Annotated in this window: 50 protein-coding genes and 2 tRNA genes (1 of these 52 running past the window's edge); 31 read left to right on the top strand and 21 right to left on the bottom strand. The window is 44.5% G+C overall.

All coding sequences use genetic code 11. The features are described from left to right. From truB to tpiA, 10 genes are all read right to left on the bottom strand, one after another. Positions 1-39: the beginning of a tRNA pseudouridine(55) synthase TruB gene (gene truB / locus RTS10_RS10300; protein ID WP_007115086.1), read on the bottom strand. Its footprint begins 912 nt before the window's first position; only the first 39 of its 951 coding nucleotides appear in the window; its start codon is at positions 37-39; its stop codon lies beyond the left edge, outside the window. 20 nt (positions 40-59) lie between these two features. Then, on the bottom strand, positions 60-1,076 hold the full coding sequence (locus tag RTS10_RS10295) for an Lnb N-terminal periplasmic domain-containing protein (RefSeq protein ID WP_219331956.1): 1,017 nt from the start codon (positions 1,074-1,076) through the stop codon (positions 60-62). Between the two features lie 58 nt (positions 1,077-1,134). Next, on the bottom strand, positions 1,135-1,524 hold the full coding sequence (locus RTS10_RS10290; protein ID WP_007115084.1) for a ribosome-binding factor A: 390 nt from the start codon (positions 1,522-1,524) through the stop codon (positions 1,135-1,137). Between the two features lie 105 nt (positions 1,525-1,629). Then, positions 1,630-4,359 carry a translation initiation factor IF-2 gene (gene infB, locus RTS10_RS10285; RefSeq protein ID WP_007115083.1) on the bottom strand — a complete coding sequence of 910 codons (2,730 nt, stop codon included), beginning with the start codon at positions 4,357-4,359 and terminating at the stop codon, positions 1,630-1,632. Between the two features lie 13 nt (positions 4,360-4,372). Next, complete coding sequence (gene nusA, locus RTS10_RS10280) at positions 4,373-5,854, bottom strand: transcription termination factor NusA (RefSeq protein ID WP_007115082.1); 1,482 nt, start codon at positions 5,852-5,854, stop codon at positions 4,373-4,375. A gap of 117 nt (positions 5,855-5,971) precedes the next feature. Beyond that, positions 5,972-6,481, bottom strand: a complete 510-nt coding sequence (gene rimP, locus RTS10_RS10275; RefSeq protein ID WP_007115081.1) for a ribosome maturation factor RimP — start codon at positions 6,479-6,481, stop codon at positions 5,972-5,974. A gap of 225 nt (positions 6,482-6,706) precedes the next feature. Continuing rightward, positions 6,707-6,783 (bottom strand) — tRNA-Met (locus RTS10_RS10270). 68 nt (positions 6,784-6,851) lie between these two features. Further along, positions 6,852-6,936 (bottom strand) — tRNA-Leu (locus tag RTS10_RS10265). Positions 6,937-7,044: 108 nt separating this feature from the next. Further along, positions 7,045-7,350: a preprotein translocase subunit SecG gene (gene secG, locus RTS10_RS10260; RefSeq protein WP_076775866.1), complete on the bottom strand. Its 306-nt coding sequence runs from the start codon at positions 7,348-7,350 to the stop codon at positions 7,045-7,047. A 91-nt stretch (positions 7,351-7,441) separates the two neighbouring features. Then, positions 7,442-8,281, bottom strand: coding sequence for a triose-phosphate isomerase (tpiA, locus tag RTS10_RS10255; RefSeq protein WP_219331957.1), 840 nt, complete (start codon positions 8,279-8,281; stop codon positions 7,442-7,444). A 433-nt stretch (positions 8,282-8,714) separates the two neighbouring features. Here tpiA and pilB point away from each other — a divergent pair, with 433 nt between their 5' ends. The 4 genes from pilB to coaE are packed head-to-tail and all read left to right on the top strand — an operon-like array spanning position 8,715 to position 13,235. Next, positions 8,715-10,421, top strand: a complete 1,707-nt coding sequence (gene pilB, locus RTS10_RS10250) for a type IV-A pilus assembly ATPase PilB (RefSeq protein WP_312540211.1) — start codon at positions 8,715-8,717, stop codon at positions 10,419-10,421. 56 nt (positions 10,422-10,477) lie between these two features. Continuing rightward, entirely contained in the window at positions 10,478-11,701 is a 1,224-nt protein-coding gene (locus tag RTS10_RS10245; protein ID WP_050324877.1) for a type II secretion system F family protein, read from the top strand. Between the two features lie 5 nt (positions 11,702-11,706). Next, positions 11,707-12,582: a prepilin peptidase gene (locus RTS10_RS10240; RefSeq protein WP_312540210.1), complete on the top strand. Its 876-nt coding sequence runs from the start codon at positions 11,707-11,709 to the stop codon at positions 12,580-12,582. Next, on the top strand, positions 12,579-13,235 hold the full coding sequence (gene coaE, locus RTS10_RS10235; protein WP_257619709.1) for a dephospho-CoA kinase: 657 nt from the start codon (positions 12,579-12,581) through the stop codon (positions 13,233-13,235). The genes RTS10_RS10240 and coaE overlap by 4 nt, the downstream gene beginning before the upstream one ends. Positions 13,236-13,292: 57 nt before the next feature. Here the strand turns inward: coaE and RTS10_RS10230 are convergent, their stop codons facing one another. Continuing rightward, a complete protein-coding gene (locus tag RTS10_RS10230) occupies positions 13,293-14,699 on the bottom strand; it encodes a nicotinate phosphoribosyltransferase (protein WP_219331961.1) in 1,407 nt (468 codons plus the stop codon). Positions 14,700-14,768: 69 nt separating this feature from the next. Then, positions 14,769-15,872, bottom strand: coding sequence for a bifunctional nicotinamide-nucleotide adenylyltransferase/Nudix hydroxylase (locus tag RTS10_RS10225; protein ID WP_219331962.1), 1,104 nt, complete (start codon positions 15,870-15,872; stop codon positions 14,769-14,771). 284 nt (positions 15,873-16,156) lie between these two features. On the opposite strand from RTS10_RS10225, the gene nfuA reads away from it, so the two are divergent. Next, complete coding sequence (gene nfuA / locus RTS10_RS10220) at positions 16,157-16,774, top strand: Fe-S biogenesis protein NfuA (protein WP_036594945.1); 618 nt, start codon at positions 16,157-16,159, stop codon at positions 16,772-16,774. 131 nt (positions 16,775-16,905) lie between these two features. On the opposite strand, the gene gltA is transcribed toward nfuA, so the two are convergent. Beyond that, on the bottom strand, positions 16,906-18,192 hold the full coding sequence (gltA, locus tag RTS10_RS10215) for a citrate synthase (protein ID WP_219331963.1): 1,287 nt from the start codon (positions 18,190-18,192) through the stop codon (positions 16,906-16,908). Positions 18,193-18,971: 779 nt separating this feature from the next. On the opposite strand from gltA, the gene sdhC reads away from it, so the two are divergent. The 21 genes from sdhC to RTS10_RS10110 all read left to right on the top strand — a co-directional run bounded on the left by sdhC (position 18,972) and on the right by RTS10_RS10110 (position 46,231). After that, complete coding sequence (gene sdhC / locus RTS10_RS10210) at positions 18,972-19,361, top strand: succinate dehydrogenase, cytochrome b556 subunit (protein ID WP_071586266.1); 390 nt, start codon at positions 18,972-18,974, stop codon at positions 19,359-19,361. After that, the gene (sdhD, locus tag RTS10_RS10205) at positions 19,361-19,696 is read left to right on the top strand and encodes a succinate dehydrogenase, hydrophobic membrane anchor protein (RefSeq protein ID WP_036594948.1); all 336 of its coding nucleotides are present in this window, start codon (positions 19,361-19,363) and stop codon (positions 19,694-19,696) included. Before sdhC ends, sdhD begins: the two co-directional genes overlap by 1 nt. A 97-nt stretch (positions 19,697-19,793) precedes the next feature. Then, the gene (gene sdhA, locus RTS10_RS10200) at positions 19,794-21,656 is read left to right on the top strand and encodes a succinate dehydrogenase flavoprotein subunit (protein WP_312540229.1); all 1,863 of its coding nucleotides are present in this window, start codon (positions 19,794-19,796) and stop codon (positions 21,654-21,656) included. A 76-nt stretch (positions 21,657-21,732) separates the two neighbouring features. Then, a complete protein-coding gene (locus RTS10_RS10195; RefSeq protein WP_312540208.1) occupies positions 21,733-22,443 on the top strand; it encodes a succinate dehydrogenase iron-sulfur subunit in 711 nt (236 codons plus the stop codon). A gap of 427 nt (positions 22,444-22,870) precedes the next feature. After that, positions 22,871-25,813: a 2-oxoglutarate dehydrogenase E1 component gene (locus RTS10_RS10190; protein WP_312540206.1), complete on the top strand. Its 2,943-nt coding sequence runs from the start codon at positions 22,871-22,873 to the stop codon at positions 25,811-25,813. Between the two features lie 140 nt (positions 25,814-25,953). Further along, positions 25,954-27,189, top strand: coding sequence for a 2-oxoglutarate dehydrogenase complex dihydrolipoyllysine-residue succinyltransferase (odhB, locus tag RTS10_RS10185; RefSeq protein WP_312540204.1), 1,236 nt, complete (start codon positions 25,954-25,956; stop codon positions 27,187-27,189). Between the two features lie 87 nt (positions 27,190-27,276). Beyond that, positions 27,277-28,725 carry a dihydrolipoyl dehydrogenase gene (gene lpdA / locus RTS10_RS10180; protein ID WP_007115063.1) on the top strand — a complete coding sequence of 483 codons (1,449 nt, stop codon included), beginning with the start codon at positions 27,277-27,279 and terminating at the stop codon, positions 28,723-28,725. A gap of 157 nt (positions 28,726-28,882) precedes the next feature. After that, entirely contained in the window at positions 28,883-30,058 is a 1,176-nt protein-coding gene (sucC, locus tag RTS10_RS10175; protein WP_007115062.1) for an ADP-forming succinate--CoA ligase subunit beta, read from the top strand. Positions 30,059-30,145: 87 nt separating this feature from the next. Then, the gene (sucD, locus tag RTS10_RS10170) at positions 30,146-31,048 is read left to right on the top strand and encodes a succinate--CoA ligase subunit alpha (protein ID WP_312115404.1); all 903 of its coding nucleotides are present in this window, start codon (positions 30,146-30,148) and stop codon (positions 31,046-31,048) included. 213 nt (positions 31,049-31,261) lie between these two features. Next, a complete protein-coding gene (locus tag RTS10_RS10165; RefSeq protein ID WP_203172414.1) occupies positions 31,262-32,149 on the top strand; it encodes a UTP--glucose-1-phosphate uridylyltransferase in 888 nt (295 codons plus the stop codon). A gap of 17 nt (positions 32,150-32,166) precedes the next feature. Next, complete coding sequence (gene pgi, locus RTS10_RS10160) at positions 32,167-33,813, top strand: glucose-6-phosphate isomerase (protein WP_312540202.1); 1,647 nt, start codon at positions 32,167-32,169, stop codon at positions 33,811-33,813. Positions 33,814-33,853: 40 nt separating this feature from the next. Continuing rightward, entirely contained in the window at positions 33,854-35,116 is a 1,263-nt protein-coding gene (locus tag RTS10_RS10155; protein ID WP_312540201.1) for a UDP-glucose 6-dehydrogenase, read from the top strand. Between the two features lie 8 nt (positions 35,117-35,124). Further along, on the top strand, positions 35,125-36,159 hold the full coding sequence (galE, locus tag RTS10_RS10150) for a UDP-glucose 4-epimerase GalE (RefSeq protein WP_312540199.1): 1,035 nt from the start codon (positions 35,125-35,127) through the stop codon (positions 36,157-36,159). Positions 36,160-36,406: 247 nt separating this feature from the next. After that, positions 36,407-37,366 carry a 16S rRNA (cytosine(1402)-N(4))-methyltransferase RsmH gene (gene rsmH / locus RTS10_RS10145; protein ID WP_203172410.1) on the top strand — a complete coding sequence of 320 codons (960 nt, stop codon included), beginning with the start codon at positions 36,407-36,409 and terminating at the stop codon, positions 37,364-37,366. A 141-nt stretch (positions 37,367-37,507) separates the two neighbouring features. Next, on the top strand, positions 37,508-38,056 hold the full coding sequence (gene ftsL, locus RTS10_RS10140; protein ID WP_312540197.1) for a cell division protein FtsL: 549 nt from the start codon (positions 37,508-37,510) through the stop codon (positions 38,054-38,056). Positions 38,057-38,068: 12 nt separating this feature from the next. Continuing rightward, the gene (locus RTS10_RS10135) at positions 38,069-40,138 is read left to right on the top strand and encodes a peptidoglycan D,D-transpeptidase FtsI family protein (RefSeq protein WP_312540195.1); all 2,070 of its coding nucleotides are present in this window, start codon (positions 38,069-38,071) and stop codon (positions 40,136-40,138) included. 19 nt (positions 40,139-40,157) lie between these two features. Continuing rightward, a complete protein-coding gene (locus tag RTS10_RS10130) occupies positions 40,158-41,720 on the top strand; it encodes a UDP-N-acetylmuramoyl-L-alanyl-D-glutamate--2,6-diaminopimelate ligase (RefSeq protein WP_312540193.1) in 1,563 nt (520 codons plus the stop codon). Between the two features lie 14 nt (positions 41,721-41,734). Continuing rightward, positions 41,735-42,379, top strand: coding sequence for a histidine phosphatase family protein (locus tag RTS10_RS10125; RefSeq protein WP_312540192.1), 645 nt, complete (start codon positions 41,735-41,737; stop codon positions 42,377-42,379). A gap of 65 nt (positions 42,380-42,444) precedes the next feature. Next, a complete protein-coding gene (locus RTS10_RS10120; RefSeq protein ID WP_312540190.1) occupies positions 42,445-43,917 on the top strand; it encodes a UDP-N-acetylmuramoyl-tripeptide--D-alanyl-D-alanine ligase in 1,473 nt (490 codons plus the stop codon). Positions 43,918-44,147: 230 nt separating this feature from the next. After that, a complete protein-coding gene (gene mraY, locus RTS10_RS10115; protein ID WP_095356567.1) occupies positions 44,148-45,266 on the top strand; it encodes a phospho-N-acetylmuramoyl-pentapeptide-transferase in 1,119 nt (372 codons plus the stop codon). Between the two features lie 68 nt (positions 45,267-45,334). After that, positions 45,335-46,231, top strand: a complete 897-nt coding sequence (locus tag RTS10_RS10110; RefSeq protein ID WP_312540187.1) for a putative RNA methyltransferase — start codon at positions 45,335-45,337, stop codon at positions 46,229-46,231. Positions 46,232-46,275: 44 nt separating this feature from the next. Here the strand turns inward: RTS10_RS10110 and xerD are convergent, their stop codons facing one another. The 6 genes from xerD to recN all read right to left on the bottom strand — a co-directional run bounded on the left by xerD (position 46,276) and on the right by recN (position 50,805). After that, the gene (xerD, locus tag RTS10_RS10105; protein WP_312540185.1) at positions 46,276-47,220 is read right to left on the bottom strand and encodes a site-specific tyrosine recombinase XerD; all 945 of its coding nucleotides are present in this window, start codon (positions 47,218-47,220) and stop codon (positions 46,276-46,278) included. 36 nt (positions 47,221-47,256) lie between these two features. Next, entirely contained in the window at positions 47,257-47,529 is a 273-nt protein-coding gene (gene tusA / locus RTS10_RS10100; protein WP_050324895.1) for a sulfurtransferase TusA, read from the bottom strand. Next, positions 47,522-47,974: a hypothetical protein gene (locus RTS10_RS10095; protein ID WP_144918507.1), complete on the bottom strand. Its 453-nt coding sequence runs from the start codon at positions 47,972-47,974 to the stop codon at positions 47,522-47,524. The genes tusA and RTS10_RS10095 overlap by 8 nt, the downstream gene beginning before the upstream one ends. Further along, positions 47,971-48,456, bottom strand: a complete 486-nt coding sequence (gene ruvX, locus RTS10_RS10090; protein ID WP_228274244.1) for a Holliday junction resolvase RuvX — start codon at positions 48,454-48,456, stop codon at positions 47,971-47,973. Before ruvX ends, RTS10_RS10095 begins: the two co-directional genes overlap by 4 nt. Then, positions 48,449-49,015, bottom strand: a complete 567-nt coding sequence (locus RTS10_RS10085; protein WP_050324897.1) for a YqgE/AlgH family protein — start codon at positions 49,013-49,015, stop codon at positions 48,449-48,451. Before RTS10_RS10085 ends, ruvX begins: the two co-directional genes overlap by 8 nt. Before the next feature lie 83 nt (positions 49,016-49,098). Further along, the gene (gene recN, locus RTS10_RS10080; RefSeq protein WP_312540182.1) at positions 49,099-50,805 is read right to left on the bottom strand and encodes a DNA repair protein RecN; all 1,707 of its coding nucleotides are present in this window, start codon (positions 50,803-50,805) and stop codon (positions 49,099-49,101) included. Positions 50,806-51,379: 574 nt separating this feature from the next. Here recN and ppnP point away from each other — a divergent pair. The 5 genes from ppnP (at position 51,380) to RTS10_RS10055 (ending at position 55,668) form a co-directional block, all read left to right on the top strand. Further along, complete coding sequence (ppnP, locus tag RTS10_RS10075; protein WP_007115041.1) at positions 51,380-51,718, top strand: pyrimidine/purine nucleoside phosphorylase; 339 nt, start codon at positions 51,380-51,382, stop codon at positions 51,716-51,718. A 61-nt stretch (positions 51,719-51,779) separates the two neighbouring features. Beyond that, positions 51,780-52,556: a 23S rRNA (guanosine(2251)-2'-O)-methyltransferase RlmB gene (gene rlmB / locus RTS10_RS10070; protein WP_312540181.1), complete on the top strand. Its 777-nt coding sequence runs from the start codon at positions 51,780-51,782 to the stop codon at positions 52,554-52,556. 75 nt (positions 52,557-52,631) lie between these two features. Further along, positions 52,632-53,291, top strand: coding sequence for a potassium channel family protein (locus RTS10_RS10065; RefSeq protein ID WP_062332302.1), 660 nt, complete (start codon positions 52,632-52,634; stop codon positions 53,289-53,291). Positions 53,292-53,328: 37 nt separating this feature from the next. Beyond that, positions 53,329-54,726, top strand: a complete 1,398-nt coding sequence (locus tag RTS10_RS10060) for a TrkH family potassium uptake protein (protein WP_062332299.1) — start codon at positions 53,329-53,331, stop codon at positions 54,724-54,726. 231 nt (positions 54,727-54,957) lie between these two features. Next, the gene (locus RTS10_RS10055; protein ID WP_312540180.1) at positions 54,958-55,668 is read left to right on the top strand and encodes an exonuclease domain-containing protein; all 711 of its coding nucleotides are present in this window, start codon (positions 54,958-54,960) and stop codon (positions 55,666-55,668) included. 59 nt (positions 55,669-55,727) lie between these two features. Here the strand turns inward: RTS10_RS10055 and hemJ are convergent, their stop codons facing one another. Then, positions 55,728-56,171 (bottom strand): protoporphyrinogen oxidase HemJ, encoded by a 444-nt coding sequence (hemJ, locus tag RTS10_RS10050; protein ID WP_007115035.1) that lies wholly within the window; start codon positions 56,169-56,171, stop codon positions 55,728-55,730. A 106-nt stretch (positions 56,172-56,277) separates the two neighbouring features. Then, the gene (locus tag RTS10_RS10045) at positions 56,278-57,429 is read right to left on the bottom strand and encodes an aminotransferase class I/II-fold pyridoxal phosphate-dependent enzyme (protein ID WP_312540179.1); all 1,152 of its coding nucleotides are present in this window, start codon (positions 57,427-57,429) and stop codon (positions 56,278-56,280) included. Positions 57,430-57,671: the final 242 nt, after the last annotated feature.

The raw sequence follows: 57,671 nt of genomic DNA, 5'->3' as shown, positions 1-57,671 counted from the left end.
AGAGACGATGGATTTGGCTGTTTTTGGTTGGGTCATCATGTTGTGGATTTATCAATTTATTAAAAGTCGGTTCGAATTAGCTGCGAGTAATCTGCTGCGCTAATAGGGTGGTTGACAGAATAAGGCTTTGACTTTGGGTTAATGTGTGCCCGTTGTTGCCACTGTTGCAAGCTATAGCGGTTATCAATCAATTGCTGGTCATACAGATAACTGGGAATATAGCCTGATAACAAGATACGATAATCAAATGGCAAAGGTTGGATATCGTCAATCAGCTCATAAATTGCCGTGGTACAGTTATTTACCAATGAATTATACCATGCCGGCTGCGTTTTTAAGGACTTGGCTTTCGCTAGATACGCAAGCAGCAACGCTTGAATATGGTGTTTTGGCATATTGATGGGATAAATATAAACATCTTCATGACGGATATTACTACGGGTGTAAATAATATCTTTTTCATCCGCAGCGATAATCACCAATTCAAACTTGCGAAAAAATCCACCCAGCGTACTAAACTGTTCATTGACTTCTTTGCGAATCTCGATAGATAACGCAAGCTGCTTTCCATCACTAAAACCAAAACTCACTAGCGTATGGGCAATGGCATCGCCCATCCAATAAGAGGCGATAAAATCGACAGTTTGCAGTTTTGCCAAGTCGTATTGCCTAGTTTCCCAGCGCGGCTGAAAATGGGTTTTATCTTGCCAATCAAAATTTCTAACATTGCTAATGGTGAGTGTGTTGCCATCACGGTCAAGCCGATAGTCTAACATTTGGGCAACTTCAGGGTTCCAATCCCGCTCATTGCTAGCTGACATCGAAAAAAAGCATGCAATGGCAATCGCCACCACCGCAAAAAAAATCAATAATAAAGAATGATGAGAAAGTAGGGATGAAAACAGGGTCGGTTTGATGATACTGACCAAAACAGCGAGGGTAAAAAATACCCATACGCTAATCAGTGTCAGACTGACATATCTGCCTAAGGGCTGATGCGTCCACACGAACACCCCAAGCCACAGGCTTGAGAGAATAATGATGATAAACTTAATGATACCCCAGAGTAACTGCATTCAACATCCCTGTTAATGACTCAAAGTGACAAATAGGCTCGTCATGGCCTACAACGCATCAGTCATCTGATGGCTGACCTTCGCTGCTTTGTACCGCTTTAGAAATCAGGTTCATCATATAGTTAGCGTTAGCGGTCACTTCATCATAGTGAAAGCGCAGACGTGGCGTAGTGCGGGTTTTTAGCAAATGACTGAGCTCAGTACGCAAAAAACCTGATGCTTTGTTCAGCACTTCTAAGCTCTCGGTATGATAATCTTTTGCCATGGCATCATCCATCGACTTTTCCATGATAGTGACATAGATATCAGCATAACCCAAGTCCGGGCTGATTTTGACACTAGAAATGGTCACAAACCCCGTCAAGCGTGGGTCGTTAATCTCGTCACGAATCAAAACCGCTAGGTCGCGCTGAATTTGATCGGCAAGACGTTGTAAACGTTGATTCATTGGTAATCCTTTTTATAGTAAAAAAAGGTCTAATTAACCTAGATTAATTAGACCTCTGGAAAGGTTGCTAATAGCAAGCTGGCAGTATTAGGTTGTCAGCTTAGCTTATAAGGTACGTTTAACTTCATGAATTTCGAAGACTTCAATCTTATCGCCTTCTTTTACTTCATAACCTTTTACCGCTAGACCACACTCCATACCAGCACGCACCTCATTAACATCCTCTTTAAAACGACGTAATGATTGTAATTGACCAGTGAAAATAACTTGGTCATCACGCAATACCCGAATTGGCTTGTTACGGATAATATTACCTTCCGTCACCATACAACCTGCTGCATAACCAAAGCGACTAGAATGGAAGACTTCACGTACTTCTGCAATACCCAAAATTTGCTCACGGTGTTCTGGCGCAAGTAAACCGCTCATCGCTGCCTTCACATCATCAATCAACCCATAGATAACACTATAGTAGCGAATATCTAAGCCTGCTTCATCCGCTTTGCGTTTGGCAGCGTTATCAGCACGAACATTGAAGCCTAATAACACCGCTTCGCTTGATTCAGCGAGTACCACATCCGATTCGGTGATTGGACCGACACCCGATGAGATAACTTTGACTTTAACTTCATCGGTAGATAATTCATCAAGCGCGGTTAGCAAGGCTTCTAGTGAACCTCGAACATCAGTTTTAAGAATCAAATTAACAGAAGGTAGTTTTGCATCGCTCATTTGGTCAAACAAGTTTTCTAAGCGTGATTTGGCTTGACGTTCAAGCACTTTTTCACGCTCACGAACCGTGCGATATTCTGCAACTTCGCGCGCACGTTTCTCATCTGAAACCACCATAAACTCGCTACCAGCCGCTGGTGTATCAGGCAGACCTAAGATTTCAACAGGAATCGAAGGACCCGCTGAGGTGATTTTTTGACCATTTTCATCGGTCATAGCACGGACGCGACCATAATATTCGCCAGCAAGTACCAAGTCACCTTGATTTAAAGTACCTTGTTTGACCAGCAAACTGACAACGGCACCGCGACCTTTTTCAAGACGTGATTCAATCACTACACCTTGCGCCGCACCGTCAGTAGCGACTTCAAGTTCCATCACTTCTGCTTGTAGGTTAATCACTTCAAGCAATTCATCGATACCTTGACCTGTTAACGCAGAGACTTTGACTACCGGTGTGTCACCGCCCCATTCTTCAGGAACGACTTCTTTGGTGGTCAATTCGTTAAGAACGCGGTCTGGATCGGCGCTGTCTTTATCCATCTTGTTGATAGCCACGATAATCGGGGTACCTGCGGCACGCGCATGGTCAATCGCTTCAGCCGTCTGCGGCATCATACCGTCATCGGCTGCAACCACTAACACCACGATATCTGTCGCTTTGGCACCACGAGAACGCATCGCGGTAAATGCGGCGTGACCTGGGGTGTCTAAGAAAGTAATAACGCCTTGGTCAGTCTGCACATGATAAGCACCGATATGCTGAGTAATACCACCTGCCTCGCCCGATGCCACTTTACTTGAACGGATCTTATCGAGCAGGGACGTTTTACCGTGGTCAACGTGACCCATGATGGTAACCACAGGCGGACGCGCTTGGACATTGCTACTTTTCTCGCCCACCGCCTCACGTAGTGAGTCTTCAACTTGCGTCGAACTCACAAGCACGGGGTTATGACCCATTTCTTCAACAAGTAGGGCAGCGGTTTCTTGGTCGATGGATTCGTTTTCACGGACCAACTCGCCCATTTTCATTAACATTTTGACGACTTCGCGTACTTTGATTGCCATTTTTTGGGCAAGTTCAGACACCACGATGGTCTCACCGATTTCAACGTTATGCACGATTTTCTCAACCGGTTTTTCAAATTTGTGTCTATTGGCTTGCGATGATTTTAAGCCGCGACTACGGTTCTTAATCTCTTGCTCACCTTCATCGTCACGGCGACGACGACGGTTTTTGTTGGCAGTGCTTGCGGTGCCGCGTTTAATTTCACGGCGTTCTTGTTCAAATGAGTCTTCAAGCGCTGCGCCCACCAAACCTTCTGCTAATGGTTCATCTTTTTTGACAACCATCGTAGTTTCAGTATCGGTTTCGCTATATTTACTCGCCATTTGGCGCATTTGCTCAAGGGTACGCTGCTGAGCTTCTTCAGCGGCTTTACGGCGATTTTCTGATTCGATTTGACGTAAGCGTTCTTCTTCTGCTTCACGCGCTTTGCGTTCACTATCCGATTCTTTTTTCGGCGCAGGTTTTTTGTCAGCTTTTTTGACTTCAATTGCAGCAGTTTTGTTGCCTTTTTTCACTACCACACTGGTGGTTGTGTGCTCTTTGGCAGCTTGACTACCACCACCTAAGTTAGCGCGCATGGCAGCTAAAGTGGCTTGTTGACGCGCTTCAGCGGCTTGTTTGGCTTTGTCTTTTTCAGCTTGTTCTTGGGCGGCTTTTTCTTTCGCCAAACGCGCTTTTTCTTCAGCTTCTTTGGCCGCTGCTTCACGCAACGCTAGTTCTTCAGCAATTTTATTGGGATTTGGTTTATCAAATACCATTTTTTTGCGTACTTCAACATTGACACTTTTGGCTTTACCAGAAGTGCCTGTCACCCGCGCAGTAGAAGTGGTTTTGCTTTTTAAGCTAATGCGAGGTTTGTCATTTTGACCATGACTTTGTTGTAAAAAGCTGACCAGTTTTTGTTGTTCGCTATCGGTGACGATGTCATTGTCACCGCGCGCAGACAGCCCTGCCTTGACCAGTTGATTATTAATTGCTTCAACGGTCTTTTTGGTCATTGCTGCAAGTTCTTTTACGGTTTTATCTGCCATTCATACACCTTTTTTAATTAAACCATGATTCACGGGCTTTCATAATGAGCTCACCTGCGGTCTTTTCATCAAGACCTTCGATATCTTGGATATCAAAGATGGCTTGTTCGGCAAGGTCGTCGACGGTGATGACGTCACGTTCGGCAAGCTTGTAGGCCCATGCTTGAGTCATGCCTTCAAGGTTTAGAAGCTCTTGGCTTGGCTCTTTAATATTTTGTTGTTTGACCAATTCATCGGCAATTACCGCCTCTTTGGCACGTTCTTGGATTGCGTCGATGGCGTCATCATCTAGCCCATCGATGTCGTAGAAAGTCTCAGCAGGGACATACGCAACTTCTTCAAGTGAGGTAAATCCAATATCCACCAAGGCTTGTGCCAAATCTTCATCGACTTCAAGACGTGTGTAGAATAGGTCGCGATACACTTTGGTTTCTGATTCTTGTTGTGCATTGTACTCGTCTTCGAGCATCATGTTAAGACGATAGCCTGTTAATTCTGATGCAAGGCGCACGTTTTGACCTTGTGAGCCAATCGCACGGGCCAACTGATCGTTAGTGGCAAAGATGATATCTGCAGTTTTGGTATCTTCATCAAGAATAATACGATCAACATCCGCAGGTTCCAAAGCGCTGATAATGTACTGCACCGCATCATCCGACCATACCACGACGTCGATACGCTCGCCCTCAAGCTCTTGTTGTACTGCTTGGATACGGGTGCCACGCATACCAATACAAGCACCGACAGGGTCGATACGATGATCATTGGTTTTGACTGAAATCTTAGCACGTAAGCCAGGTTGACGCGCAACATCACGAATTTCAATGATTTGCTCAGCAATTTCTGGTACTTCTTTTTGCATCAGTGCCGTTAGCATCTGTGGTGAGGTACGAGACAATACGAGCTGAGCACCACGGTTATCGCGATTGACTTGCTCTAAAATCGCATTGATACGACCTTTGATGCGCAGCTGCTCACGGGGCAACATTTTATCGCGTGGTAGATAGCCTTCGACATTATCGCCCAAATCAATGATATAACCATCGCGCGCCGGTTTTTTGACTTCACCCGTAATCATCTCGCCGATACGATGTTCAAACGCATCTGCCACCAGTGAACGTTCAGCTTCACGGATTTTTTGAATGATGACTTGTTTGGCTTGGGTAGCAGCAATACGACCAAATTCAATGGATTCGATTTGTTCTTCTTTGACGTCGCCGATTTTCCACTCGTTTTCATCCAAATCGCTAATCGCTAGTTGACAGGCAGGCATTTCATGATCTTCATCTGCCACTACTGTCCAATAACGGTAAGTGTCATAGTCACCTGTTTTGCGATTGATATGCACGCGAACGGCAACTTCAGGCTGCTCACTATAAACTTTCTTTTTGGTCGATACCACCAAGGCTTGCTCAATCGCTTCAAAAATATCTTCAGGATTTAAGCCTTTTTCATTACTGACGGTTTCAACGACCGTTAAAATTTCTCGATTCATGTAATCACCTATAATTTAAGTCATTCTAGACTTTATTCTTTAAAATCTTGCTTTTAGCTAGAAGAAAGTTAGCTAGAAGACATAGCGTAAAAAAGGCGTTAACCCCAAATTTAAAAGCTAAAATTGGTAGACCAAATTGGCTTTATCAATATTATCAAGCTCGATGGCTAAAAGTTGGTCATTGACTTGATCATTTTCAGTTTTGACCGTCAACTGGCGCTCGTCAATATTGACCAATTCGCCTGTTACTTTACGGCGCTTATCACTACCTTGTCCAATCGCATGAATCAATCGTAAACTGATTGTTTGCCCCACATAGTCATGCAGCTGCTCAGCAGAAAAAAACGCGCGGTCTAAACCAGGTGAAGACACCTCAAGTAGATACTCGCCTGCAATCGGGTCGTGTAAGTCTAACACACCACCGACTTGGTGGGTGACCGCAGCACAGTCTTCAATGGTGACTTGTTTGCCTTCGGCACGGTCTTCAGGTAGGGCTTCAATATAAATACGAAGAAGAGAGCGTCGACCTTGTGGTACAAACTCAATACCCCACAAGCTCACATCACAGGCAGTTACTGCTGGCTCAATGATTTGGGTCAGTTCAGCAACTTTCGTTGATAGTTTCATGATATCCTTTAGAGTTGATTATTAACATCTTTGTTGATTTTAAAAGCTAATTTTAAAAATTGGCACATTACTAAAACGCAACCGCTAATTTAGCAAAACTTAAGTTTTTTCGAAACCAACAGATACAAAAAAACCCACAAACTAATTGGTGGGCTTTTAAATCAATAAAAGTGTGTCTAAATTGATTTTTCTAGTAATGATACCAAAGCAATGCTACTAGAAAAGTGGTAGCGGGGGCTGGATTTGAACCAACGACCTTCGGGTTATGAGCCCGACGAGCTACCAGACTGCTCCACCCCGCAACAATTTAGAGAGCGTATTATAGAGTGAGATATTAACCTTGTCAATAGTTATTTAAAATTAATTTAGTTGGTGCGAATGGAGGGACTCGAACCCTCACACCTTGCGGCACTACCACCTCAAGGTAGCGTGTCTACCAATTCCACCACAATCGCAAAAAACCAAACTACTTTAACCAAGCTGTTTTTTAAATAACAACACTCTAAAATAGACGCTGTATTCTAGGTCAAAACTACCAATAACGCAACATTTTTTTTAATAACTTATTTGGCAGGTGTAGGGCTTGCAGGCGCAGTACTAGTCGCTAGGCTGGTATCAAGGGTACGACTAGATACTGATTGCTGTTTAGCAAATACTGCCAGTGTCATACTGGTGATAAAGAAAATTGCTGTTAAAACCGCCGTCAAGCGCGTCAGAAAATTGGCAGAGCCAGACGCACCAAATACGGTTGCTGAACCACCTGCACCAAATGACGCGCCGGCATCGGCACCTTTGCCATGTTGAACCAAAATCAGACCAATCATCGAAATCGCGACAATGATATGAACCACTAAAATTGCATTATACATACTTATCTCTACAAAACTTGATAGCACTGATGCCCAACAAGAACGCTGTCAGTGGCAAAAGTAAGAAATTTTAAATGGGTGATATTTTACCTTAAATTCGGGCAAATGCTTGAATAATTTGTGTAAAGCCAGTTGCGTCAAGTGATGCCCCGCCTACCAATACCCCATTTACATTTGGGCATTGGGCGATTTCTGCAGCATTATCCGCTTTCACGCTGCCGCCATACAATATCGGTGTGGTCGCTAAAGAGGCATCGATGTCTGTCAAGGTGGTGTTGATAAAAGCATGAATATTTTGTACTTCTTGTATGGTTGGGATTTTACCTGTACCAATCGCCCAAACGGGTTCATAAGCAATAATCAATCGCGATGCTAAGTTATTCAATTGGGCGTTTTCAGATTGGGTATTAGCAAATTCAGCGGCTAGTTGTTTAACTACCGTTAATTGTGCTGCTAGCACATCTTGGGTCTGATTTTGCTCATACTGGGCTTGTGTTTCACCGATACAAAAAACAACGGTTAAATCATGTGCAAAGGCATTGCGAATTTTTCGGATTAAACAAGCATCATCTTCATTAAAATATTGACGGCGTTCTGAATGTCCGACTAAAACATAATTTACTTGAGCGTCCTTGAGCTGAGCACCCGAAACTTCCCCAGTAAACGCGCCTTTATCGGCGTGTTGTGCACATAAGTTTTGCGCAGCTAGCCCGATGTTCAATGACCCATGTTGAATGGCTTGTTGCGTGGTCGATAAATGCATAAAACTCGGCGCAATAACCACGTTACAGCTTTGCAGTGCATCTGCAGGTAGCTGCTGCTGTAAATCGGTCATAAGGGCTGTGACAGTCAGCTGTGTGCTAGGATTCATTTTCCAATTAGCAATCACCCAAGAATTCTGCCAATTTGCTACATAATCAGATGCTTTCATAATGTCCCTGTCAATTGAGGTAAGTGGTTATCTACGAATTTGCAAAGTATAAATGTCAAGATAACATTAAAATATAAGTAACGCTATTTAACATATCATGATGTAAAACATCACCATTTAAAGATATCAAGATATGAAAATACGGGTATTTAAAATATCAGGCGTAAAATGGTAGGTATTATATAAGCAATTGCCGCGATTTGCCGAATAAATTATTGGGTTACGCAAGTAAGGTGTTTAAAGAAAGGATAAAGAAGGGATAATGTATCAAACAGTTTTATGAAGGTTGATAGATAGGGATAAAATGCGTTAAAAAAATATTTATCGTTGAATTCACGGATTTGTCGAGAATGATTTGTTAATATATAAATGAATAGTTTACACTAACAAACATTAGCCCATTTGAATAAATATTGAGTAAACGAGAGAAACGATGGCAGCATCCCTTCCTGGTTTTGGTGGCATTGCCTCGCGATTAGTGCATGAAGGACTAATTAGCGAAGCGGCAATGCAAAAAGTATTGGCAGAATCGCAGCAGCAAAAAATAAATTTAATCGCCTATGTGGTTGATAATAAGCTTGCGCAAGCTGACGCGGTAGCGTGGGTAATTTCGCGAGAATTTGGCGACCCACTCATTGATTTGGATGCCATCAATGTCAACTATATTCCAAAAGAAGCGGTTGATGAAAAAATTATTCGCGAATTTAATATTCTGCCGATTTTTCAACGAGGTAGCCGCTTATTTGTTGCCATGAGCGACCCGACGCGGGTAGATGCTTTAGATGCACTGCGGTTTGGTACAAGGTTTACCGTAGAAACAGTGGTTGCCGAACACCACAAAATCAAATCACTCATCGAAAAAATCTTTACTACCACTAATTTAGCTGATTTTGATGATATGGAAGCGGTGGAGTTTGATGAAACCCGCGCCGATGAAGACAGTAGTGCCACCAGTCATTTAGATATCAATGATGAAGCGCCTGTCGTCAAGTTCGTTAATGGGATGCTCATCAAAGCCATTACCATGGGCGCCTCAGACTTACACTTTGAACCCTATGAAAAATCTTATCGCGTGCGTTTTCGTATTGATGGCGTGTTACAAAAAATGGCAAATCCACCGACGCAGCTAGCGGGTAAAATTGCTGCCCGCTTGAAGGTCATGTCACAAATGGACATCTCTGAACGCCGCGTGCCGCAAGATGGTCGTATCAAATTAAAAATTTCCAAGGATAAGGCGATTGATTTTCGTGTCAACTCATTGCCAACCTTATTTGGTGAAAAAATCGTACTGCGTATTTTAGACCCATCATCAGCGATGCTTGGTATTGATGCACTCGGCTATGAGCCGGACCAAAAGCAGCTATTTATGGATGCGCTGGCAAAACCGCAAGGGATGTTATTGATTACCGGCCCTACTGGTTCGGGTAAAACCGTCTCCTTGTACACGGGTCTTAATATCTTAAACACAGTTGAGACCAATATTTCTACCGCAGAAGATCCCGTTGAAATTAACCTTGAAGGCATTAATCAGGTCAACGTGAACAATAAAGTTGGCTTGACCTTTGCCAGTGCGCTCAAATCATTCTTGCGTCAAGACCCTGATATTGTGATGGTCGGTGAGATTCGTGACTTGGAAACGGCGGAAATTGCTGTCAAAGCTGCCCAAACAGGGCATATGGTGCTGTCAACCTTGCATACCAACTCAGCGCCAGAAACCTTAACGCGTCTGCGGAATATGGGTGTGGCATCTTTTAACATTGCCACCTCAGTCAATTTGGTAATCGCACAGCGCTTAGCACGTCGCCTATGTAAATCCTGCAAAAAACCGACAGATGTACCAAAACATAGCTTGCTTGAAATGGGCTTTACTGAAGAAGATTTGGCAGATCCCAGCAATGTCATTTATGAGCCCGTTGGCTGCTCTGAATGCCGCGATGGCTATAAAGGACGTGTTGGTATTTATGAAGTGATGAAAGTAACACCAGAGATTGCCCGAATTATTATGGAAGACGGCAACGCTATTGAGATTAAAGACGCTGCTTTAAAGCAAGGGTTTAGGGATTTAAGGCGCTCAGGTATTTTAAAGGTTCTAAAAGGCACGACCAGTATCCAAGAGATGTATCGTGTTACTAGCGAATAGTGCGTTTTTCATCCGTCTTTATTTAAGATTAGTTCAGATAGTAAGGGGTTAAGGGTATGGCAAAAGTCCAAACAGAAATGTTATTAGACTTTGTCTATGATGGGGTGAATCGCCGTGGCGAGAAAGTTAAAGGCGAAACCACTAGCCGCAATATTGAGCTGGCAAAGGCGCAACTACGTAAGCAGGGCATCCAAGTCAAGACGATTAAGAAAAAACCTAAGCCTATTTTTCAAATGAAAAAAAGCATCAAGGCAATCGATATTGCTATCTTTGTGCGGCAGTTGGCTACGATGATGAAAGCGGGCGTCCCCCTTACTCAGTCGTTTGAGATCGTTGCAGATGCGCTCGATAACCCCTCGATGAAAGAGTTGGTGCTTAGTGTCAAGTCAGAAGTGGAATCAGGAAGCACCTTTGCTGCAGCGCTGCGCAAACATCCCAGATATTTTGATGACCTATTTTGTTCATTGGTAGAGGCAGGTGAGCAGTCGGGCGCGCTTGAAACTATGCTTGAGCGTGTCGCGACGTACAAAGAAAAAAGCGAGCTACTAAAAGCAAAAATTAAAAAAGCCTTGAAATACCCGATTGCGGTTATCGTGGTTGCGATTATCGTTACCATTATTTTGTTGGTCAAAGTGGTACCGGTGTTTGCTGATTTATTCAATTCATTTGGTGCAGAGTTACCCGCGTTTACCCGGATGGTAGTCAGTATGTCGGAGTGGATGCAAAAATGGTGGTGGTTATTGCTATTTAGCATTGCAGGCGCTGTTGTTGGCTTTTCTGAAGCTAAAAAACGTAGCAAGCCCTTTAATGATTTTTTAGACCGACTTACCTTAAAATTGCCAATCTTTGGCAATATTGCTTATCAAGCGGTGGTTGCGCGTTTTTCCCGTACTTTATCTACCACTTTTGCCGCAGGTGTGCCGCTGATTGATGCGTTAGATTCAACCGCTGGAGCAACCAATAATGTGGTGTTTTATAATGCCACGCAAAAAATTAAAGGCGATGTTGCGACGGGTCAACAGCTGCAGTTTTCGATGCGTTCTACCAATCTTTTTCCGAGTATGGCTATCCAAATGGTCGGTATTGGTGAGGAATCAGGTAGTCTAGAGGAGATGCTTGATAAAGTCGCGACTTATTATGAAAACGAAGTAGATAACGCCGTAGATGGGTTAACAAGCCTGATGGAACCGATGATTATGGCGGTTTTGGGGGTACTGGTAGGGGGTCTGGTGATTGCCATGTATCTACCAATCTTCCAAATGGGCTCGGTGGTGGGCTAGATACGATGGGGATTTTTTCAGATTTTATTTTGTTGTTACAACAGTCGCAATGGCTTACTTTGCTCATCGTATCAATCTTAGGCTTATGTGTGGGTAGTTTTTTAAATGTGGTGATTTATCGCACGCCTTTGATGATGGAGCAGCAGTGGAAGAACGAATGCCAGCTATTGCTCCATCCAGAAACCGTTATTGACAATCATGAATCCATTACCTTAAGCAGTCCTGCTTCTCGTTGCCCGCATTGTGGGCATTCAATACGTTGGTTTGAAAATATGCCTGTTGTTAGTTGGCTACTGTTAAAAGGAAAATGTAGTGAGTGTCATCACGCCATTGGTTATCGCTATCCGCTTGTGGAAATCATCACCGCTATTTTGTCTATGCTGGTGGTGATGAAATTTGGTGTTACTTGGCAAGCGCTGGCAGGATTAGCACTCACATGGACATTAGTTGCTTTAACAGGCATTGATTTTGATACCCAATTGTTACCTGACCGATTTACATTGCCGTTAGCGGGACTGGGCTTATTTGTCAATGCCTTTGGCTTATTTGTTAGCCCCACAGCGGCTATTTTCGGCTATGTGTTTGGGTTTTTATGCCTGTGGATTGTCTACCAATTGTTTTTGCTGATTACGGGCAAGCACGGGATGGGGCATGGCGATTTTAAATTATTAGCGGCTTTGGGGGCTTGGCTAGGGCCTTTGATGCTACCGTTAATTGTGCTTTTATCTGCGTTTGTCGGCTCGGTTGTGGGTGTGATATTGATGAAGCGCTCAGGTGAAAGCAAACCTTTTGCTTTTGGACCCTATATCGCGATTGCTGGCATGATCGCACTTTTGTATGGGCAATCAATAATGTCATGGTATCTAGGCAACATGTCATGAAGTCGTTTATGGGTCAATTATCCGTGAATCAAGGAGGGGTTGCGATGTTGGTAGTGGGACTTACAGGTGGCATCGGTAGTGGTAAATCACAAGTGAGCCGTTGGTTTGCTGAGCATGGAATTGTCATTATTGATGCCGATGTATTGGCACGTGACGTCGTTGCCAAAGATTCGCCAACGCTAAAAAAAATTGTCGCCAAATTTGGTGACTGGGTGATTGATGAGGCAGGTGAACTTAATCGCCGTGCCATGCGAGAGCATGTATTTGGCAGTGCGCAAGCGTTAATGGATTTGGAACAAATCACCCATCCTGCCATTCGCAGCCGTGCCAAAGAATTACTAGCAACTGCCCAGTCGCCCTATGTAATTTTGGTAGCACCCTTACTGTTAGAAGCCTCCGAAGCGGGATTAGCCAATCTGTGTGAGCGAGTCTTGGTGGTTGATAGTCATGAATCCTTGCAGATTGAGCGCGCCAGTCAACGCGATGGTCAAACACCTGAACGTATTCAAAATATCATGGCAAATCAACTGTCGCGTCATGACAGGCTCAGGCAAGCTGATGACATTGTCGACAACAATGGTAGCTTAGACGATTTGTATTTAAAACTTGAACAGTTGCACCAAAAATATTTGGCAATGGCAGGGGTTAATTAGCATTAACGATAAAAAGCCGTCTGATTAAGACGGCTGTTAAGATTGCGACAAGTTAAATTATGATTTTACCGATGAGCGTTGACGAATCGCGGTTAGCGTATCATCAACTAGTAAATCACCGTTCAAAAATACATCCTGCAACAAATTATTTTGCTCAGCAAGCTCATCTTCACGCAGCGTCATATAACTACCCTGACGTTTGACCAAGGCTAAACGCCCGCGTTTGCTGCGTTTGCTCACACTGGTAATTGGGTCTTTATACACGTCTCGCCAAAAACCGTCCACCCGTGCGCTGCTGGTCTTCATGGCAAAATTCAAGGTATCGCGGTTGACTTGTTGCAGTAGTCCGCCACCCATTCCAAAGGTGATATTATCACTACTAAATCCGGCTTTAATCACCGCATCAATTATTTTACCCATGCTGGTGGGATTAATACCATCCCCTTGGATGAGTCGCACATAACTAGGTAGTAATTTATAGCCTTTTGAGTTGGTGGTGGTGCCAAATTTTGCTGCAAGGCGCTGCAGGGCTTCACGCACCACTTTAATCGGATCGCCACTGTCAGGGCGAATAACTAACGTGCCGCCTGTTTGCGCTACTTTTTCTTTTAGCTCACCACCCCAGATATTATCAATGGCATTCCATAAGTCATAGCTATCACTCACCACCGCAAAGGTTTTACCTTCACCGCCAAATTTGGCAATCATATTGCCATAGGCATCCGCTTCATGCTCACGACCCCAAGTGGTCATGGTGCTATGTTCTGCTGCAGGAATGGAAAAAGCCGTCATGTCATTTTGCATACCATACCAACGATTGGCAGCCACAATCGCGCTTAAGGTATCCGTACCGGAAAAATTTACCAAGTGGGCAAGCGCGCCAAGCGCAGCTGATTCAAGGCTAGACACCCCACGTGCGCCAAAATCATGCAATTTAAACGGTAGATTATTTAAGTTATCGGCCGATTTTTCCAAGCCTGCTTTGATGATTTGTTTACAATAATAAGAAAGGCTTGCCACAGTGCTAGGATACCAAATAGCACGCAATAGTGTGGTCTCGATATAGCTCGTCAACCAGTAAAACTCAGGGTCGGTATTCACCACCTGACACAATACTTGACCCGTTGGTACCACCATGCCTTCTGGTATCGCTTGAATGCGCAGCGGTAATAGACCGCCATGTTTGGCGACTAATTGTCGCCAGCCTGCTTCATTAAACGGTACGCCATGAGCCGCAAGTAGCACTTTGGCTTCATCTATATCAGCATCGGTAATGGGTTTGGTAAGATACTGTTTTAAAAAAGCTTGTAGACCAAAAAATAGCACATTTTCAAAGTTACTATTGCCGCCACGCGCTTCAATATAGCTAGATACATACTCGGTGTTTGGCGGATATTGCAGCCAATGCGACGTCTTATAGCTATCGGTATTTAAAATAAAATTGTCAAAATTTTGACTAAACATCACAGAACTCCTCTGGTGATTGCTTGCGCAGGTTAAAACCAAACCGTCTATCAGTTTGGCGGGAAAAAATCAGAGACCGACCATTTTGCAAATAATGGCATAATGGTCTTCAAACAGTTTATCGGCTCTTAATTCAGCCAAGGGTAGCCAAAACGCTTTTTTGGCATCATCGCCACCTTTCACCGACGGTAAGCCTTTGGGGTCATTTTTGAGCATAAAGTAAAACGCTTGGGTGATGGTACGACCACGAGCCGAGCGATACGGGTCATCAAAGGTATGTTGACTATGGCGCGAACCGCGCAGAACCGCTTCAGGCACTTTTAACCGTGTCTCCTCACGTAGCTCACGAATACAGGCGTCAAATAGCGTCTCTTTAGGGTCAATAAAGCCACCAGGCAATGCCCATAGCCCTTGACCTGGCATACCACGACGCTCCACCAATAAAATGTGTCCTGATTGAATGACCACGGCATCAACCGTCATAAAGGTGGGTGGATAGGGGCTTGATTCCCATTGTTTTTTGTATTTATCGATGAAGCCAGCCTCATCGTGTAGGCGTTTAAATGCTTCGGTCTTTTTAAATGCCTTCATGACATCGGTTGTCGATTGCGGTACCGCGTCGGTTAGCGGATCGGCACCCAGCAAAAAGCCTTCGCGAATTGGCGTGGCAGATAATTCATGGAAATTGGGCACAGCCACTGACTGCCAATTTGGAAAAAGTGACAAGTAATATGATGAGCTGTCTTTTGAATGTCCAATTAGACCAATATTGGCGTTTAAATCGCCGGTAACCGACTTCACGCACTGCTGCACGTATTGAAGCCATTTTGTGTCATTGTATAAGGCATCATCCAAACCGACACAATGGATGCGTTTGGTATCTTTTTTGTCAAAGGCGCCCAAAATCATTTGGCTACGTGCTTCGACACTAAAGCTATTGCGGATACTACTTGGCAAATTGGCAGAGCCAATGAGCATAATCACATTTTCAGCAAGCTTTAATGCTTCATCGACAACCGATTTATGACCTAAATGAAACGGCTGAAAACGCCCGATAAATACCAAATAATCATATTGATAACCTTTTTTATTTTTGGGTGTGCTAAAACGCCCTTTATCCTCGGTAACGTCGTTTTTAGTAACCATGGTAGTGTCAGTAGTTCTATTTGGCATGACGCAAACTCCTTGCGAATGATAACGCACTCGGTCTATCCAATGGCGTTTTGGTGATAAAGTTCGGTGATAAAGCATGTTTTTTTAACTATCTTGCCTAAACTTTCCAGCCATGCCAAGTTATTTTTGGTTAAAGATAATGACTAGATTGAAGTTTTAGCTTGACTAAAAAATATTGTGACGACCCTTGATAAGCCAAAAAACCATCCCCAATAAAACCCGAGTAAATTACTCAAGTTTATGCTAAAATATGGGTAAAAATTGATGACAAGCTAGGGTGACATATGAGCGATACAGAAAAAACCACAAATATCAAAATTACTGATTCAGCGCAAGGGTATCTGACTGAGTTGTTGGCAAAACAAAATACTGACGGCATCGGCGTACGTATTTTTGTCGAACATCCCGGCACGCCGCGAGCAGAATGTTGTATGTCATATAGCCAGCCAGATGAACACAATCCTGATGATTTAAAATTGGATTATGAGACATTCACCGCTTATATAGATACCCCGTCTATTCCTTATCTTGAAGATGCGGTGATTGATTACAATAAAGACCGTTTTGGTGGGCAATTGACATTCCGTGCGCCCAACTCAAAAGTGCCAAAATTGGGTGAAAACGCGAGCCTAGAGGAGCGTATCAATTACGTGCTGTCTTCAGAAATCAATCCAAATCTAGCGGCGCATGGGGGTAACGTGCAATTGGTGGATTTGGTACATGAAGAAGGGGTTGGTATCACCGCCGTGCTCAAATTTGGCGGCGGCTGTCAAGGCTGCTCTGCAGTTGATATGACGCTAAAACAAGGGGTTGAAGTCTCGCTAAAGCAGCAAATACCAGAATTAACCCAAGTGATTGATGAGACCGACCATACCTATACTGCCAATGCGTTTTATAAGTAAGGTGAAGTCATTAGCAAGTTATAATTAACTGAAAAAAGGGCGTTGCAGAACGTCCTTTTTTGTTAAATTTTAACAATAAAAAACCCAGTGTTACACTGGGTTTTGTTTTGAAGCATCTTTGAAGCATTGGCTTAGTCGCGGTCTTCAACTGCCACAAAATCACGCTGGGTGTAGCCAGTATATAATTGACGTGGACGACCGATTTTGTAAGGTGCAGCGTGCATTTCTAACCAGTGGCTGATCCAACCAGAAGTACGTGCTAACGCAAAGATTACGGTAAACATAGAGGTTGGAATACCGATGGCTTTTAGAATGATACCTGAGTAGAAGTCAACATTTGGATATAGGTTACGCTCTTTAAAGTACGGGTCATTCAAGGCGATTTGTTCAAGCTTCATCGCAAGTTCAAGTTGTGGATCTTTGATACCAAGCTCGCCCAATACTTCGTCACAAGTTTCTTTCATCACTTTGGCGCGTGGGTCAAAGTTTTTATAAACACGGTGACCAAAGCCCATCAATTTCACTTCTTTACGTTTTACTTTTTCCATGAATTCATCAACATTGTCTACGCTGCCGATTTCATCAAGCATTTTAAGTACAGCTTCGTTGGCACCACCGTGCGCAGGTCCCCATAGAGCCGCAATACCTGCCGCGATACAAGCGTATGGATTAGCGCCCGTAGAACCTGCTAGACGTACAGTTGACGTCGAAGCATTTTGTTCGTGGTCAGCATGTAAGGTAAAGATTTTGTCCATCGCTTTTGCAAGGATTGGATTGACTTTATAGTTAACATCCGCTGGGGTTGCAAACATCATGTGTAAGAAATTTTCAGCGTAGTTTAAATCATTACGCGGATACATGAATGGTTGACCATTGCTATATTTGTAGCACATTGCGGCAATAGTAGGCACTTTGGCAATCAAGCGAATCGCAGTGATTTCACGATGGTCTTGTTTGCTCACATCAAGATTATTGTGGTAGAACGCAGATAACGCACCCATCACACCAACCATAATCGCCATCGGATGAGCGTCACGGCGGAAACCTTCAAAGAAACGACGTAATTGGTCATTTACCATTGAATGTTTACGAACTTTTTCGTAAAAGTCAGCTTTTTGCTCAGCATTGGGTAATTCACCATGAATGAGTGCATACGCAACTTCTAAGTATTCTGCTTTATCAGCTAATTGGTCAATTGGGTAACCACGGTGTAATAAGATACCTTTGTCACCATCAATGAAGGTGATTTTTGATTCAGTGGAAGCGGTTGACATGAAACCTGGATCGTATGTCCAAAAACCAGCTTGGGGTACTGCCTTAATATCGAGTACAGGATCGCCTAATGTTCCTTCAATGATAGGAAGCTCATAGTCCTGGCCATTGACGTGCAAGGTTGCAATATTGTCTTTCTCTGACATAAAATCCTCTCAGACGTGTAAAAAAAGAAGACCTATACTTGCTCAAATACATTGGTGCAATGACAAGGATAGGTGACTGCCCAGCCACACAGAGACGTGCAGGGCGACTTTATTAATAGCGAAAAAATAGCGAAAACCCAAAACTAAAACATATCTATATTAACAGCATTTTTGCCAAAAATGAAAGTAAATTTACGCCTTACGCGTACAAACAGTTAGTTATAATTAACAGGAGTTAGCTAAAACTATGCTCTCTGCTACTGACAGTCTTTCAACCATTGATGCGGTTAAATATCTAGATAGGTAAGTAGCAAAACGCTGAATTTTATCTAATTATTTCTGAATTTTAAGGGTGTGCTACAGGGGTTTGATAAAAGATGGTTTTTTTTCTGTTTTTGTTTGTATTTGTAATCAAAGACTCTTATAATTATAAAAATTTTACTGGTGGCTAGCTTTGTATTATTAATATTTGCTAAACATAATTTACTTTTTAGGTTTGTAATTTAACAAAATTAAAAAGTAAATTGTGGGTGGCTTTTTGTCGATTATTAGTTGGTAATTTATTAGTTTTTAATTGTGAGATACGATTAGGTTTGCGGCTAATAACTATCTATTATTTAAATAATCCAAAGTACGCTAGCTATTCCTTATCTTCGATTTACCTGTTTTTTGACAGGCTATGTGATTCATCAAATCCTGCAAGTGATTTGAAGTTCGTGCTTGATATTTTGGATATTGGCATAGCGATAACACAGGTAAGTTATAACTGCGAATAAAGGATGCCCGCTGTGAAAAGCAACCGACCGATTGACCTTCCTTTAAGCCAAGTAATTAATGTTAATTCAAAAAACCCAATTGCTTTGGCTTCAATTACCCACCGTGTTTCTGGTGTGGTGCTATTTCTCCTAATTCCTGTGATGTTATGGATTTTTCAAACGTCGCTTGCCAGTGCTGAAGGCTTTGCAGATATTTTCACCAACCCATTGGTGAAGTTTTTGGCTTGGATCTTTGTGGCTGCATTAGGCTACCATTTTGTGATGGGTTTCAAACATTTATTTGCCGACATGGGCATGAATGAAGAATTAAACAGTGGTCGCACTGCGACATTCATTGGCTTTGTACTTGCAGCGCTTTGGGTTGTGGGTTCATTTGTATGGGTGATGTTCTAATGAAAAGTGCAACAGGTTTAACAGGCTCAGGCTCTCGCGATTGGGTGGTACAACGTATTAGTGCGGTTGTATTGGCAGTTTATTCATTGGTGATGTTGGGCTGGTTCTTAACCCACCAACCAACGTTTGAATTATGGCAAGGCTTTATGCTAAGCCTACCGATGCGCTTATTTACGCTATTGATGATACTAGCATTAGTGGGTCATGCGTGGGTAGGGATGTGGACTGTATTAACAGACTACGTTAAGTCAAATGGTTTACGTTTTGTGCTGCAATCTGCCATGATTCTTGCAGTCCTGGTTTATTTATTTTGGGGCGTGATGATTTTCTTCTAAACATCCTGTTAGATAAATTTTGTTAACGTATTTATCGATTTTGACATCCATGGCTTTTAAGCATTTATGGGGATAAAATCGAACCATCATTTAGGAAATTAAAGCAATGGCAACAAAACAAGACAACACCATTAGCAATATTCAAACCTTAACCTTCGATGCGGTTATCGTTGGCGGCGGTGGCTCTGGTATGCGTGCGTCGTTACAATTGGCGCGTGGCGGTATGAATGTTGCAGTATTAACCAAAGTGTTCCCAACGCGTTCTCACACGGTCGCTGCGCAAGGTGGTATTGGCGCAAGTTTGGGTAACATGAGTGATGATAACTGGCATTTTCACTTTTATGACACCATCAAAGGTTCTGACTGGTTAGGTGACCAAGACGCCATCGAGTATATGTGCCGTGAAGCACCAAAAGTAGTCTATGAACTTGAGCATATGGGTATGCCATTTGACCGTAACGCAGATGGTACGATTTATCAGCGTCCATTCGGTGGTCATACTGCCAACTACGGTGAAAAAGCGGTGCAACGTGCGTGTGCGGCAGCTGACCGTACAGGGCATGCGTTATTGCATACGCTATATCAAAAAAATCTTGAGCAAGGCACAGAGTTTTTTATCGAGTGGATTGCGCTTGACTTGGTCAAAGATAGCAAAGGCGACATTAACGGGGTTATCGCGCTAGAGCAAGAAACAGGTCGTGTCGCGGTATTCCAAGCAAAAACAACTGTCCTAGCAACGGGTGGTGCAGGTCGTATTTTCGCTGCGTCTACTAATGCCTTTATTAATACCGGTGACGGTCTAGGTATGGCAGTGCGTGCCGGTATTCCACTACAAGATATGGAATTTTGGCAATTTCACCCAACAGGCGTCGCAGGTGCGGGCGTATTATTGACCGAAGGTTGTCGTGGCGAAGGTGCGTTACTTCGCAATAAAGATGGCGAAGCCTTTATGGAGCGTTATGCACCAACCCTAAAAGATTTGGCACCGCGTGACTTTGTATCACGTTCAATGGACCAAGAGATCAAAGAAGGTCGTGGTTGTGGTCCACAGGGCGATTACGTGGTACTTGATATGACGCACTTAGGTGTGGATACCATCATGAAGCGTTTACCATCGGTTTATGAAATTGGTAAAAACTTCGCGAATGTTGACATTACCAAAGAGCCAATCCCAGTTGTACCGACTATCCATTACCAAATGGGCGGTATCCCAACCAATATTCATGGTCAAGTTGTCATGCCAGATCTTGAAGCCGGTACCGATGCTGATGGTCTATATGCCGAGCAAAAAATCGTGAAAGGCTTATATGCAATCGGCGAATGTTCATGTGTATCGGTGCACGGCGCCAACCGTCTAGGTACAAACTCACTACTAGACTTGGTAGTATTTGGTCGTGCAGCGGGTCAACATATCATTGATGAATTCCATGCCGCTGACCGTCATGACTATGAGCCATTATCACCGCGTGTTCTTGACAAAACCTTGGCGCGTTTGAATGTGTTACAGCAATCTACGCAAGGCCTCAATGCGCAAGATGTGGCTGACGAAATCCGCCGTATCATGCAGCAACATGCGGGTGTTTTCCGTACCCAAGCGTCAATGAATGAAGGTGTACAAAAAATCTTGGCACTTGAAAGTAAGGTCAATAGTCTTCACCTAGCTGATAAATCACAAGTGTTTAATACCGCCCGTATTGAAGCGCTTGAAGTGGCGAATCTCTATGAAGTTGCCAAAGCGACAATGATTTCAGCTTCCCTGCGTCAAGAATGTCGTGGCGCGCACACCGTCGTTGACTACGAACGTGCGGCAGATGATGCGTATGCCCCGCTTGGTCGTAATGACCACGAATGGATGAAACATACCCTTTGGTTCTCTGAAGGTAACCGTGTTATCTACAAACCTGTTCGTAAGAGCCCACTGACTGTAGACTATGTTGAGCCAAAAGTACGTACATTCTAATTAATATTTTTTGGTCTTTGCAAACTAGTGTGAAGACCCTATAAACCAATACCATAAACGTGTGGAGTTTAGCATTATGAGCAGAGGTACTCGCACCATCGAGATTTTCCGCTACGATCCAGATAAAGACGCAGCACCCCGTATGCAGACATACCAAATTGAGCTTTTAGACTCTGACCGTATGTTATTAGACGTACTTGTCCGTTTGAAAAAAATGGACGAAACCATCAGTTTCCGCCGTTCGTGCCGTGAAGGTATTTGTGGCTCTGACGGTATGAACATCAATGGTAAAAACGGTCTATCATGTCTTATCAACATGAACACGCTGCCACAAAAAATTACTTTACGCCCGCTACCTGGTTTACCTGTCGTGCGCGACTTAGTGGTAGATATGAACCAATTCTATGAGCAGTATGAAAAAGTTCATCCGTACTTGATTAATGACCAGCCAGCACCACCGACTGAACGTCTACAATCACCTGAAGACCGCGAAAAGTTAAACGGGCTATATGAATGTATTTTATGTGCGTGTTGTTCAACCAGCTGTCCATCATTCTGGTGGAACCCAGATAAGTTCTTAGGTCCATCTGCGTTGTTGAATGGTTACCGCTTTGTGGCAGATAGCCGTGATACTAACACACAAGAGCGTTTAGCACGTTTGGATGACCCATTTAGCTTGTTCCGCTGCCGTGGCATCATGAACTGTGTGTCAGTTTGTCCAAAAGGCTTGAATCCTACTAAAGCGATTGGTCACTTACGTAACATGCTGTTAGACCAAGCAGGTTAGTACCAAAGTTTGGTGACAAAAAAGCTCTGTATCGACAGGGCTTTTTTTATTGGGATGTGATAAATTCATTGTAACTGGCTATCTATTAATGAAAGTAATAAATCATATCCCAATATCATAATATTTTTTATATCTTTTCAGCCTAATGAATGAGATAAATTATCATGAATTTTGTATAATATACGATAGGTATCTATAGGGAATATTCATTTAGGTTTTCTAAGGAAGGAGAAAACTAACTTTCACATTACTCTTCTTTTACTGCCATTTGATAGCCATTTATCCACACGCCAAGCCGCGTGAATCGCTATATTTAGTAAATGAATGGTAACTATTACCTTAACAAAATTTTTTGTTAATTATAAAAATGCTAGGCTATTCCCTAAAATTTTTATTTCCACCTTTAAATACTACAGTAGAAAGAATCATGGCTAACCAAAACCAAACTTCTGTCTCATCTGCTCAGTTTACCGAACTGTCAGCAGATAACGCAGTCTATCTTGAATCACTCTATGAACAGTATCTTCAAGATCCACAAAGCGTTGATGAAAAATACATTCCTTATTTTGCGCAGTTTGCCAAAGATGATGATAAAAACGCCCTTCACCATACTATCCAAGACCAATTTTTGCTATTAGCTCGCAATACCACTGCCCACAAAGTTACCGGTCAATCAGCTGCAGGCGCTGTCAGCCCTTCTGAAATTCGCGAATTTGCGGACAACCAAATGGGCGTGCAAAAACTGATTACCAGTTACCGCCGTCGTGGTCATCGTATTGCTAATCTAGATCCTTTAGGACTGATGCCACGTCCAGAAGTTGAAGAATTGACTTTGGCGTATTATGGTCTTTCTGAAGCGGATTTAGACACTGTTTATCCGGTCAGTGACCTAAATATTGGTAAAGATAAAGCCACACTGCGTGAAATCATCCAAGTGTTAGAGCGAGTTTATTGTAGCAGCATTGGTGCAGAATATTTCCATGTGACCACTGCCAAAGAAAAACGCTGGATTGAAAAATACCTAGAGCAAAATCTTGGCTATGTGAAATTTGACAACGAAAAACGTAAATCTATCCTTGAGCGTTTGACAGCAGCGGAAGGATTAGAAAAATACTTAGCGCGTAAATATACCGGTGTGAAACGTTTTGGTCTTGAGGGTGGTGAAAGCTTTATCCCGATGGTCAATGAGATAATTCAGCGTGCGGGTGAAAACGGTACCAAAGAAATGGTTATCGGTATGGCACACCGTGGGCGTTTAAATTTATTAGTGAATATCTTAGGTAAAAACCCTAAAGATTTGTTTGATGAGTTTGATGGTAAAAAACAACCGACCGTGGGTTCAGGTGACGTAAAATACCACAATGGTTATTCATCTAACGTAATGACACCGGGCGGCGAAGCACACTTAGCCTTGGCATTTAACCCCTCGCATCTTGAGATTGTATCGCCTGTATTGATTGGTTCAGTGCGTGCCCGCCAAGTACGCCGTCAAGATAAAACCGGTGATGCCGTTTTGCCAATCGTGGTACACGGTGACGCTGCGTTCGCCGGTCAAGGTGTCAACCAAGAAACTTTCCAAATGTCACAAACCCGTGCGTATTCAACAGGTGGTACGCTGCATATTATTATCAATAACCAAGTCGGTTTTACCACCAGCCGCTTAGAAGATGCGCGTTCAACTGAATACTGTACCGATATTGCTAAAATGGTACACGCACCGATTTTTCATGTAAACGGTGACGATCCAGAAGCGGTAGTATTTATGGCGCAGCTTGCCCACGACTATCGCCAAACTTTCCATAAAGATATCGTGATTGATATGTACTGTTACCGTCGTAACGGTCACAATGAAGCGGATGAGCCTTCCGCCACTCAGCCACTTATGTATTCGGTCATCAAAAAACTGCCAAGTACTCGTGAGCTATTTGCCAATAAATTGGTTGCCGAAGGCATTATTAGCAAAGCTGAAAGTGTGGCTTTTGAAGATGACTACCGTGAGTCGCTCGATAAAGGCGAATATGTTGCTAGCGCCCTGGTGCGTGAGCCAAATAAAACGCTGTATGTAGATTGGACACCTTATATTGGTCATAAGCTTGAAGACAATTGGGATACGGGCGTTGATATCAATCAATTAAAAGCTTATGGTGAAAAAATGGCGCAAATGCCAGAAGGCTATGAGCTACAACGCCAAGTGCAAAAAGTGGTTGAGCAGCGCAAAGCCATGCAAACCGGCCAAGAGCCATTGAACTGGGGCGCGGCAGAAACCTTGGCTTATGCGTCACTGGTCGAAGAAGGCTACCCTGTGCGTATCACGGGTGAAGACGTGGGACGTGGTACTTTCTCACATCGCCATTCAGAATTGTTCAACATGAAAGACGGCAGTATGTATGTACCGCTTGCCAACATGAGCCCTAACCAAGCACGCTTTGACACCTTTAACTCATTGTTGTCAGAAGAAGCGGTATTGGCGTTTGAATATGGTTACGCAACGACAGTACCCAATGCGCTAGTGATTTGGGAAGCGCAGTTTGGTGACTTTGCCAATGGCGCACAAGTAGTTATTGACCAATTTATTTCTTCAGGTGAAACCAAATGGCAACGTCTATGTGGTCTGACCATGCTGTTACCACACGGCTATGAAGGTCAAGGCCCTGAGCACTCATCAGCGCGCCTAGAGCGTTACTTACAGCTATGTGCTGAAGACAACATGCAAGTGATGACCCCAACTACACCTGCACAGATTTTCCACGCCTTGCGTCGTCAAGTGGTTCGCCCAGCGCGTAAACCGCTGATTGTGATGTCACCAAAATCACTGCTACGTCATAAATTGGCAGTGTCAACGCTTGAAGAGCTTGCGCAAGGTCAGTTCCAAACCGTGATTCCAGAGATTGACCAACTTGATAATAACCAAGTGACGCGTTTAGTGTTGTGTGGCGGTAAAGTATATTATGACTTGCTTGAAAAACGTCGTGAATTGGGTCTCAACCATGTAGCGATTGTGCGTATCGAGCAGCTTTATCCATTACCTGAAGCACGTATTTTGGAAGAAGTGGCAAAATATCCAAACCTTGAAGGTATTGTCTGGACACAAGAAGAGCCACGTAACCAAGGTGCTTGGTACTATCTAGCACCGCACTTATTCCGTTTGATTGCACCACCAAAACCCGCGACTCGTCCGACTAAAGCCTACTTGCTTGAGCCAGTGGCTCGTCCTTCATCGGCGGCACCGGCGGCAGGTTCGATGCAAATGCACGTTGCCCAGCAACAAAAAGTTATCAACGAAGCATTGGGTTTGCCAAAGAATGAAGATTCAACCGAAGATAAGCTAGAAGCTAAAGCGGAAATCGCAGAAAAACAAGCGACTGACTAAGCGTTTTAAAGGATTAGTACCTAATAGATGCGTACTAATCCTTCTTGGTTTTTGGTATAGGCAATTGTGCCGAGTGCTAAGACAACAATGAATTTAACCCATTAAAAATGAAAGAATGTGAAATTAACTAGGAGTTTTCCATGAGTGAGATCAAAGTCCCCGTATTCCCAGAGTCCGTTGCTGACGGTACAATTGTTGCTTGGAATTTTAATGAAGGCGACCAAGTAAGCCGTGACGCTGTATTGTGTGAAATCGAAACCGATAAAGTTGTGATGGAAGTGGTGGCACAAGCTGACGGCGTGCTTAGCAAAATTCTTAAACAAGTTGATGACACAGTGCTTTCTGCTGAAGTCATCGGTGAGCTGACTGAAGGCGCAACCGCGGCTGCACCAGCAAGCCAACCTACTGAAACACAAGCACCGGCTGCCCAAGCTGAAGCCGCGCCTGCAGCTGCACAGCAAACGCCTACCGCTCAAGCAACTGCTGAAGCAGATTATAAAGACCAAAGCCCAGCAGTTCGTAAAGCCGCGAATACCACAGGCGTCAATCCTGCAGACGTTGAAGGTTCAGGCCGTGGCGGCCGTGTGACCAAAGAAGACATGGCAAACCCAACCTTAAAAGCCAACAATGCAATTAAAGCAGACAACGGTCAAGTGGTTGCCAATGCAATCGGTCAACGTGCAGACAAACGTGTGCCAATGACACGTTTACGCGCCCGTGTTGCTGAGCGTCTGTTAGCCGCTACCCAAGAAACTGCAATGTTGACCACGTTTAACGAAGTGAACATGAAACCTATCATGGACTTACGTGGTGAGTTCAAAGAGCGTTTTGAAAAACGTCACGGTGTAAAACTAGGCTTCATGTCATTGTTTGTAAAAGCTGCCACGGAAGCGTTAAAACGTTTCCCAGCGGTAAATGCCTCTATTGATGGTAGCGATATCGTTTATCATGGTTATTATGATGTAGGTGTTGCGGTATCGAGCGACCGTGGTCTTGTGGTTCCGGTATTACGTGACACTGACCAAATGGGTATGGCAGATATCGAACGTGCAATTGGTAACTATGCGTCAAAAGCGCGTGAAGGCAAATTAGGTATTGAAGACATGACGGGTGGTACTTTCACCATTACCAATGGTGGGGTATTTGGCTCATTGATGTCAACCCCAATCATCAATCCACCACAAACAGCGATTTTGGGTATGCATGCTACAAAAGAACGCCCAATGGCAGTGAACGGTGAAGTGGTAATTCTACCAATGATGTACCTAGCACTTTCATATGACCATCGCCTAATTGACGGTAAAGAAGCGGTACAATTCTTGGTCACTATCAAAGAATTGGTTGAAAACCCAGCGATGCTACTTCTCGATTTATAATGAAAAAAGCCTGTATTGGCAAAGGTTGATACAGGCTTTTTTGTTTAACAACTTTAACAATAACAATTCAAATTTTTGGTGAAGATTATGAAAGAAAGCTATGATTTGGTAATTATCGGTGGTGGCCCTGGTGGCTATGAAGCAGCTATCCGTGCAGGCCAATTAGGTATGAGTGTGGCTTGTATCGAAAAACGTATTAATAAAGGTGAGCCAGCGTTAGGCGGTACCTGTTTGAACGTCGGTTGTATTCCTTCAAAAGCATTACTAGACAGCTCACATCGCTATGAGGCAACTAAGCATGACTTAGCCGACCACGGTATCACCACAGGTGAGGTGGCGATTGACATCAGCAAAATGTTAAGTCGTAAAGACGCTATCGTTAAACAATTAACCGGTGGTGTGGCTGCGTTATTAAAAGGTAATGGTGCTGACTGGCTACAAGGTACAGGTAAATTACTTGATGGTAAAGGTGCGGATAAACAAGTTGAATTTACCCCATTAGATGGTTCTGCGCCTACCACTATTACCGCTAAAAATGTAATTTTAGCCTCTGGTTCTGTGCCCATTGATATCCCTGTTGCCCCGATTGATAACGAATATATCGTTGATTCAACCGGTGCGTTAGACTTTACCGAAGTGCCTGCGCGTTTAGGCGTCATTGGTGGTGGTGTGATTGGTCTTGAACTAGGTTCGGTATGGCGTCGTTTAGGTAGTGAAGTCGTAGTATTTGAAGCCATGCCAGAATTTTTAGCAGCGGCGGACAAAGCCGTGAGCAAAGAAGCGGCAAAACTACTAAAAGCCCAAGGCATGGATATCCGTATTGATACCAAAGTCACTCAAGCTCAAGTAGAAAATGGTCAGGTACTTGTATCGTTTGACGCAAAAGGTCAAGCAGGACAAGAAACCTTCGATAAACTCATCGTTTGTGTGGGTCGCCGTGCTTATAAAGAAAACCTACTTGGCGAAAATTCAGGGGTAGAGCTTACTGAACGCGGTTTGGTAGCGGTAAATGACTTCTGTCAAACCAACCTTGATGGCGTATATGCAATCGGTGACTTGGTGCGTGGTCCAATGCTAGCGCACAAAGCGATGGAAGAAGGCATGATGGCAGTTGAACGTATTCATGGTGAAAAAGTTCAAGTCAATTATGACACCATTATTAGCGTGATTTACACACACCCAGAAATTGCATGGGTAGGCTTGACTGAAGAACAAGCCAAAGAGCAAGGTCATGAAGTCAAAACAGGTCAATTTAGCCTAGCTGCCAATGGCCGCGCGTTAGCCGCTGGTGAAGGCCAAGGCTTCATCAAAGTGGTTGCCGATGCCAAAACTGACCGTTTACTGGGTATGCATGTCGTGTCAGCGGGTGCGGGTGATATCGTTCATCAAGGCATGATTGCGATGGAATTCGTATCAAGTATTGAAGACTTGCAATTGATGACGTTTGCTCACCCAACCATTTCTGAAGCAGTACACGAGGCGGTGCTGTCAGCGGATGGTCGCGCGATTCATGCGATTCAACGTAAGCGCAAATAACCTAGTTCACAAGCAACTGGGCTAATTAGCTTATGCATTAATAGTTTGAATAAAGCAGGTGAGCTAACCTCATTATCAACGAGGTTAGCTCACTGTTGACCACAATATTCAAAAATAATTTTAAAACAATGTAAACCAAAACCGAGAGGATAAATTCATGAATTTACATGAGTATCAAGCCAAAGAATTATTAAAAAGCTATGGATTGCCCGTACAAGAAGGTATCATCGCTAAAAATGGCGACGAAGCCGCAGCAGCGTTTGACAAAATGGCAGGCAACGCCGGTGCTGTGGTTGTTAAAGCCCAAGTACATGCCGGTGGCCGTGGTAAAGCGGGCGGCGTAAAAATCGCTAAAACGCGTGAAGAAGCCAAACAAATTGCTGAAGAATTAATTGGTAAAAACTTGGTAACTTACCAAACTGACGCCAACGGTCAACCTGTTAACAGCGTACTTATCGCCGAAGACATGTACCCAATCGCAACTGAATTGTACTTAGGTGCAGTAGTAGACCGTTCAGCCCGTCGTGTGGTATTCATGGCGTCAACTGAAGGCGGTGTTGAAATTGAAAAAGTTGCCGAAGAGACCCCAGAAAAAATCTTGAAAGTAGAAGTTGACCCACTGGTGGGCTTACAACCTAGCCAAGCTCGTGAAGTGGCTTTTAAACTGGGTCTAAAAGACAAACAAATCAACGAATTTGCCAAATTGATGACAGGGGCTTATAAAGCCTTTACGGAAAATGACTTCGCGTTATTTGAAATCAATCCATTAGCGGTTCGTAAATCTGGCGAATTAGCCTGTGTTGACGCCAAAATCGGCATCGACTCAAATGCCCTTTATCGCCTACCAAAAGTCGCTGAACAACGCGATAAATCACAAGAAAATGAGCGTGAATTAAAAGCCTCAGAATTTGACCTAAACTATGTTGCGCTTGAAGGTAACATCGGCTGTATGGTGAATGGTGCCGGTCTTGCGATGGCAACCATGGACATCATCAAACTATATGGCGGTCAACCCGCTAACTTCCTAGACGTAGGCGGCGGTGCGACCAAAGAACGTGTGGTTGAAGCGTTCAAATTAATTCTTGAAGACAAATCAGTCCAAGGCGTACTCATCAACATCTTTGGTGGTATCGTACGTTGTGACATGATTGCTGAAGCGATTATCGAAGCGGTAAAAGAAGTCAACGTCACCGTACCTGTGGTTGTGCGTCTTGAAGGTAACAACGCTGAAAAAGGTGCGCAAATCCTACGTGATTCAGGTCTTAAATTAATTCCTGCTGAAGGTCTTTCTGAAGCCGGTCAAAAAATTGTTGATGCGGTTAATAATGCCTAATTAAGAAAGTATAGGTATGAGCGAGTAGGGCTATGTGCCCTACTAGTTAATCGTTTAAATCAAACATAAAAAGTAAAAGGAAAAACAATGAGCGTATTAGTTGGAAAAGACACTAAAGTATTAGTGCAAGGTTTCACAGGTAAAAACGGTACTCTACACTCAGAGCAATCAATTGCTTATGGTACCAACATCGTTGGCGGTGTGACCCCAGGTAAAGGCGGTACAACCCACCTTGACCGTCCAGTATTTGATACCATGGATGAAGCAGTAACAGAAACGGGTGCTAATGCCTCTGTTATCTTTGTACCAGCACCATTTGTATTGGACTCAATCGTTGAAGCGATTAACTCTGGCGTAAAATTGATTGTGGTCATCACCGAAGGCGTACCTACCCTAGATATGCTAAAAGCCAAACGTTACTTAGAAAACGTCAACGCTGACCTACAAGCCAAGGGCGAAGAAATCATCCGTATGGTGGGTCCAAACTGTCCAGGCGTCATCAGCCCAGGTAAATGCAAAATCGGTATCATGCCAGGTCATATCCACCAAGAAGGTAAAGTCGGTATCATCTCACGTTCTGGTACATTGACTTATGAAGCGGTTGCCCAAACCACTAAACTTGGCTTTGGTCAATCAACCTGTATCGGTATCGGTGGTGACCCAATCCCAGGTATGAACCAAATCGACGCATTGAAATTGCTTCAAGACGACCCACAAACCGAAGCGATTGTATTGATCGGTGAAATCGGTGGTACGGCTGAAGAAGAAGCGGCTGCATATGTCAAAGACCACGTGACTAAACCCGTCATTGGTTATATCGCAGGTGTCACAGCACCAAAAGGTAAACGTATGGGCCATGCCGGTGCGATTATCTCAGGTGGTAAAGGTACGGCGGAAGAAAAATTCAAAGCCTTTGAAGAAGCTGGTATTGCTTATACCCGTGACCCTTCAAAAATCGGTGAAAAAGTAAAAGAAGTCACTGGTTGGTAATGATCGGCTATTTTGACTAATCAAAAGCAGATAATCATTGGGTTATCTGCTTTTTTATTATTCGCTGGTGTTAGCAAACGCTGGTGTTAGCAAAATACCCTCAATCAGTTTTAATAATGCGTTTAAAATATTCGGGCAGATAAAATATTTGCCATAAAAATATGTTAAGCTTGATATAAACTATTTGAACAACTTGTTTTATTAAGAGTCACTATGTCGAAAAAAATCACTCACGCTGTTATCCCTGTGGCAGGGTTTGGCACGCGTATGCTACCACTATCAAAAGCAGTGCCAAAAGAGTTACTACCGCTTGGCAATAAGCCAGCCATTCAATATGTCGTTGAAGAAGCCATTGCTGCAGGTTTAACCAATATTGTCTTGGTCAATCATGCGCAAAAAACTGCCATTGAAAACTATTTTGACATCAATAGCGAGCTTGATACCCAATTACGCGGTAAAGGCAAAGTGGCGCTAGCCGATAGTTTAAACTGGCTACCTGCAGGCGTCACGGTTACCAGTGTGCGCCAAGGCAAACCGTTAGGATTAGGGCATGCGGTCTTGCAAGCCCGTGCCATTGTAGGTGATGAACCGTTTGCTGTGCTGTTACCGGATGTAATTTTAAACCCCTATAACATTGACTATACTCAGCAGAATTTAGCCTACATGCTACAGCAGTTTGCCAAGCAGCAGTATTCACAGATATTAGTTGATCCTGTCAAAGAAAGTGATATTCATAAATATGGCATTGCCAAGCTAGCCAGCACACAAATGGTAGCAAAGTCTGAACAAAACCAGTCGTTTGCTGTGATGGGGTTTGTGGAAAAGCCCAAAGCTGAGGACGCGCCTTCTAACTTGGCTGTCGTTGGGCGCTATGTGTTTAATAATGCTATTTTTGAGTATCTAGCCAACACACAGCCAAGTGTGGGTGGGGAAATTCAGCTGACCGATGCCATTGATGCGCTTATTAGCACGCAAGGGGTAGACGTGGTTAGCATGGTGGGTAACAGCTTTGATGCAGGTGACATGAATAGCTACTTACAAGCCGTGGGTTATTTTGCCACTCAATTGGGTATTGAAGCGTTTCAACATACAGCAAATTAATATAGGGTCATAGGCGAATGTCAACCGATACAAGTACGAATGGTACATGGCAAACACTGTCTACTCAAGCAGATAGTATGGCCACGCTTAATCAACTGTTTAGCCAGCAATCCAATCGCGGCTTACAGTACCGCGTTGCTGCGTGCGACATGATTATGGATTTTAGTAAACAAAAAATTGATGCGGCTGTGCTCAGTAATTTAATCACCCTGGCAAATGAGCGTGAGTTAGCGCAAGAAATCCATCGGCTGATGACAGGCGAAATCGTGAACGATACTGAGCATCGCCCTGCACTGCATACCGCGTTAAGACAGCCGCAAGGTGAGCAAGTTTGGGTCGAAGGTGTCAATGTCATTGAGCAGGTGCATACCAGCTTGCAAAAAGCGGAAAAGTTGGTAGAGCGGATTCGTAATGGGGTCTGGCGTGGGTATTCTGGTCAGGCAATCACCGATGTGGTGAATATCGGGGTGGGCGGATCAGATCTAGGACCAGTGATGGCAACAACGGCACTAAAAGAATGGACAGATACCCCTATCAGTGTGCATTTTGTCTCCAATATGGATGGCACCCAGCTCGATAGTTTGCTTAAGGTATTAAATCCGCAAACCACGCTGTTTATTATTTCGTCGAAATCATTTTCCACCATTGATACGCTGTCCAATGCCAAGACGGCGATGTCTTGGTTGTTAGCCAGTCATGATAACAAAGCCACTATTTTGCGTCGTCATTTCATTGGGATTTCTACCAAAGCCGATAAGATGTCAGAATGGGGTATCCATGTCGATAACCAACTAATGCTCTGGGATTGGGTTGGGGGTCGATTCTCCATGTGGTCAGTGATTGGACTGGCGATTGCCATAAAAATTGGCATGCACAATTTCTATGAGCTGCTAGCAGGTGCCTATGCGATGGATCGGCATTTTGCTACCGCCGATTTTGCTCAAAACATGCCTGTGTTGTTAGGGCTACTCGGTGTTTGGAACAGTACGTTTTTGCACATTAATGCCCATACGGTTTTACCTTATGATGGTCGGTTATCTTTTTTTCCCAACTATTTAACCCAGCTTGAGATGGAGAGTAACGGTAAATCTGTCAATCGCCAAGGTGAGGCAGTGACTTACAGTACTTGTCCGATTTTGTGGGGTGATATTGGCTCCAATGCCCAGCATGCGTTTTATCAGTTGCTCCATCAGGGCACACAGGCAGTCAGTTGTGATTTTATTGCCCCCATCAAACGCTACGCAGATGCCCAAACAATCAATAAAAACTTTCTTGAGCAGCACGGACTTTCGCTTGCCAACTGCCTAGCGCAAAGTCAAGTGCTGGCGTTTGGCAATGCCGGCATCAAAGACAGCAATAATGGTATGGATAAATTCAAACATTATCGCGGTAATCAGCCGTCAACGACCATTCTACTCAAACAGCTGACCCCAAGAACGTTAGGGTCATTGATTGCGCTGTATGAGCACAAAGTGTTTGTTATGTCAGTCATTTGGCAGATTAACCCATTTGACCAGTGGGGGGTTGAAGTGGGTAAAGTGATGGCTAATGCCGTCTTTGATGCCTTAGTATCAACGCAAGAATTATCGCCGCAACAACCGCAGCCATTTGATAGCTCAACCAATCAGTTGCTAAATACCATTAAAACAACCTTTGCAAGCTGATGATGAATAGGGATAAAAGAAGAAAACGATGACAAAAACAATGACAAAAACTGTATATGTAATTGGCAGTACCAATGAATCAATCAATGCTTGTATTTTGCTTGCCACCCTTCAATACCAAGTCAGGCTATTGACCGATGACAATAGCCTTCAGCAGGTCATGAATGATTACCAGTTTGATCGGCAGATGGTGCTACTGTGGCAGTTGTATCAGTCTCAAGGTAACATCATTACCCAGCCTGTGCCAACCCATGATTTTTCAGCGTATGTCAGCGCAGATGATATTTGGTTGTTTGTTGATGGTGTGTCAGCGCAGGCACTTGACCAATTTGGCTCATTTCATTTCAACCCCACCACCCAGATTATCATTAGCGGTGTCAAAGCCATTGGTGAGATTGAGCAATTCGCGCGCAAATTGACGACTACTTGGGTGTATTATCTTCCCTTTATTTTTATGAAAGATGGGGCGAATTTTAGTTCTTTTTTCCAAGCCGATTTGGCACTGATTGGTGAAAAAACGCAAGGCAGTAGCGCGCACAACAACATTTTGCTGTTTTTTATTGAAAAAAGTGACAAGCACTTTATTACTGATATCAAAACGGCAGAATTTGCGCGCAGTAGTATCATGGGAATGCTGGCAACACGCTTGTCATTCATGAATGAAATGGCACGTCTCGCCGCCAGTGAACAGGTCAATATCAAACAAGTCGAGCAAATCCTTGGGCTGGATAAACGCATTGGTAAAGATTATCTCAAAGCAGGTTGGGGATTTGGTGGCAAGTCATTACCGTTAGAATTGGATTTTTTGATTGATAGTTTTAAGCACAATCAAGTAGAGATGTCGCTGCTCGAGGCGGTAAAATCCATTAATGAAGACCAAAAAGAACTGATTTTCCGTGAATTTTGGCAATATTTTGATGGCTTTATCGAAAATAAAACGGTGATGATTTGGGGTTCAGGCTATCGTAATGGTACAGGACGCACTACCCATTCAGCGTTTCATCCACTGATCAAATTATTATGGTCATACAATATCAAGACGATTGTATATGCCAACAATACCAAAGAAGAATTGTTAGAGTTATACGGTAATCATCCGCTGTTTTCATTGACCGACGATGCCTATGCGCCGCTTACACAAGTGCAAGCGTTGTTTATTGTCAATTGGTCGCTACCGATCAAGCCGGATATCAATCGTTTAAATAACATTGCATTACCCATTTTTGATGCAAAAAATACGTTAACCGAACCACAAATTCAGCAGCTCGTTGGTTTTTATACGGGTATAGGCTGTAAAAAATAGGCAAAACAATGACCAATCAAAGCAAAAAAATCTTAGTGACTGGCGGGGCAGGCTATATCGGCTCACATACGTTAATTGAGCTAATTGCCGCAGGATTCACCCCTGTAGTGTATGATAATTTATCCAATAGTAGTCCAGCCTCGCTGGCGCGTGTCCAGCAAATTGTAGGACAATCCATTGAGTTTATCGAAGGCGATATTTTGGACACACAGCTGCTTGCCAAAACCTTTGCCGCGCATGACTTCACTGCGGTGATGCATTTTGCAGGGCTAAAGGCGGTCGGTGAATCGGTTGCCAAGCCACTTTGGTATTATCAAAACAATGTCGCAGGCACGCTCAATCTACTCGATGCGATGACCAACGCCCAAGTAAAAAACTTGATTTTTTCGTCATCAGCAACCGTGTATGGTGACCCAGAAGCCTTGCCGATTGTCGAATCCTCACCGCGTTCTGCGACCAATCCGTATGGGCAAAGCAAGCTGATGATTGAATATATGCTTGAAGACTTGGCGAAATCAGATAACCACTGGCAATTAATTTCACTGCGCTATTTTAATCCCATTGGTGCCTACCATACCGGAACCATAGGTGAAAATCCCAATGGCATTCCAAACAATTTGATGCCGTATGTTAGCCAAGTGGCAGTGGGTAAGCTGCCGAAGTTAAGCGTGTTTGGCAATGATTATGATACCGTGGATGGGACAGGCGTGCGAGATTACATCCATGTGGTTGATTTGGCAAAAGGGCATGTGGCAGCTTTACAGTATTTGGAAAACCAAACCCAGCTAGGATTTGAGCCGATTAACTTGGGTACAGGTAAAGGGACATCTGTATTACAATTAGTCAATGCCTTTATTAAAACCACTGGTCAACCCGTGCCTTATAGCATAGCGCCAAGACGGCCTGGCGACATTGCCAGTTGTTATGCCAGTAGTGATAAAGCCAAGCATCTGTTGGGCTGGCAAGCGCAATTTGATATCGAGCGTATGTGTACTGACACCTGGCGTTGGCAAAGCCAAAACCCTAATGGCTATGACGATTAAGCACCCCTTTAATATTATTGAGTATTAACGAATATTAACGACGGTTTTATGACCGTCTTTTTTATGGCTAGGTTTTATCAAAGATGAGCATTTTTATCATAAAAACCCAGTCAAGGTTATGATTTTACTTGACCCTAGGCTTGCTTCAGCGATAATAGGGGATTAGATAAATTATGATTTTTATGTGTTTTCACCCTAGCGATTGTTTAGCGAATTTCTTTTTTCTTATTGTCCCATTGAGCCTGTTATGACCATTAGCGCACCTGAATTTATCCATGAAACTGTTTTGCTAAAGGAAACGGTGGCAAGTGTGCTCAATGTAACTGTAGCGGAGCTAGAAACAGGAATCATCAAAAAAACGGGCACCTTTGTCGATGCGACATTTGGACGCGGTGGACACAGCCGATTGCTGTTAACTTATTTGGATAAAGACAGTCGTCTGCTCGTGTTTGATAAAGATCCCCAAGCCATACAAACGGCGCAAGCATTGGCAGCCAGTGATGCGCGCGTGATAGTGATTCATGATAGTTTTGCCAAACTGCAAGACAATCTGCAGCGATTAGGAATTGAACAGGTCGACGGGATTATGGCAGATTTGGGCGTGTCCTCACCGCAGCTCGATGACGGCAGCCGCGGCTTTAGCTTTATGCGCGATGGTGCGGTGGATATGCGCATGGATACCACCCGTGGCGAGTCGGTTGCCCAATGGTTAAAACGCGTCGATGAAACCGTCCTTGCCGATGTGCTGTATAATTATGGCGAAGAACGACACAGCCGCCGTATTGCAAGGGCAATCAAACAAATGGAGCACTATGATTCTACCCTAGCGCTGGCAGAAACCATCAAGCAGGCGCATCCCAATTGGCAAAAAGGCAAGCACCCTGCCACCCAAAGTTTTCAAGCCATGCGTATTTTTATCAATAATGAACTCGGCGATATCGATAGCTTTTTGGCTCAATCGCTCATCGCGCTTAAGGTCGGGGGACGCTTGGCGGTGATTAGTTTTCATTCGCTAGAAGACCGCATCATCAAGCAGTTTTTGCAAAAACACAGTAAAGGTCAATATCCTGAAGATGCCAATTTGCCGATGCCACCCAAACGCCCCAAACTCCTATCTAAGCCTGAGCGTGTCGCCCCGTTGGCTACTGAAATAAAAACCAACCCGCGTGCCAGAAGTGCTTGGCTTCGGTCAGCCACCCGATTGTAAAAGCAGCCGTTTTTGTAACATGATATTTATAACAGACAATAAAAAACGATTGCATTAACCAAACTTAGATGGGTTGCGTTATAATAACTTGTTTTATCTTGATACCCTGCTCCTTGATATAAAAAGCTCTTTGATATAAAAATGCCAAAATCTCAGCCCCTGCCTCCCATGACGAGTAACCCCATGTCAAATGGCCGCGATAACCAAAATTCGCCGAAAAAAACGCGTCTTTTCTCCGCCAAAAATAACGACGCAATGGTAAAAAATAACACGACGATGAAAAAAAGCAGTGAAGGCTTGGGTGCCAGTATTAGCGAGATGCTCGATACTGAATATCGTGGCGTTAGTATCTATACGGTTGCGATGATGCTATTAGTGATTGCGATTTTGTGGACAGGGGTGAGCGTCGTCGAGCAAATCCAAACTTATCACCAACAATATGGCGAGCTGCAAAAACTCAAAAAACAATTTCGCCATCTGCAAATGGAACACCAACGTATGCTGATTGAGCAGCAAACTTTTAGCGCTACCCCGCAAGTGACCAATCGCGCGGTGACCGAGCTCAATATGTTTTACCCTAACTTGTCCGATCGTATGATTATTCACGACAACAAAGTCACGGTATTTACTAGTGACGCCAGCAGCAACGAGTCAAACACTCCAGCTATCAATCTAGAAACGCAGCATTGATGAGGCAACCGCGTGAATACTCGCAATAAAAAATCGATAACCACCAAAGTTGCCAATGCCATGTCAGGGCGACCCACCAAAGTGCCTGTGCTCAAAGTCACTGCCCCTAAAATCAATGCGTCGAAGCGTCGTAGTGGTGCCTCACGCCAAGGCAGTATTGAAGAAGATGCCATTCGCTTTAAGTCCATTTGGATAGCGATGGGGCTGGTGTTTGTGGCGATTTTTGGACGCTTGGCATACATCCAAGTCATTAATAAATCTTACTATCAAGACAAAGGTAATTCGCTCATTACCACCATCAAAAAAGAGCCTTCTTACCGGGGTATGATCACCGATCGCAATAACATGCCGCTTGCGATTTCAGCCCCGTTAACCTCTGCGTATTTTAGTCCGCATGATTATGCGGTGGAATACTATGAGCTCAAAGCGCGCCAACAAGAATTGCAAAAGTCTAAACCGAGTAAATCAGTCAGTCGCGAGCTTGAGCGCGTTGCAAAACGCTTGCAGAACATGGATTTAGCCAAACTTTCGGCATTGACAGGCATTAGCGTCAGCGAATTTAAAAATGCGGTGCGTATCAATGACAACATCAACTTGGCTGATAAAGAGGCAATCAAAGCCGTATTGCCCACAGGCGCAGGGTCGCATTATTTTCCATTGATGAAAAATGTGCAACCTGAAGCGGCACAGCCGCTCATCGATGCCAACTTTGCTGGGGTCAGTACCGACACATTTTATCAGCGCTACTATCCACAGCCACAGCCAAATGCCCAGTTATTGGGCTTTATGGCGCGTACCAACATGACAGATGGCACGCATTACCAAGGGCAAGCTGGGGTAGAGCGCGTATTTAATGACATGCTATCGGGCAAAGATGGCGAAGTCATGGTCATGCGTGATGCCAAAAACAACAGCATTAAAGAAATCGAACAAGTCAAACCTGAAGTCGCTGGCAAGGATTTACAATTAACCGTTGATTCACGGCTACAATATATCTTGTACCAAGAACTTGAAAAAGTCGGACGGGTAGAGCAGGCGCGCTGGGCAGCGGGTATGATTGTTGATGTCAACTCGGGCGAAGTGATGGCGATGTCCAACTGGCCGTCGTTTAACGCCAATGACTTAAATAGTTTATCCAATGAAAACCAGCGTAACCATGCCTTGATGGATGTATTTGAACCAGGTTCGGTAATGAAACCCATCACCGTTGCCACGGGCTTAAAGTCAGGACAATACAATGCCAACTCACTGGTTAATACCAGTCCAGGGAGCATGGTGGTGCAAGGGCATACTATTCGTGACCATGGCAATTTAGGTACCATTAGTCTGCGTACCCTACTGCAAAAATCGAGTAATATTGGCTCAGCAAAAATTGCCCTTTCTTTGCCTGCCACCACGATGAGTGATACGCAAAAAGCCTTTGGCTTTGGCGCAAAAACCAACCTAAAATTACCCGGTGAATCTGCTGGACTAGTGCCAACGCCTGAGCAAAATGAAATCGCACGCCGCGCAACTGTGTCGTACGGTTATGGTCTCCAAGTCACGCTAGCGCAGCTTGCACAAGCTTACAGTGTGCTAGGTGCAGGGGGCGTGATGCATCCGTTGACGCTGCTTAAAAGTACCCGTGATAACGCGCTCAATAGCAGTAGTACCAATAATGTCTCCGTCCCTTTTGCCAAACCTGCCGCCAAGCAAGTCATCAAAACCAGCGATGCACTTACCATTGTCGATATGATGACGTCAGTCACTGAGCCTGGCGGTACGGCAACCTTAGCCGCTATCGATGGCTATCGTGTGGCGGGTAAAACTGGTACAGCAAGACGCACCAACCCTAAAGGCGGCTATTACAATGACCAATATCGCACCGCGTTTGTCGGTATTGCCCCTGCTTCTAACCCGCGTTTTGTGGTCGCCATCATGGTTGAAGACCCGCGTGTTTACAAATTTGGTGGTTTGGTTGCAGCACCCGTGTTCCGCAGTGTGATGAAAGAAGCCTTGCGTTTGTACAATGTGCCGTTTGACAAGCCGCTATCGGGTAAAGAAACCACTGCCGCCAGCATCGAAAGTGTCAATGACTTATAACAACCCTATGGAAAAAGCTATGATTACGTTGCAACCGATGATGTCTGCGCTATCGCTACCAGAAAGCGTGCGACAATTGTTAAACCCTGTCATGAATCAACCATTTGGGCAGTTTGTGGTCGATAGCCGTCAAGTGGGTCAGGGCGATGTATTTGTATTGCTAAAGAGTCAAAACGCGACCGACAGCATCGATTTAGAAAAAGTTACAGGTTATCTTGCCCAAGTCACAGACAAAGCGGCGTTTGTGTTGTCAGAAATTGATGTATCTGCGCTCCAGTCGCAGTTTATGTTGCCGATTATTTATTTGCCTACCATTCGTGATTTTTTAGGTTCTCTGATTCAAACCAGTTTGCAACAGCAACATCGCACCAAGTTGCCTGCGGTCATCGCGGTGACAGGCACCAATGGCAAGACCACCGTAAGCCAACTGGTCGCCCAACTCATCAGTCAATCGGGCATCAAAACTGCGGTGATGGGCACGGCAGGTAATGGGGTTTTGCCAAATTTAACCCCAAGTACCCACACCACCTTAGAAGTCTTTAATCTGCAACATGCGATTGATGATTTTGCCAAGCAAGGCGTACAAGCCTTAGCCATTGAAGCCAGCTCTCACGGGTTACACCAACAGCGGCTGCAAGGCGTACCCATCAACGTGGCGATGTTTACCAATTTAAGTCGTGATCATCTCGACTATCATACTGACATGGACGATTATGCGCAGGCGAAAGCGCGACTGTTTGATAAAGCACATTTTCCCACCCTCACTCACGCGATTATTAATTTAGATGATGAATTTAGTGAATTGATGATTGAGGCGGCTAACGCATCCCATTTAACCGTGTGGACGTATAGCTTGACCAATGACCAAGCCGATTTTTTTGCCAAAACCATCCTGCCTAGTTTGCAAGGGGGTGATTTGACCATTGCTCTTTCAAAAGCTGTCACGCCACAAGGTGAATTAACGGTGAACAGTCCACTGTTAGGGCGATTTAATGTGGCCAATTTGTTGGCGAGTATCGCAGGCGCCTTCGCGTTATCACAAAGTGCCGCGATGGGATTGAGTGTGGCGCAAATCCAAGCGGCAGTGCCAACGCTTCGCGGTGCCACAGGTCGTATGGATCGGGTGCCATCGACCAGTAGCTGTTTTATCGTGGATTATGCGCATACGCCAGATGCGCTAGAGCAGGTGTTGACCAGTTTAAAATCGCACTGTACAGGTGAGCTGTGGGCGGTATTTGGCTGTGGTGGCGACCGTGATAAGGGTAAACGTCCACTGATGGCACAAGCAGGACTTCGCCTAGCTGACAAAGTGATTTTGACTGCCGATAACCCACGCAGTGAAGACCCCAACGCGATTTTGAACGATATGCAAGCGGGCATGACTTGCCAGCAGCACTATCAAGCCATTATCGAGCCAGACCGTCAAAAGGCGATTGAATATGCGGTGCAGCATGCCAAGCCTAGTGATATCGTGGTGATTGCAGGCAAAGGGCATGAAACCTATCAAGAAATCAAAGGGGTGCGCCACGATTTTGATGATAAAGTAGTGGTAAAAAATGCCATTGAAAAATTCGGCAAATAACTTAGCCTAGCATCATGAAAAAAATCTACCTAATCCGTCATGCCCAAAGCGAGTCCAATGCAGGGCAAGCAGTGCGCCCCAATCATGCCATCAATCTTACTGACGTTGGCAAGACGCAAGCGCAAGCATTGGCGGATTGGCTCACTGACCATATCAGCGAGCCAGTCACCGAGATTTTTGTATCCCAGTATCTTCGCACCCAGCAAACGGCTCAGCCTTATCTACAAAGCACTAAACGCTCAGCCATTGTCATCGACGAATTGCACGAATTTAACTTTTTGGATTTTGACACCATCAAGGATTTGTCATTTGATGACATCCGTGTGATTGCCGATGATTTTTGGCAACAGCATTCTGCGCACCGAGCCAGTGAGGTGACGGACAGTTTTGAGTATTTCGTAGCGCGGGTACAAAAAGTGCGTGCGTATTTTGATGGCTTGCCCGATGGCACCTATCTAGTATTTACCCACGGCATGTGGATTGGCATGCTTATCTGGCAACTGCTACTTGGCGATAGCCCGCGTCTATATAATATGAAAAAATTCCGTGAGTTTGAACTGGCAATGCGCCCCAAAAATTGCGAAGTGTTGTTGCTCGCTCCTGCAGGAATCAAGAAAGTATGGGTGCGCAATGATGGGCAAGATGACGAGATTCGCTAGTAATAAACTATAAAGAGACCCGAATAAAGAGACCCCAACAAAGAGACCCTAATAAAGAGACGACAATGACTGCATATATTTGGCAATCTGCCAACTTAACCGAAGCGGTGAAAGACCTAAACCCAATCTTTCACAGTGATTTTACCCAGACATCCACAAGAATTATCACCGACACCCGCAAAATCGAACAAGGCGATATCTTTTTAGCCATCCAAGGCGATAACTTTGACGGACATGATTATGTACAAACTGCCAAAGACAAAGGCGCGGTCTTAGCGATTGTCAGCCGTGCAGTCGACAGTGACTTGCCGCAACTCGTAGTGACTGACACAAAATTGGCACTCGGCAAATTAGGTGCTTACCGCCGTGACCAACATCCCAATCTAAAAGTCGTCGCGATTACAGGCTCTAGTGGTAAAACCACCGCCAAAGAAATGCTTGGCAGTATTTTAAACCGTATTGCGCCGACACTAATCACCCGCGGCAATCTCAACAATGATTTGGGCGTGCCGATGATGCTACTAGAGCTGACCGACGCGCATCGTTACGCCGTCATGGAGCTTGGTGCTAATCATGTCGGAGAGATTGCTTATACCACGCAGCTTGTCAAACCCGATGTCGCTTGTGTGCTCAATATCGGCACGGCACATTTGGGGGAGTTTGGCGGGCGTGATAATATCGCTAAGACCAAATCTGAGATTTATCAAGGATTAAGTAACACAGGTACAGCGATTGTGCCATTTGGTGATGATTATTTTGATACGCTACTCAATAATGCCCAACAATTTACCCAAAATATTCTCACCTTTGGCGAGCGTGACGTGTCCTTGGCAGATGCTGGCGTGGATATGCAACAAGCCAAAGAAATTGGCTTAACAGATGAAGATACGGTGCTACTGATGGGCGATGTGTTTGCCGATGATGTGGAAGTCGGTAATACCAGCACCTTTAGCCTAAATTTCAATTTTGAAATTGATGAAATCGAGACTCAAAACGTCACTTTAAACTTTGCAGGTGAACACAACATCAGCAATGCCTTAGCCGCCGCGGCCTGTGCGCAAGCCTTGGGGCTGTCGATTGATGATATTGCCAAAGGACTCGATACCGCCAAACCTGCCAAAGGTCGACTCAATTTCATTGAGTTTGGTAAACATACGTTAATTGATGACACTTATAATGCCAATCCCAGTGCCGTCGTTGCTGCCACGCAAGTGTTGGTGAGTCAAGGTGCGCCCACCATGTTGGTATTGGGCGATATTGGTGAGTTGGGTGATGCCGCCCAAGAGGAGCATCGCAAGCTCGGTGAGGCTATTGCCGCCTCTGGCGTGACTGTGCTGTATACGGTGGGGGAGTTAACGCCTGTTACCGTCGCGCAAGCGCAAGCATCCGGCATGCAAGCACAGGCATATCCAGACAAAGCCTCCCTACTTGCGGCGATCAAAGATAAGCTGGCGAGTAGTGATGACGCCTGGCATATCTTGTTTAAAGGCTCGCGCTATATGATGATGGAGCAAGTAATGGATGAGTTAATTCGTTAGCCATCCTAGCTAAAAACAGAACTTTCATCAGCCATTTAATAAAAATTGGCTGATTTTTTGTGAATTTTTACTTAAAATAGTCAACTTTTCATGATGGGTTTTTGCTGATGAGACCAAGTGATACGGTTTTCACAGATAGTTTTCATAGCGATTTTTCATTTATCCTATCATGATAATGACAGGGACCTTAAGCCCCTGTTTATACCCAGAACCCCCTAAGGAGTCCACTCGTGCTATTGTGGTTATTTGAATGGCTAAGCCAATTTTATTCCCCATTTTCGGCTGTGTCATCGCTGACCTTACGTGTTTTATTAGCGGTGCTGACTGCGCTGGGTATCAGTATGGTGTTTGGTGGCCGCGTCATTGAACGGCTACGGGCGCTCAAATATGGACAAGCCATTCGTAACGATGGCCCACAGAGCCACCTTGCCAAAACAGGCACACCCACCATGGGCGGGATTTTGATTTTGGGCAGTATATTGGTGACCACGCTATTGTGGGCGAATCTAACCAACCCTTACGTATGGATTTTGATGGTGGTCTTGGTGATTTTTGGCGCCGTGGGCTGGGCAGATGACTGGCTAAAAATCAAATATAAAGACCCAAAAGGCTTGATTGCACGCAAAAAATATTTTTGGTTGTCGGTTGGTGCTTTATTTGTTGGTGTGTCCTTGTACTGGATTGCCAGTCAGCAGCCGCATGTGGCCACAGCTCACGCCATGCAAGATTTACTGATTCCGTTGTTTAAAAACGTGTCGATTCCTTTCTCCGCTGTACCATTGGGTTTGGCGTTTATTATTTTTACTTATTTTGTGATTAATGGCACTTCAAATGCGGTCAACTTAACCGATGGTTTGGATGGTCTTGCCATTTTTCCTGTGGTGTTGGTCGCCGCAGGCTTAGGGGTGTTTGCTTACGTGTCCGGGGATTTTCGCTTTGCTGAATATCTCCACGTGCCCTATATTGCTTATAATAGCGATGTGACAGTGGTGTGTGGTGCCATGGTTGGCGCAGGATTGGGGTTCTTATGGTTTAATGCTCATCCCGCCCAAGTGTTTATGGGTGATGTTGGTGCATTAGCCTTAGGCGCAATGCTTGGTACCATTGCTGTGATGACGCGTCAAGAGATTGTGCTGTTCATCATGGGTGGTTTATTTGTGGCAGAAGCGGTATCGGTCATGCTACAAGTAGGCTCTTACAAACTGCGTAAAAAACGCATCTTTCGCATGGCGCCCCTGCATCACCATTTTGAAGAAGGCGGCTGGAAAGAAACCCAAGTGGTCACCCGTTTTTGGATTATTACCATTGTCTTGGTTGTTTTAGGGCTGATGACGTTGAAACTTCGCTAACTTTGCTAGGTTCGCTAACGGCGCTTTATATCAATTGGGTTTTTAACGGTTTTTTTTGAGATATTTTTATGGTGGCATTGCCTTCGACATTTTCTGCAAATTTTCGCTGCCCGATTTGCCAAAGTTCGCTAAAGGTGGGTGAAAAAGTTTGGCAATGCACGGGTGAAAATGCGCAGCAGCGGCAACATGGCTTTGATGTCGCCAAACAGGGGTACGTGAATCTACTGCCAGTGCAAAATAAGCATAGCAAAAACCCTGGCGATAGTGATGAGTCGATTATGGCGCGGCGTCGTTTTCTACAAGCGGGGTTTTATCAGTCGCTGCAAGATGGGCTGTATGACTTTTGCAGAGGGCTATTATCCTCCCAACCATCGGTAAATTGGCTAGACATTGGCTGTGGCGAAGGATATTATACTGAGCGATTTTTACAGCTTAACCCAAGTAAGTTAGTCGCGCTTGATATCAGCAAACCTGCCGTACTTGCCACTGCCAAACGACTTAAACCAATTAACACGACCACACAAAAATATTGCTTAGTGGCATCTGCTTCGCAAGTACCATTGGCCAGTCAGGCGGTGAGTATATTGACCAGTATTTTTAGCCCGATTTTGGCGGATGAATTTCATCGGTTAGTCAGCGACCAAGGCTTTGTAGTGATTGCCAAGCCTGCCGTCAATCACTTGATTGAGATGCGTGACGGGCTATTTGAACAAATCGTGGCGCACGACTCAGACAAATTTATCGATGAATTAGCACCGTATTTTGAGTTGGTTAAGCAAACGCGGTTGGAAAACACGATTTCGCTTACCGCTACGCAGTTACAAGATTTATTGACTATGACGCCCTATGCGTTTCGGGCGCAGCCAGCCAGACGTGAAGCATTAATCGACCGCTGCGAGCAGGCAGGGTCAATGCGCTTTACTACGGATTTTATGATTTATGGGTTTCAAAAAATTTGTCTGTAAAAAAGCGCCCGTCAGTGGGCTATTTTTTTACCTTACAAACAGCCCTAAGCGCGCGGATGATGCTGCTGATGTAGCTGTTGCAGTCTTGATGTCGCCACATGGGTATAGATTTGGGTGGTTGATAAATCACTGTGACCCAATAGCATCTGTACACTGCGCAAGTCAGCGCCGTGATTGAGCAAATGAGTAGCAAAGGCATGACGTAAGGTATGCGGAGAAATTTCGCTGTCGATGCCGGCTTGCTTGGCGTAGCGTTTAATGACATACCAAAAGTTTTGGCGGGTCATATAGCCGCCTTGTTGGGTCAAAAATACCGCTTGGCAGCGACTTTCTCGGCCATTTTTCATGATACATAATTGCGGTCGCGCTACGCTCAAATAATCGGTCAATACATCAATCGCCACTTCGCCAAGGGGTACCAGCCGAGTCTTATCACCTTTACCGGTAACCTGTAACCAGCCTGCATTGAGATTGACTTCACTTAACGATAAATGAATAAGCTCAGAGACACGCAGCCCGCACGCATAGAGCACTTCAAACATGGCTTGGTCACGCATGCCCAATGGGGTCGATGTATCTGGGCTGGCGAGTAGGGCATCGACATCACTTTCGGATAAATCTTTGGGTAGCGCGCGCCCAAGTTTTGGGGTCTTGATATGCTCACACGGGTTGTCATCACGCTGATTAGCGTTGATTTGCCATAAAAAAAACTGTTTGAGCGATGATAAGGCACGCGCTTGGCTGCGCGCTGTTTTGCCTTGTTTATAGAGCGCCGCTAGGCAAGCTAACACGTCACTGGCATCCCAACGGGTGATGGCTTTGCTACAGGTGGCTTCACACAGCATCAAGTCACGAATATAAGCATTGCGCGTATTGGTGGCAAGTCCCCGCGTCAGCAATTCTTGGCGAAACTGCTGAATATAACTGGGCTCATCATCAAGGTGTAAGGCTTTGACTTGGCGAGGTTGGCGCGCGGCGACTTGGGACATAAATGACTTGAAATCTCGGGATAAGGGGGCGTTTTTTTAACCAGCTTTTTTCTTAATCCAGTAATGATACACATTGGCATACGGATCAGGATTTTGGTGTTGTTGGGGGTTGATGATGTCTTGCTGCTCGATAAGTTCATGCCCCAGATGACGACAAAAATTGGGGATATCGCGCGTGGTCGCAGGGTCAGTGGCGATGACATGAATCACCTCTCCCGACTGCGCTTTACGAACAGTTTTATGCAGCAGCATAATCGGCTCTGGACAAATCAGCCCTTGGGTATCGAGTTGGTAATTGGCATCAGGCATGTTGAGTCTCTGTTTGTTGACTTTCTTGGATAAAATTAAAAAAACGGGTTAAATTGGCTTTAAACATAAACGCCACCCCAATCCAGGCGGCTAGGGCGACATAGCTACTGATAACAAACAAGCCAAATCCCATACCGATACACAGCGCAAGCATGCTCGGCTGGCTTAAACGGTAACGGTATAAAATAAACGCCACATAGCAGGATAGCGGTATGGTCAGTCCAACAAGTCCGTAAGGCACCCAATGAAACAAAGTATAAATTGTTTGACTGTCCTTAAACTGTGACAAGCTCTTTAGGGTACCAAATAATAAAAATAGCGCAATTGCCAAATAAACCAGATAAATTGACCATTTGTTGAGTCGCTGTGCGTGTTCAATCAAACCAAGAATAGGGGCAGAAAAGCCTTTGGTCGTTGGCGTAGCAGGCACATTTAATTGAGTCATGATAACAGCGCTCCTTCGCCACTTCTAAGCCAACTGCCAAGCATAATTGCCGAGGCGATACTATCAATCGGCTCTTTGTCACTTTTGATTAACCCATATTCCCAAGCCAAATTTTTGGCTTCACGGCTAGTTAAGCGCTCATCCGCCAAAATAATCGGGCGTGGTCGATGCGCTTCCTCGAGCTGGTGCTTGAGCCTACGAGCAAATTTTTTGGCACGATTGCCAAGCTCAGATGCAGTGCCATCCATATTCAGCGGCAAACCAATGATGATGGTGCTCACTTGCCATGACTCGATAAGTTTTAGCAATTCATCCCAATTGGGTTTGCCATTATCCATTTTAAACTGCATCAACGGGCTTGCGGTTTGGGTTAAGGTATTGCCCAAGGCGATACCCATTTTTGCGATGCCAAAATCAAGCCCCATCACCGTTTCGATAGTATGGGTGTGATGGGTATCTTGCGCCATAGTCAGGTTAAGCATGGCCGATATCCGTACTCAGTTTGTTAAAATCAACGCCCAACTGCTGAGCGGCGACTTGCCAGCGAGTCTGATGGTCGATATCAAACAATAGCCCCATTGATGCCGGCAAAACAAACCAATCGCCTTGGTTGATTTCTTCTTCTAGCTGCCCTTTTCCCCAGCTGGCATGACCCAAACAAAGCTCAAAATGCTCAACGCCTTGACCATTGGCGATACTTTGTAAAATATCCTTGCTAGTGGTGATACAGACGTTTTCGGTGATGGCAAACGAAGATACCCAATCGGGCTGTCCCGTATGGAGCACAAACCCAACTTCCGGGTTCATAGGACCCCCATCTAAGGGTAATTTTCGGTGCAAGTCGGTGATGGTCACATCAATATTTAATTCTTCAAACAGTTTGGCAACGTTGCTGGTTTCGATGGGTTTGTTAATGACTAGCCCTAACGTGCCTTGTTGGTCTTGACGGCAAATATACACCAAAGATTGATAGAAAATCCCGCCGTCAATATTGGGCGAGGCTATCAAAAAATGGTTGGTAAGATTTTGGTTTTTTGACATTCAGTGGCATACCTAATTAAAAGCGACTTAAAAGCGGCAAACATTAAAAACAATAAACATTAAAAGCGACAAGCGATATTAAATTAACTGACACGGCGACTTGCTAGCAAGCTACGCGCGTGTTTGAGCGTGTCTTCGGTGATATTGACCCCGCCCGACATGCGCGCTAATTCCTGCACTTGGTCATCGCCCGACAGGATTTTTAAGTGAGACTGGGCTTTCTCTTGCTGGGTTTTGTACACCAAAATATGCTGATGGGCTTGTGCCGCGACTTGCGATTGGTGAGTGATCGCAATGATTTGTTGTTCTTCACCCAGCTCACGCAGTAATTCGCCCACCACTTGCGCCGTGCCACCACTGATACCTACATCTACTTCATCAAATACCAATAACTGACGGGTGGTGGTTGCCATATCGGTCATCGTATTACGGCAAACCCCTTGCGCATCAATGACTTGCATGATAAGGGCTAGCCGTGATAATTCACCGCCTGAGGCGATTTTGTGAATCGGTTGCATCGGCATGCCGACATTGGCACTAAATAGCAAATCGATTTGCGATAACCCGATACTTTGTGGTTTATCAAGTGGGGTAAATTCAAATGCCGCTTGCACATTGGGCAATGCCAATGCTTTTAACCGTGCAACTAGGGCTTCAGCTAATGTCGTGGCATTGGCTTGGCGACTGTCATCCAACGCTTGGGCTTTTTGCAAGTAGGCTTGATAAGCTTGTTCAATTTGCTCTGCCATTGCTTCAGGCGACATCACCGATTGCAAATCATCTAATTGCTGTTGCCAGGCTTGGCTGTCTTCAACAAGGCTTTCAGGGGTGGTGTGATATTTACGCGCGAGTCGGTGGAACGTCGATAACTGCTCATCAAGTAACGCTAACCGCTTGGGGTCAAGGCTTTGTCCTTCGGCATAATTGCTCAAAGTGCTAGCCACTTCAGCGATTTGGGTATGTGCTGAGTACAACTGTTCAACGCAATCCGCATAGGTTTGGCTAAGCCCGGTTTGCGCTTCACACAGTTTAATCGCCCGATTAAGCAGGCTTACCACATCGGGCTCATCACTGTCATTATCCAGTAATTGCACCGACAAGGCGGCTTGCTGCATGAGGTTTTCAAGGTTAGATAATTCATCGTATTCAGCTTCAAGTTCACTGTATAAGACAGTGGCAATTGGCTCAATATCGGCTAATTGATTGCTCAATAGCTGAATTTGCTGCTGGCGCAATTGCTCATCTTTGGCGTGCTGGGCGGCTTGTGATTTAAGGCGTTCGTACTGCAAAAAAGCCTGTTTTACGTCGTTTGCTTGGCTATTTAAGCCCGTGGCGCTATCAAGCCATTCCATCACAAACTGCGGACGCAGCAAACTTTGCTGGGCATGTTGGCTGTGAATATTGACCAGTAACCCACCCAAGGTTTTAAGCTCATTCATACTAATGGGCATGCCATTGAGCCAAGCTTTACTACGAAGCGCACCGTTTTGGTTAGCAAGTTGCCGGCGAATCAGCAGCGTATCGTCTTCAAATGGGTAATTTTGCTCACTAAGCCATGCCATGACTTCGGGTAATTGACCGATATTAAATTCTGCAAAAGCGTCTGCCGTGGTCTGTCCATGCCGAATCAAACCTGCGTCACTACGACCACCCACGCACAAGGTCAAGGCGTCAAGCAACAGTGATTTACCAGCACCTGTCTCGCCAGTGATAATGTTAAATCCAGCATTCATCTCAATCTCAGCATTGGTGACGAGTGCTAAATTTTGTAAGGTTAACTGTGTCAGCATATCAATCCTATCATTGACGTTAAGAGTGGCACATTGGCGGTCAAATTTGCAAAAACTTTATTGTAACCTTGTCATGAAAAGCTCACAATAATCCTAGACAAGTCTTCAAAAATCAGTAAAAATTCCATCTAGCTGTTTCACACTAAACAATAGCATAATTGGGACAATTACAAAATAAGCAACGCAAAAATCCAAATTTCCGTCAGCTGGCTATCTTTGATGGGTATCTGTGTCTAGCAATCTTCGCCTAGTCAAGTTGAGGGCGGTTTCATCGATTGTCATAAAACATAGATTGTCATAAAAGTTGACTAAATTTGATGATATTCTATTGGTCTAAACAACGTCTGCACAAGGATAACGGAACATAATTTTTTATCAACCGTTAACAATCTATCGGCAATACCATTGGCTGATTGCGACAAGTCACGGACTGCGTTTGATTATAAAACCCATTTGTCGATTAAAAAAAGCGGGTTGCCGCAAAACGACTTGCCCATCTTTATAATTCTTTATAATTTTTTATAACAAGGCAGCGTTATCAAGTCAACTGACTGTGTATTTTAAGGAGAATCTCATGACGTCACCTAATCGTTTCGACCATGTATCGGTAGAAAAAATAGCGAATGTTTACTATGAAGGTCGTACTTTTAGTCGGACTGTTTGGTTTGAAGATGGACGCAAAAAAATGCTAGGAATCGTGCTACCTTGTGATGCCGATGTGCCCGCCTATGAATTTAAAACCGACTCATCTGAACGTATCGAAATTTTGGCAGGCGAGTGTGAAGTCAAACTGGCAGGCGAGGAAGAATTTACTTATTACCGTGCCGGTCAAGCGTTCTTGGTCGAAGGGCATAGCAGTTATGAGCTACGTAATGAAGCAGTCGTGCAGTACATTTGCCACCTAGAAGGCTAGCGAATAATATACAAAGCTAGCGGCAAGGCAAATATAAAATCGAAAAAAAGGGTCATCAATCATGGCAAAACCGAGTTATTTTTATGGCATTCATGCCGTGCAATCCATCTTGCAACACCGCGGTATCGATGGGTTGACACTCTTTATTCAAGACGGTAAAAAACAAGATGATGCCACGGTAGCCAACATCACCGAGCTTGCCCAAACCTACGGGATTGCGATACAAATCAGCGCCAAAGACAAACTCACCAAGCTTGCAGAAAGTCCGCAGCATCAAGGCGTGGTATTGCAAGCCCGCTTTGCTGAACTCCAAGATGAGGCAGATCTCAAATACCTCGTTGACAAACACCAAACCGAGCGAAAACCGCTATTGCTACTGGTGCTTGATCAAATCACCGACCCGAATAACCTTGGCGCGTGTTTGCGTACCGCCGTGGCAATGGGTGTCTCAGCCGTCATTATTCCCAAAAATCATAGCTCAAGCATTACCCCAGCCGTGGCAAAAGTCGCCGTCGGTGCGGTGGAATTAATTCCTTTTATCCAAGTCACTAATCTTGCGCGTACGCTCACTGACATCAAAAAACAAGGGGTGTTTGTGTTTGGTACGGCACTTGATGATACGGCAAAGCCCGTGCAAGACTGTGATTTGACAGGTGATGTGGCGATTGTGATGGGCTCAGAAGGTGACGGTATTCGCCGTTTGACCGCAGATACCTGCGACCAGCTGGTTTATATCCCGATGCCCGGCAATGAACATGGGCAAATCCAAAGTTTAAATGTCAGTGTCGCCACTGGCATGGTGCTGTATGAAGCCAGTCGCCAGCGCGCTAAAAAATAATGAGAAAATATGTTATCTGTATTGATGATTTAAAAAAAATTGCTCAGGAAGTGGGCTAAGAAAGGAAAAATCAAAATGCAATTTGCCATTATTGGACTGGGTGTTTTTGGTATTACCTGTGCTAAAGAGCTTGAAAAATTGGGCAACCAAGTCCTAGCGATTGATATTGATGAAAAACTGGTCGATGACATCAGTGAACATGTCACCCGTGCCGTGATTGCTGATGCCACCGACAAAGACACCATAGAAGAGCTTGACCTTGCAAGTTTCGACGGCGTGCTCGTGAGCATTGGTGATAACCTTGAAGCCAGCTTGCTATGTACACTCAACCTACTAAGCCTAAACGTACAAAACCTATGGGTGAAAGCCAAAACCGACTCCCATCACCAAATCCTAAAAAGCTTAGGCGTGAATAATATTATTCACCCCGAACAAGACATGGGGATTCGTATTGCCCAAAAAATGAACTATCCGATGGTCAAACAATACATGGCATTGGGTGACGAGCAGTTTTTGGTTCGTCTAGACCCGCCTGAGCAGTGGCGAGGGCACCCGTGGTCGGATGTACAACACAGCCATCCTGATATTACTTTTATCATGCTAAAACGCAACCAGCAAATCTTTAACCAATTACCCGATGGCTTTTTCTTTCAAGGTGGGGATAAATTGGTGGTGGGTGGTGATACCCAAGCGCTGCGTCGCCTTGCCAAAGCCATTCGCCAAACGGCTATTTAGCTCACCACTCACGCAAAAAAGGTAATTAGGTGTAGATATGCCGTTTCGTGAAGTCAAAAAAGGCGAAAAACCAAAGATTGTTGATAAATCAAAACCCAGCACTCACGACCTAGAGCCGCCTACCAAACAGGGACTGCAGTTGTCCTCGCCTGCGATTTTGTCCTTGGGGTTTTTAGCGTTAATTGTGATGGGGACGGTTTTGCTGTCATTGCCAATCGCAACAATTCAACCGATTAGTCTGTTAGCAGCAGCCTTTACCGCGACGTCTGCGGTGACGGTCACGGGACTAAATGTCGTAGATACCGCTAACTATACCACGTTTGGACAACTGGTGATTGCCGCGCTGATTCAATTTGGCGGGCTAGGTTTTATGACCTTTGCGATTTTGGTATTGACCAGTTTGCAAGGTAAAATGGGATTATCCGGCTCAATCACGGCGCAGGAAGCGTTGGGTACCCATAGCAACCAAATTGGTAGTACAGCCAAAGCGGTAATCAAAATTGCCTTTATCACCGAGAGCTTGGGTTTTTTAGGATTAACGCTATTTTTAGCACCGCTAAAAGGGCTAAAAGATGCGATGTATGAAGCATTTTTTCTGTGTATCTCAGCGTTTAACAATGCAGGTTTTGCGCTAAATGGCAACAATATGACTGCCTATGTGCACCAGCCGATGATTAGTTTTATCATAAGTTTGCTTATTATCACGGGTGGTATCGGATTTTTGGTGATTTTAGATATCATCAAACACAAGCGCTGGCAAAAATTTACCCTGCACACCAAAGTCATGGTTTTGGGCACGATAGCGCTCAATGTCATCGGTTGTATGGGGTATTGGTTACTTGAGCGTCATAACGCCAAAACGATTGGCGGATTGAGCGAAGCTGGGCAGTGGTTTGCGTCTTGGTTTATGGCGGTGACGTCACGTACCGCAGGCTTTAATAATATTGATTATAGCCAAGTGACAGATGCCAGTACGTTATTGACCTTTATATTGATGTTTATTGGCGCAGGCTCAATGTCCACAGGTGGCGGTATCAAAATCGGTACCTTTGTGATTATCCTAGCATCGACTAGGGCATATTTGCGTCAGCACCCGCAAGTGACAATTTTTCATCGTGCTATCTCTGATCACTTGGTGAAAAAATCGTTTGCGGTGATGAGCACCTCGATTTTGATGATTGCTTTAGCGGCGTTTATTTTAACCATATGTGAGCCAGAAGGGCATTTGGTTGATATTTTATTTGAAGTGATATCGGCATCGGCAACGGTCGGGTTATCGCGAAATTTCACCCCGACATTGAGCGAACCTGGGCAATGGGTGATTATGTTTATGATGTATATGGGGCGTCTTGGACCGTTAACCTTGGCGTATTTTATCGCAACCCCTAAGCCGACCCGTATTCGTTACCCTGAGACCCATACCCTTGTTGGTTGAGTTGGCGCCCTTATTGGCTAAGTTGGCTAATTTAACAGGGTTAGTGAAGCAGCAAAGACCAAGCAGAACCTTTAGACAGCGATTGATGTAGATAGCGATTGGTGCACCCAAGATACTAAAAATAAGATACCGAAAACCCAAGATACTGAAAACCTAACGAAGCTATCGCCAAATCGTGTATGATGATTGTCTACAACGGGTGAATTGAGCGATTTAGTAAGTTTTAAGGTTATGAGTAGTTATATTTTAGATACAGAAGCGCATGGATTGGTTGAGCCACATGCGACCGAAATTGCCTACATTGGCGTGGTGTTTAGTCCAGCAGGCGAGCTAACACTACAGACCCACAACGCTTTTGAGCAGCGCTTTAACCCGCACAAAAAAATTACTTTGGGCAGCCAAGCCATCACAGGGATTTTTGACGACGATGTGGCAGACAAGCCGCCGCATACTGATTTTCAGTTACCAGAAGACTGCGAGTATCTTATTGGGCACAATATTGACTTTGATGCTGACGTACTGACCAATGCCAAATGTGATTTATCAAACATTAAGCGTATTTGCACTTTGGCACTGGCACGGCATTTTTTCCCGCAGTTAGATAGCCATAGTTTGGGTGCGTTACTGTGTTTTTTTGAGCCGCAGGTTGCCAAAAAAAATATCAAATTCGCGCATGGTGCCAAATACGATATTTGGTTTACCTTTTTGGTCTTAAAAGCTATCTGCTATCAGCATCGCATCACCGATATGGCACAGCTGTATCAAGCCAGTGAACATGCCCGAAAACCCACGGTAATGCGCTTTGGTAAACATAAAGGGGTTGCCATTAAAGACTTGCCGGCTGATTATGTCGATTGGCTGCTCAAACAAGCTGACCTTGACCCGTATTTACACCTTGCGCTCACTGAAAATAGCGCATGCAAGCATGGCAACCTTCTATGATTGCCTGCGCTATGATTGAACCCTTGCGCCATGATTTAACCCATAAAGTGTCAAAATGATTACGCGCCAAATTGCGGTTTAACAATCACCAAAATCACCACGGCGACCAAAATAAACACAGGCACCTCATTAAACCAACGCCAAAAAACATGGGTTTTATAATTAGGGTTATCAATCAGTTTTAAGCGAAATCGACCACAAGCTACATGATATACCGTCAACGCAATGACGCAGGCTAGCTTGATATGTAGCCAAACTTGGGTTTTATAACTGTCCCAATTGGGTAGTAGCATACACAAACCAAAAATCCAAGTGGCAATCATCGCAGGTGTCATGATGCCGCGATACAGTTTACGCTCCATCAATGCAAATCGCTCTTGACTGATTTTATCGGCGCTCATGGCATGATACACAAACAAGCGTGGTAGATAAAAAATCGCGGCAAACCAACACACCAATGAAATCACATGCCAAGCTTTAAACCATAAAAAATATTCTGTCATTGCTTACCCCGATGATGATGCAACTAAATAAACTTACCCTAAATAAGCTTATTCTAAATCAGCTTACTCTAAATAAACTTGCCCTAAAAAAGTTTGCAAATAGCCGTTATTTTAAAGTTTGCATGACAGCAAGTAAATCCGAGATTTGTTGTTCACTATGACGAGCACTCACGCAAAAGCGTAGCCGTGCTGTGCCTACAGGCACTGTGGGTGGGCGGATTGCCGAGACCCAAAAACCGCGAGATTTTAACGCGTTGGCAAGCTGCAGGGTTCTATCATTATTGCCAATGACCACAGGAATAATGGCGGTGGTCGGTATTTGATTATCAATACCTACTTGCCAATTTTGCTGCAATAGCCCTTGACTGAGCTGCTTGATGTTAGCAAGTAATTGGTCACTGCGCAAAGTATCGGTGTGCGACATGGCTATGCTAGTTTTAGTCACGCTGGCAAGCACAGGGGGCATCGCCGTGGTATAAATAAATGAACGGGCAAAATTGGTCACATAGTCAATCAGCTCACTCGAACCTGCGACAAATGCGCCACTGGTACCTATCGCTTTACCAAAGGTGCCGATATAAATATCTGCCTGTGGTTGGGCTTTTTTATAAGCCTGATAGGGCAAACCAAAACCGTGGGCATCATCTACCATCAAGGCGCATTCATAACGAGTAGCTAATGCATGCAGCGCAGCCAAATCGGCAATGGTACCATCCATACTAAAAATATGATCGGTGACAATCAGTTTTTGCTTAGCGCTACTTTGCGAGAGCAGCTGTTCTAATTGGCTATAATTGCGATGCCCAAAACGCATCACTTTGGCACGGCTAAGGATTGCCCCATCGACAATGGATGCATGATTGAGCTTATCGCTAAAAATCACGCTGTCTTTACCACACAACGCTTGAATCACACCGACATTTGCCATATACCCTGTGCTAAAAGTTAATGCCCGTTCATAGCCTGTCACTTGGGCAAGGGTGGTATCCAATTGTTCATGCCAAAGCGTATGCCCCGTAATCAGGTGCGATGCGCCACTACCGACTTGCTGGATGGTTTTTGCAGCTTGGCTAAACGCTTGTATGAGTTGCGGGTCGGTGGCAAGTCCCAAATAATCGTTGCTGGCAAAGTTGACGTAGGTTTTGCCATCTATGTCAATGGTGGGCGTCACGCCTTGCCTAATGGGTATCAGTTGACGATACAGGTCTTTTTGGCGCTGTTCATCAAGAGCTGATTGAAGGGCAAAATTGACTAACATACTGTTGAACTCTGTTAAAGCATCGTTAAAACATCTAAGAAAAAACCGCCACTTGGGCGGTTTCTTGGCATATCAAACGACAGCCAAACTCCCGATGCGACCATTCATCGCATTGGTCACCGGGATTTGTCTAGGCTCGGCTTTCTCAACCGTCAACCCTAAATCGGCAATCAACTGATCATCATGATTGGTGGTAGCATTATCGGTGGTCAATAAACGATTCCCATAAAAGAAAGAATTGG

This window comes from Moraxella sp. CTOTU47616, assembly GCF_032017465.1.
Classification (GTDB): Bacteria; Pseudomonadota; Gammaproteobacteria; order Pseudomonadales; family Moraxellaceae; genus Faucicola; species Faucicola tetraodonis.
Note: the sequence above shows the minus strand (reverse complement) of the source record. Positions and strands in the feature narration are given on the sequence as shown.

What these genes read in the sequence shown, in the direction of transcription:
- RTS10_RS10295 (WP_219331956.1), bottom strand. Translation starts at nt 1,076, where the DNA reads ATGCAGTTACTCTGGGGTATCATTAAGTTTATCATCATTATTCTCTCA.
- RTS10_RS10290 (WP_007115084.1), bottom strand. Translation starts at nt 1,524, where the DNA reads ATGAATCAACGTTTACAACGTCTTGCCGATCAAATTCAGCGCGACCTA.
- infB (WP_007115083.1), bottom strand. Translation starts at nt 4,359, where the DNA reads ATGGCAGATAAAACCGTAAAAGAACTTGCAGCAATGACCAAAAAGACC.
- nusA (WP_007115082.1), bottom strand. Translation starts at nt 5,854, where the DNA reads ATGAATCGAGAAATTTTAACGGTCGTTGAAACCGTCAGTAATGAAAAA.
- rimP (WP_007115081.1), bottom strand. Translation starts at nt 6,481, where the DNA reads ATGAAACTATCAACGAAAGTTGCTGAACTGACCCAAATCATTGAGCCA.
- secG (WP_076775866.1), bottom strand. Translation starts at nt 7,350, where the DNA reads ATGTATAATGCAATTTTAGTGGTTCATATCATTGTCGCGATTTCGATG.
- tpiA (WP_219331957.1), bottom strand. Translation starts at nt 8,281, where the DNA reads ATGAAAGCATCTGATTATGTAGCAAATTGGCAGAATTCTTGGGTGATT.
- pilB (WP_312540211.1), top strand. Translation starts at nt 8,715, where the DNA reads ATGGCAGCATCCCTTCCTGGTTTTGGTGGCATTGCCTCGCGATTAGTG.
- RTS10_RS10245 (WP_050324877.1), top strand. Translation starts at nt 10,478, where the DNA reads ATGGCAAAAGTCCAAACAGAAATGTTATTAGACTTTGTCTATGATGGG.
- RTS10_RS10240 (WP_312540210.1), top strand. Translation starts at nt 11,707, where the DNA reads ATGGGGATTTTTTCAGATTTTATTTTGTTGTTACAACAGTCGCAATGG.
- coaE (WP_257619709.1), top strand. Translation starts at nt 12,579, where the DNA reads ATGAAGTCGTTTATGGGTCAATTATCCGTGAATCAAGGAGGGGTTGCG.
- RTS10_RS10230 (WP_219331961.1), bottom strand. Translation starts at nt 14,699, where the DNA reads ATGTTTAGTCAAAATTTTGACAATTTTATTTTAAATACCGATAGCTAT.
- RTS10_RS10225 (WP_219331962.1), bottom strand. Translation starts at nt 15,872, where the DNA reads ATGCCAAATAGAACTACTGACACTACCATGGTTACTAAAAACGACGTT.
- nfuA (WP_036594945.1), top strand. Translation starts at nt 16,157, where the DNA reads ATGAGCGATACAGAAAAAACCACAAATATCAAAATTACTGATTCAGCG.
- gltA (WP_219331963.1), bottom strand. Translation starts at nt 18,192, where the DNA reads ATGTCAGAGAAAGACAATATTGCAACCTTGCACGTCAATGGCCAGGAC.
- sdhC (WP_071586266.1), top strand. Translation starts at nt 18,972, where the DNA reads ATGCCCGCTGTGAAAAGCAACCGACCGATTGACCTTCCTTTAAGCCAA.
- sdhD (WP_036594948.1), top strand. Translation starts at nt 19,361, where the DNA reads ATGAAAAGTGCAACAGGTTTAACAGGCTCAGGCTCTCGCGATTGGGTG.
- RTS10_RS10195 (WP_312540208.1), top strand. Translation starts at nt 21,733, where the DNA reads ATGAGCAGAGGTACTCGCACCATCGAGATTTTCCGCTACGATCCAGAT.
- RTS10_RS10190 (WP_312540206.1), top strand. Translation starts at nt 22,871, where the DNA reads ATGGCTAACCAAAACCAAACTTCTGTCTCATCTGCTCAGTTTACCGAA.
- odhB (WP_312540204.1), top strand. Translation starts at nt 25,954, where the DNA reads ATGAGTGAGATCAAAGTCCCCGTATTCCCAGAGTCCGTTGCTGACGGT.
- lpdA (WP_007115063.1), top strand. Translation starts at nt 27,277, where the DNA reads ATGAAAGAAAGCTATGATTTGGTAATTATCGGTGGTGGCCCTGGTGGC.
- sucC (WP_007115062.1), top strand. Translation starts at nt 28,883, where the DNA reads ATGAATTTACATGAGTATCAAGCCAAAGAATTATTAAAAAGCTATGGA.
- sucD (WP_312115404.1), top strand. Translation starts at nt 30,146, where the DNA reads ATGAGCGTATTAGTTGGAAAAGACACTAAAGTATTAGTGCAAGGTTTC.
- RTS10_RS10165 (WP_203172414.1), top strand. Translation starts at nt 31,262, where the DNA reads ATGTCGAAAAAAATCACTCACGCTGTTATCCCTGTGGCAGGGTTTGGC.
- pgi (WP_312540202.1), top strand. Translation starts at nt 32,167, where the DNA reads ATGTCAACCGATACAAGTACGAATGGTACATGGCAAACACTGTCTACT.
- RTS10_RS10155 (WP_312540201.1), top strand. Translation starts at nt 33,854, where the DNA reads ATGACAAAAACTGTATATGTAATTGGCAGTACCAATGAATCAATCAAT.
- galE (WP_312540199.1), top strand. Translation starts at nt 35,125, where the DNA reads ATGACCAATCAAAGCAAAAAAATCTTAGTGACTGGCGGGGCAGGCTAT.
- rsmH (WP_203172410.1), top strand. Translation starts at nt 36,407, where the DNA reads ATGACCATTAGCGCACCTGAATTTATCCATGAAACTGTTTTGCTAAAG.
- ftsL (WP_312540197.1), top strand. Translation starts at nt 37,508, where the DNA reads ATGCCAAAATCTCAGCCCCTGCCTCCCATGACGAGTAACCCCATGTCA.
- RTS10_RS10130 (WP_312540193.1), top strand. Translation starts at nt 40,158, where the DNA reads ATGATTACGTTGCAACCGATGATGTCTGCGCTATCGCTACCAGAAAGC.
- RTS10_RS10125 (WP_312540192.1), top strand. Translation starts at nt 41,735, where the DNA reads ATGAAAAAAATCTACCTAATCCGTCATGCCCAAAGCGAGTCCAATGCA.
- RTS10_RS10120 (WP_312540190.1), top strand. Translation starts at nt 42,445, where the DNA reads ATGACTGCATATATTTGGCAATCTGCCAACTTAACCGAAGCGGTGAAA.
- RTS10_RS10110 (WP_312540187.1), top strand. Translation starts at nt 45,335, where the DNA reads ATGGTGGCATTGCCTTCGACATTTTCTGCAAATTTTCGCTGCCCGATT.
- xerD (WP_312540185.1), bottom strand. Translation starts at nt 47,220, where the DNA reads ATGTCCCAAGTCGCCGCGCGCCAACCTCGCCAAGTCAAAGCCTTACAC.
- tusA (WP_050324895.1), bottom strand. Translation starts at nt 47,529, where the DNA reads ATGCCTGATGCCAATTACCAACTCGATACCCAAGGGCTGATTTGTCCA.
- RTS10_RS10095 (WP_144918507.1), bottom strand. Translation starts at nt 47,974, where the DNA reads ATGACTCAATTAAATGTGCCTGCTACGCCAACGACCAAAGGCTTTTCT.
- ruvX (WP_228274244.1), bottom strand. Translation starts at nt 48,456, where the DNA reads ATGCTTAACCTGACTATGGCGCAAGATACCCATCACACCCATACTATC.
- RTS10_RS10085 (WP_050324897.1), bottom strand. Translation starts at nt 49,015, where the DNA reads ATGTCAAAAAACCAAAATCTTACCAACCATTTTTTGATAGCCTCGCCC.
- recN (WP_312540182.1), bottom strand. Translation starts at nt 50,805, where the DNA reads ATGCTGACACAGTTAACCTTACAAAATTTAGCACTCGTCACCAATGCT.
- ppnP (WP_007115041.1), top strand. Translation starts at nt 51,380, where the DNA reads ATGACGTCACCTAATCGTTTCGACCATGTATCGGTAGAAAAAATAGCG.
- rlmB (WP_312540181.1), top strand. Translation starts at nt 51,780, where the DNA reads ATGGCAAAACCGAGTTATTTTTATGGCATTCATGCCGTGCAATCCATC.
- RTS10_RS10065 (WP_062332302.1), top strand. Translation starts at nt 52,632, where the DNA reads ATGCAATTTGCCATTATTGGACTGGGTGTTTTTGGTATTACCTGTGCT.
- RTS10_RS10060 (WP_062332299.1), top strand. Translation starts at nt 53,329, where the DNA reads ATGCCGTTTCGTGAAGTCAAAAAAGGCGAAAAACCAAAGATTGTTGAT.
- RTS10_RS10055 (WP_312540180.1), top strand. Translation starts at nt 54,958, where the DNA reads ATGAGTAGTTATATTTTAGATACAGAAGCGCATGGATTGGTTGAGCCA.
- hemJ (WP_007115035.1), bottom strand. Translation starts at nt 56,171, where the DNA reads ATGACAGAATATTTTTTATGGTTTAAAGCTTGGCATGTGATTTCATTG.
- RTS10_RS10045 (WP_312540179.1), bottom strand. Translation starts at nt 57,429, where the DNA reads ATGTTAGTCAATTTTGCCCTTCAATCAGCTCTTGATGAACAGCGCCAA.